This window comes from Bradyrhizobium sp. SZCCHNRI3052 (assembly GCF_032484895.1).
Taxonomy (GTDB): Bacteria; Pseudomonadota; Alphaproteobacteria; order Rhizobiales; family Xanthobacteraceae; genus Bradyrhizobium.
Window position 1 is genome coordinate 1 of sequence record NZ_JAUETW010000005.1, and the last position, 57,671, is coordinate 57,671.

Below are 57,671 nucleotides of genomic sequence, written 5' to 3' on the forward strand. Positions count from 1 at the left end.
AATCCAGCTTCGGGCGGACCAGAATTGAAGCTCGGCGGGGCCGCCATTGCGGCCGGACAGCTGGGACCTTGGGTGCCCATCGGGGCAGAAGCCACTACGAGCGGGTATGAGGTTGTCTGGAAGGTTGCAGGCGCCGATGAATATACAGCCTGGAACTTCGACGCGAGCGGAAACTTCGTCAGTTCTGCGATCGGCTATGTTTCCGGCACCAGCGCTGCGCTCGAAAGCCTTGAACCGATCCTACACCAGGACCTCAATGGCGACGGGACGATCGGGCTCGTCGGCACCACCATTGAAGCGTTCGGGTCGACCAGCCTGGTTCAGGTGGGGACCGGCTACGATCTCAATCCAGCTTCGGGCGGACCAGAATTGAAGCTCGGCGGGGCCGCCATTGCGGCCGGACAGCTGGGACCTTGGGTGCCGATCGCGGCAGAAGCCACTGCAAGTGGATACGAAGTTGTGTGGAAAGTGCCAGGTGCCGATCAGTTTACAGCTTGGGACTTCGATACCAGTGGGAATTTCGTCAGTTCTGCGATCGGCTACGTCAGTGGGGCGAGCGCTACGCTTGAGAGTCTTGAACCGATGTTTCATCAAGACCTCAACGGTGACGGTACCATAGGCGTGCACTCGGGGACAACGCAGCTCAGCTCGCAACCAGCGATGTCGATAGCTGAATACCGATATGTTTCGATGCCGTCCGAGCAGGGGTTCTTGTTCAGGGAAGATGAGAACGCTGCTGCCCTTGCAACAGTTTCATCCACTCAAGGCCCGACGGGCGACATCTCAGATTTCGGAGCGAATAAGATCTTTGTCTTCGGACCGGAATCAATTGCTGTTGGAGCTTCCTGGTCTTCCGAAGGCCCGTCTGCAGGCGTCGTGGGAATTCTCGTAGCAATAGACAGCAGCGCTCCGACCGACCTAGCAGCCATCGATCCATTGCACGACGCCAATGCTCTCCACTCTCATAACTCACCACAAGCGTTTGTGCACTCTGATGGATTCCATCTCGTCTAGGTCGTGGACTCAAACCGCATCCGGAGGCGGGTTGATGCGAGCAATACAGCAGAGAGGAAGTTGCGAGCGCTCTTATTGATCTGAGGCCGGAAAACTGGACCATTTTTGGCTAGAGTCTTGCGCTTGCCGAATCCCCTCGGCTGGGAGGAGCGGAAGACGATGAAAGCCTCGAAGTTTTCGGACGCCCAGAAGGCGTTCATTCTGAAGCAGGGCAATGACGGCGTGCCGGTCGCCGAGATCTGCCGCAAGGCCGGGATCAGCCCGGCGACCTATTTCAATTGGAAGAAGAAGTATGACGGGCTGCTGCCGACCGAGATGCGTCGGCTGAAGCAGCTCGAGGACGAGAACGGCAAGCTGAGAAAGCTGGTCGCTGATCTGTCGCTCGACAAGGAGATGCTGCAGGACGTAATCCGCCGAAAGCTGTGAAGCCTGGTCGGAAGCGCAAGCTCGTCGACGAGGTCTGTGGCGAGTGGCAGGTATCGATCCGCAGGGCCTGCGACGCCCTCGAATTCGACAGGTCGACCTACCACTACAGATCCCGTCGCTCCGACCAGGCCGCCCTCGAACAACGGATCAGGGAGATCTGTCAGGTTCGCGTCCGCTACGGTTATCGCCGCATTCACGTCGTGCTTCGTCGCGAAGGATGGCGCCACGGGCAGAACAAGACGCGGCGGGTCTATCGCGAGTTGGGCCTGCAACTACGCAACAAGACGCCGAAGCGCCGGGTCAAGGCCAAGCTGCGGGACGATCGCAGGCCGGCGACGCGATCGAACGAGACCTGGGCGATGGACTTCGTCCACGATCAGTTGGCAACCGGACGTAAGCTTCGGGTGCTCACGATCGTCGACATCTTCTCCCGATTCTCGCCAGCGCTGACACCGCGGTTCACTTTCCGCGGCACCGATGTCGTGGAGATACTGGAAGGAGTCTGCAATGAAGTGGGATTCCCGGCGACGATCCGCGTCGATCAGGGCACCGAGTTCGTGTCGCGCGACCTCGACGTCTGGGCCTATCAGCGCGGCGTGACGCTGGACTTCTCCCGTCCGGGGAAGCCGACCGATAATGCCTTCATCGAGGCGTTCAACGGACGCTTCCGGGAGGAATGCCTCAACGCCCATTGGTTCCTGAGCCTTGCCGACGCCCAGGAAAAAGTGGAGAATTGGCGCAGGTACTACAACGAAGAGCGGCCCCATGGCGCGATCGGCAACAAACCGCCGATCCTGCTGCAGAACCACGATGGCGCAACCAGCCCGCCGCCGTGATCAGAGGCGCAAAACTCTAGTTCTGGGTGGTCCAAAGTTCGGCCTCACTGCAAACCCAACAGGACTCTAAATGTTACTGGATGAAACTTCGGTGGCAGATCATGAGGCTTCGCGAAGCCGTAGGACTAGTCCTGGAGCTAGTCCTATGGCCAAAGCGGAAGTGGAAGTGATCACGTCGGAGCGGCGACGGCGGCATTGGTCGCGGGCCGACAAGGAGCGCATCGTCGCTGCAGCGTTGCAGCCGGGTGCGACGATCCTGGGCGTGGCGCGCGCGTTTGGCGTGCATTCCAGCCAGGTGTTTCGCTGGCGCCAGCAGCTGTGCGGAAAGGAGACTGCCGTGCCCGGCTTCGCCGCTGTGACGATTGCAGCCAATCCCGATCTTCACGGTAAGCGTCGTTCTGCCCCCACCTTTCAGCTGACGGCTTGGTCTGCCAGGTCTGCGGTCCGTTTTGGATCGTAAAGCTTAGAATGGATACTGAGCGTAATGCTATCACGGAGCCGGTGCGTCGGCTCGAAGTGTTCACGGGCAGAGGTCGGCGCCGTCGCTGGAGCGACGAAGACAAGGCCCGGATTTGTTGCAGAGACAGTGGGCGAGCCGGTCTGCGCGGTGGCGCGGCGCCATGGATTGTTGCCACAGCAGGTATTTGGCTGGCGCCGGCAATTGAGAGATGCGGCTGACAGCCGGGGGAGCGAAGTTGAGTTCGTGCCTGCAGTGATCGCCGCTGGAACGTCGGCATCTGACCGACAACGGAGCGCGGCGTCCTGAGCCGATTTTGATGTCGGAGGGATCACGCTCGAGGTCGACGGGGTCACGATCAGGGCCGGCCGCGGTGCGGATGCGGCGATGATTGCGGCCATCGTCCGTGCGCTGAAGGCGAACCGGTGATCGGCCCGTCCGGAACAATCCGGGTGGTGGTGGCGACGAGGCCGGTCGACTTCCGCAAGGGAATGGAGGGCTTGCTGCGTTGGTGCGCGAGCACATGAACGCAGATCCGTTCACAGGCACTGTCTATGTGTTCCGCGCCAAGCGGGCGGATCGGATCAAGCTGATCTTCTGGGATGGAACGGGTTTGTGCCTGTTCGCAAAGCGCCTGGAGCAAGGAGCGTTCCGCTGGCCGAAGATCGAGGACGGCGTGATGCGCCTGTCCGCGGCGCAGTTGTCGGCACTGCTCGAAGGCCTGGACTGGCGGCTGGTCCACGAGGCGCGGCAGACCGTAGCGCCGACCCAAGCCGGATAATCGTTGGCATCGCTGCGGCGAAGTGAATCAGGGGCATCGAGCACGTCGCCAGGCGGGGGCGAATATGCTCTGATTTACCGGTGAGGGATAACCTTCCTGATGATCCCGAGACGTTGAAGGCAATGCTGCTGGCCGAGCGGCACGAGAGCCAGCGGCTGCGTCAGATCATCAAGGAGCTGCAACGCCATCGTTTTGGCCGGAAGGCCGAGACGCTTCCTGAAGAGCAGATGCTGCTGGGTCTTGAGGATGTCCAGCAGGACGAGGCCTTCAGAGAGGCTGGCCTGGACGAGACCGCGGCGGAAGGCCGAGCGGTGCGCGCACGTAAGCGCCGCAACAATCGCGGCGCACTGCCGGCACATTTGCCGCGGGTCGAGATCGTTGTCGACCTCGACGACAAGAGCTGTCCGTGCTGCAAGGGTGACCTGCACCAGATCGGTGAGGACAAGAGCGAGCGGCTGGACTTGGTGCCGGCGCAGTTCCGCGTGATCATCACCCGCCGTCCCAGATACGCCTGCCGAGCCTGCGAAGATGGCGTCATGCAGGCCGAGGCTCCGGCCCGATTGATCGAGGGCGGGCTGCCGACCGAAGCAACCGTCGCCCATGTGCTGGTGTCCAAATATGCGGATCACCTGCCGCTCTACCGACAGGCCCAGATCCATGCCCGCCAGGGCATCCATCTCGACCGCTCGACGCTCGCGGACTGGGTCGGGCACGCGGCCTTCCATCTTCGCCCGCTGCATGAGCGTCTTCTCGCGGGGCTTCGATCAAGGTCCAAGCTGTTCGCCGACGAGACGACGGTGCCGGTGCTCGATCCCGGTCGGGGCCGCACCAAGACCGGTCAGCTCTGGGCCTATGCCGCGGACGACAGGCCCTGGGGTGGGCTCGATCCCCCCGGCATCGCCTACGTCTACGCACCCGACCGCAAAGCCGAGCGGCTGTTCAGCCACCTTGCTGGATTCACCTGTTCGTGTTCCGCGGCCGCAGCGGCGGGCTGATCAAGGTGCTGTGGCACGACGGCCAGGGCATGTGCCTGTTCGCCAAGCGGCTGGAGCGCGGCCGCTTCATCTGGCCACAGGCGGTGGACGGCGCGGTGACGATCACGCCGGCCCAGCTCGGCTATCTGCTCGAAGGCATCGACTGGCGGCATCCGCAGCGGACGTGGCGCCCGGAAGCTGTTGGTTGAGCGCTCGAACGTCACGGCACTGATGCGTGCCGGGCGGAGCTGTGATTCCATCCCTGTCGATGATCACAGCCGATTCGCTCCCCGATGATGTCGCGACGCTGAAGGCGTTGGTGCTCGCCGGCCAGGCGGCGCAGCTCGCGGCGGAAGCCAAGGCGCGCAATCTCGAAGCCGAAGTCCGAGCCCGCACGCTGCTGATCGAGCAGATGAAGTTCACGATCGCCAAGCTCAAGCACGAGCAATATGGGCCGTCGTCGGAGCGCGCCTCGGGGCTCGAACAGCTCGAGCTTGAACTCGCCGATCTCGAGGAGGATGCGTCGGAGGCCGAAGCCGAGGCGCATCTGGCAGCCGAGCGGGCCAAGGCTGCCAAGGTCGATGTCCGTCCTTTCGAGCGCCGGCGCCCGGCACGGCGGCCGTTGCCCGAGCACCTGCCGCGGGAGCGCATCGTTCATCCGGCCCCGACCAATTGCGCCTGCTGCGGTGGCGACAGGTTGTGCAAGATCGGCGAGGACATGACGGAGACGCTGGAGCTCGTGCCGCGGCAGTGGAAGGTGATCCAGCATGTGCGCGAGAAGTTCTCGTGCCGCGCCTGCGAGGCGATCAGCCAGCCGCCAGCGCCGTTCCATCCGATCTCTCGGGGACGTGCCGGGCCGCGCCTGTTGGCGCACATCCTGTTCGCCAAATACGGGCTGCATTTGCCGCTCAACCGGCAGAGCACGACGTATGCGCATGAGGGCATCGCGCTCGATGTCTCCACACTCGCGGACTGGGTCGGCGCGGCGGCTGCGACCTTGATGCCGCTGGTCGAGGCGATCAAGGCGCATGTCCTCGCTGCCGAGCGCATCCATGCCGACGACACCACCGTGCCGGTTCTGGCCAAGGGCAAGACGCGCACCGGGCGCGTGTGGATCTATGTCCGCGACGATCGTCCTTTCGCCGGCCACGCGCCGCCGGCCGCCGTGTTCTTTTATTCGCCCGACCGCTCCGGCACCCATCCAGAGGCGCATCTTGCGACCTATGCCGGACCCATGCAGGCCGATGCCTATGCCGGCTTCAATCGGCTCTACGAGGCCTCGCGCAAGCCGGGGCCGATCACCGAGGTCGGCTGCTGGGCGCATGCACGGCGCAAGCTGTTCGAGATCGCGCGGCTGAAGAAGGCGCCGATCGCGATCGAGGCCATCAAGCAGATCGATGCGCTGTTTGCGATCGAGCGCGAGATCAATGGCCTGCCGCAGCACGAGCGCAAAGCCGCGCGCCATGCGCGCAGTCGCTCGCTCGTCGATGAGCTTCACACCTTCCTGCGCGAGCGCCGCGCCAAGCTCTCCGGCAAGAGCGAGACCGCCAAGGCGATCGACTACAGCCTCAAGCGCTGGGAGGTGTTCACGCGATTCATCGACGATGGCCGGCTGTGCATGACCAACAACGCGGCCGAACGCGAGCTGCGCGCCGTGGCTGTCGGCCGCAAGAACTGGACCTTCGCCGGCTCCGACGATGGCGGCCGCCGTGCCGCTGCCATCTACACCCTGGTCCAGACCGCCAGGCTCAACGACGTCGACCCGCAAGCATGGCTTGCCGACGTCCTCGCCAGGCTGCCCGATCATCCGGCCAGCAGGATCACCGACCTGCTGCCCTGGAGCTGGAAGCACACCGCTATCCCTGCCGCTCCCTGATCGCTCCGATCAATCGTCCATCCGCGCGGGCCGCTCCGCCTGTGGTCTTCACCGGATGCGTGCGGATGTGAGCGCGCCCGCCACGGCTTTCGACCAGATCGATGACGGCTCGGGCATCGTAACCGCGATCGGCGACCAGATCGCGCCCTGGCTCGACCGCTTCGATGAGGGGCGGCGCCACGGTCTTGTCCGATGACTGGCCCTGCGACAGCATAATGCGCACCGGCATGCCGGCCTGATCGACGATGGCGTTGATTTTGGTGCTCAGTCCTCCACGAGAACGGCCGATGGCGTTATCCGGGCCCCCTTTTTACCACCGGCGGCGTGCTGGTGAGCGCGGATGATCGAGGAGTCGATTAACTGCAATGACTGTGGAGACTTCGCTGCCAAGGCCTCAAATATCTGCAGCCAGATGCCCTTCTTGGCCCATCGATTAAAGCGATTGATTGTAGGCTGTTGTGTAAGGGCCATAGCGCTCAGGCAGATCGCGCCACGGCGTGCCAGTGCGCAAGACGAAGAAGATGCCGTTGAGCACCTTGCGGTCATCCGGCCGCGGCCGGCCGTTCTTCTTGCCCTCCGCTCCAGGCAACAGCGGCGCAATGATTGTCCACTCCGTGTCTGAAAGGTCGAAGCGAGCCATCGGGACCTCCTCTTTGGGGAAGCCTCGAATCACTCCGCCCCGTCACCCGCAAGGGGTTTGAGTACAGCACCTAGGAGCTGCTCTTTCGGCAGAACCGCCAAGCCGCATCAACAGCGAATGTCGTCAAGAAAATCGTCCAAGCCAGTCCGACAACGATTGCCACTATCCAAAGGATGATCGGCCACCAAAACGCCAAAAACATCACATTCAGGCAGAATAATACGGTGTTCAGGAACAGGGCGGATTTGACGAAAGTTAGATCCTGACGTCTCTCAAGTTCGAGCCTAAGGACGGCTGCCTTGATCTCGAGCCAGTCATGTCCAGCCGTACCAGATGTGATTTCAGAGATATCTTTCAAGGTAAGTCTCCGACTCTGGCAAAATACGGAGGCCAATAGCTATTCTCGGCACGTTGCGCATCAACCGGATCCGATCGCGATTCATGGCTAATCGCTGGTAGCTTTTCCTATCCGCCTAACGGTCAAGATCACCAGGTTTTCCGGTTTTCCGAGCGAAACGGAAGGTGAACAGCGCATGGTTGAGAAGACGGTGGGCTGATGTGGATCGCCATCCTGCATTTCCCTGGCAGTCCGACAAAAAGGTGTCAATCGGCATTTATCACCGTGCCCAGCTTAGGCCCAACGTCGACGAGGATCGCCGGTCGACCTCCTTAAGGTAGCCGCACAAGCGCGAGACGAGCAGAGCATTCACCTGGCGAACGCAGCCAACGATTTCCGGTCGCTTACGAGAACTTCGGGTCCGGGACTCGCAACAGCATACGTCCGAACGACCTGAACAGAGACTGAGCGGGCCTTTCGAACCAAACGAAGCAAGCTCTCGATACCAGGACGGCAGAGGCTACACCCACGATCACCCAGAGGACGGGCAGCGGAAATCCCAAATGCGCCGTCGATCGCGAGATCGCCCAAATGACCGGGTCATGCAGCAGGTAAAGCGAATAGCTTGCCTGCCCGCCCCAAACCATGAGCGGTAGGCTCATGAGTCGCGCGGCCCAAGATTTGTCGGTCGAGGCCGCGAGACATATGCCCGCGAACAGGATCACGCATGCCGATGTGTCGACCATGGCGAACAGCGATCGAATCTGTTCAAGAGCCACGATCCCGATCACGCATAGCGCAAAAATAACATCCGCCCATACCCGAGGCGGGCGCCCTCCCAGAAGAACCAACTGAGCTGCCGCGACGCCGATAAGGAAGGACGGCAGCCTCATCAGGGGCGAATGATAACCCAGCCAGAACAGGAAGGATGATCCGCTTGACTGATCGACCTTCGCGTAGGTGACGCCCAAATTGAGGATCAGATCGCTATATTTCACGAATCCCAGCGCCATAACCGCGCCGATGGCACCGATTCCGAGTAGCGCCGTCACGGCACCCCATCTGCTCAGCCTGTTTGCGGCAGGCGCAATGAATGGATAGGCAACATAGAAGAGCGCCTCGGTCGCGAGGGACCACATCACCCCCAGAAGCGGATTGGAGAGCGCACTAAAGATATACCGTGTGTCATCGACTCGCCAAAACCACCAGGTGGTGGTGAAGGTCAGGAAAAAAGGTGTCGATCTCGCCAGCGGCGTGGTGTCTTGCTTTGCTGCAAGCTCATACAGAAATCCGACCACGAAGACGATCAGGAACAGCGGATACAGTCTGGACCAGCGCGCAACGAAAAAATCTCGTAAGCCACCTGGCCGCTGCACGCTATGCCGGTAGTTCCAGTGAATAACGAAGCCGCTGAGGACAAAGAACAATGTCATCCCGACATTTGCCAGATGCGTCAGCATCCAAACGGCAAGCGTCATGTTGTCCCAATCGCCCGGCGGATGGATCTGGTAAGTGGCGTGCGAAACCATCACGGCACAGGCCGCGACGAAACGGACGCCGTCAAGGGCAGCCACATGGCGGGGAACGACCGGCAAACCGAGCCCCGGAGTTGTGAAGGATGAGGCGGGACCTGGGGACTTCAAAATGCGATCCTGTCACAACAAGTGGTTAATTGGACCAAGAGACGCTACCCGCATCGGTTGATATGCTGCGAGGAGAGGCGGTCGTCATAATGCCCTTGGGGCCAATTGAGCCTGATGCTCAGATTCCGAATTCCCGCTTTGCGCCAGACTTGTTGCAAGTTTCGGGATCGGAATACTAAAAATGCGGATGGTTCAGAACTTCTGCTGTTGGTGCGTCGCCGCGAGATCAGGGCGAATTTCTGAAGCTTCTTGCTACGGCTGCTTTTTTTTGACGATAGCTGCTGCAGCCGAATGCGAGCAACAATTCATCGTGTACTCCACTCTTGATATTCGCGCCACACTTCGGCCGGAGTACCGTCCACGCGAATCGCGCCCTTCTCCAGCCAGATCGCCCGGGTGCAATTGTTCTTCACAATCTCTTCGGAATGCGACGCAATAAACAGAATACCAGTTCGGCCTAGCAGGTCCTGCAGGCGTGCCTGAGCCTTCTTCATGAACGAGGCGTCGCCGGCTCCGATCCATTCGTCCATCAGCAGAATGTCGGGGGTAATCGAAGTCGATATCGCGAAGGCGAGTCGTAGCATCATGCCGCTGGAGTAGGTGCGGATGGGCATTTCCAGGAAATCACCTAGCTCGGTCACTTCGGCAATGCCGTCGATCTGATGGGCGATTTCCTCGGAACTCAACCCGAGCAGCATGCACCGGATCCGAATGTTTTCGTAGCCGCTGGCTTCCAAATCCATTCCCAACGTTAGATCGATCAGCGAGGCAACCCGGCCGCAGACAGTGATAGAACCGCGGACCGGCTCGTAAACGCCCGATACGGCGCGCAGCATGGTCGACTTTCCCGCGCCGTTGTGACCAATCAACCCGATCCGTTCGCCGTGCTCGGCCATCAGCGACACATCATTGACCGATGACACGACGATGCGCTGATCGGACCCAACGCCAATCCGGCCGCCGGTCGTGTATTGCAACATGGAGCGCTTGACCGAACGCCCATGCGCCGAATAGATCGGAAACTCGATGGAGACGTGCTCGAACGTCACAGAACTCGGAAAGCGCGCAGAACTGCCGGGTCTCAACATGAAACTGTCCTAGAGCCAGTAAGCGATACGGCCTCGCGTCCGCGCATAGAAACGGAACGTCAGCAGTGATCCCATGACGAAAATCAGGATGAGAGCGAGGTAGGCATGACCGGGAGGAAAGCTCCCGAGCAGCGGTGACCGCACCGCCTCCATCAAGTAGTAGAATGGGTTGAGCTGAACGAACAGACTTAGATGCGACGGCAACGTTTCGGGCCGGTACATGACCGGCGTGACAAAGAACAGGATCTGCAAGATGTTTCCGATGATCGGCGGCAAATCGCGGAAGCGGGTGCACAACACCGCGATCACGATCGCTCCCCAGGCGAAGTTCAATAGCATCAGGGCAAGTCCGGGAATGATCAACAGCAGATGCCAGTTCAACAGCGACGGCTGCCAGACGTAAAGAAACAACATTACCACAATATTGTGCGCATTGATGATGAAGTTCCGGAAGATCGTGCGGAAGATGTGTAGGGAGATCGGCAGGCCCCCTTGTTTGATCAGCCCTTCGGCCTGTACGAACGCCGTCGTACTGTCGTTAATAACGCCGGTGCAGAAGTTCCAAACGATGAAGCCGGCCGCCACGTACGGAAGAAATGAGCGAACATCCTGCTTGAACAGCCCCGCGTAAACAGTGCCGAGCGTCAGCACCAGGATGGACATACTGATCGTGATCCAAAACGGCCCGAGAACAGCGCGGCGATAGCGTTGCTTGACGTCCAACGAGGCCAGCGAAATCCACAGATGCCAGAGTCGAAATCCGGCCAGCAGATCATCGAGCGCTGCCGAACTCTGCGATCGCCCAGCGCCGAAATAAGTCACCCGACGAATATCGCGTTCCGCAATGGGCTTGTCAATTGGTCGGTCCAAACCTGCCGTCGTCATGCCCACCGCGCTTTTTGCCCTTTATCGTGCGGGGGGTCTATAGGCCATTTCTCATGGAGGGGCAACCAGGGTTCAGGAGCCTTGAAAAGACTGATTTCTTTTGTCTTTCGAGCGCTGATCTAAATCGAAGGGCAGCGGGGAGAATCGGGTTGAGCCCGACATCGAAACCTCGCCCAATGGATCGGCGAAGTTGACAGTCGATGCGGGGGCGACTTGCAGTTCTGCCGGCGGTTCGGTGCAACAAAAGTGCGCACTCACGGAAGGGGATTCAGGTGCAAGGTCGCATTGCCACGAGGCGTCTACAGGCTGTCCCGTGATCGGTTAGGTCATGCTGCCGGGCGCACCGACTCGGCGGTTGGATCACTGACCCGTATTGGACGGGCACCGCTTTGATCTTTGTGGATCCGGTGACGCTTGGATCGGGCGGGCTCCTGTTCCGTCGAGTTGAGGCAAGAAAAGATCTCGCTTTCAGCTCATTAACTCCAAATCTTTCGCTGCCCTACGAGAAATTCGGACGCTCGTATGGCGAGCAGTGGTGTTTGGTGCTTCTATCTGCTGCTGAGTTGGGCTATGCGATGTTGACAGCAGCGCGCTGGCGCCGCAGGGACTTGGCGCCGTGCGGGTTGCGTCGGCCGGTGGAGACGGTTTCTTGACTCAGTTGATTGATACGGACCAGGTTGAACAGGCTAGCCAGGCGATTCGGGCGGCCTGTGAGTCTGGGCAGACCCTTGCCTTTGTGTCCGGTAACTTCAACGTCGTGCACCCAGGACATTTGCGGCTTTTGAAGTTCGCTGCCGAGCAGGCCGATGTTCTCATTGTGGGGGTCAATCCCGATTCTGCACCCGGCGTGACGTTGGCGCAGGAAATGCGCCTTGAAAACGTGCGCTCGATCTCGTTTGTGCATCATGTCGTGCGCTTGACGACCGAGGCGATGACATTCATCCGCCAGCTCCAGCCGTCCGTTGTCGTAAAGGGCAAGGAGTTCGAGGATCGCGCCAATCCCGAGCAGGAGGCCGTGGACGCCTATGGCGGGCGGCTGATCTTCTCGTCCGGTGAATTGCGCTTTGCGTCGCTGTCGCTGCTGGAACGCGACGCCAACATCGACATCTCCACGGTCCGCAAGCCGCAGGAATTTCCCAGGCGCCACGGCTTCGAGATCGCGAATCTGAAGGATCTGCTCCGCAAGCTCTCCGGCATGCGGGTCGCCGTCATCGGCGACCTGATCGTCGACGAATATGTCACCTGCGATGCGGTCGGCATGTCCCAGGAGGACCCGACCATCGTCGTGACGCCGCTGATGACCCGCACCTTCGTCGGCGGCGCGGGTGCGGTTGCGGCGCATGCGCACGGGCTTGGCGCCGATGTGAAATTCTTCACCCTGGTCGGCGACGACGAAGCGGCGCGGTTCGCCCGCAACACGCTCGAACAGCATGGCGTCAACTTCAACGCCTTCACCGACCAGAGCCGGCCGACCACGCGCAAGCAGCGTTTTCGCGCGCTCAACAAGACGCTGCTGCGGGTCAATCACCTGCGCCAGCACGCGTCGGATGCCGACCTGCAGCGGCAGATGCTGACCTCGGTCGAGCGCGCCTTGAAGACCTGCGATCTGCTGCTGTTCTCCTGCTTCAACTACGGCTGCCTGCCGCAGGATCTGGTCGACGCGATCGCCGATCGCGCCCGCGCCCAGGGCGTGATGATGGCGGCCGACAGCCAGGTGTCGTCGCAGACCGGCGACGTCTCCCGCTTCAAGGGCATGACCCTGCTGACGCCGACCGAGCGCGAGGCGCGCGTCGCACTGAACGACTTCATTTCGGGTCTCGCCGTCATCAGCGAGCGGCTGGTCGAACGGGCCCGCACCAAGAACCTCGTGATCACGCTCGGCGCCGAGGGCGCGCTGATCAACACCATGGCGGACGGCACCTTCACCTCGGACCGCCTGCCGGCGTTCAATCCATCCCCGAAGGACGTGTCCGGTGCCGGCGACAGCTTCTTCATGGCCTGCTCGATGGGCCTGCGCGCGGGCGCCGATATCTGGCAGGCCTCCTATCTCGGATCGCTGGCGGCCGCCCTCCAGGTTTCCCGCGTCGGCAACCTGCCGTTGACGACGGCAGAGCTGGTGCGCGAAATCGACGAGGCTGGCTTCAGCCACGAGTGACGGATGCTCTGATGCGCGCGCTCCTTCTTGCGGCCGGAATCGGCAGCCGGTTGCGACCTTTGACGAACACCACGCCAAAATGCCTGGTTACGGTGCACGATCGTCCGCTGCTCGACTATTGGCTCGATCTGGTCTTCGAGGGCGGCATCGAACGCGCGTTGCTCAATACCCATTGGCTTGCGGATCAGGTCCGCGCCCACGTGGCGCAGTCGCCCTGGCGCTCCCGCATCGATCTTGTTCACGAGGATAAGTTGCTCGGGACCGGCGGCACCGTGATTGCCAACCGGGAATGGTTCGGGAGCCGTCCGTTTCTGGTCGCCCACGCCGACAACCTGACCGACTTTGACGTGGCAGGCCTGATCGCGGCGCACGACAAACGGCCGGCCGGCTGCATCATGTCGATGCTCGCGTTCCGGACCGACGACCCGAGCTCTTGCGGCATTCTGGAATTGGACTGCCAGAACAGGGTGATCGCCTTTCACGAAAAAGTCCCGAACCCGCCTGGGAACCTCGCCAATGGCGCGGTCTATATTTTCGAACCCGAGGTGATCGACGATATTGCAGCACTCGGAAAAGCCGTCGTCGATCTCTCCACCGAGATCATCCCGAACTATTTGGGACGAATTTTATGCGTGGAAACTGCAGGTTATCACCGGGATATCGGCAACCCGGAAAGCTTGCGCCGGGCGCATTTGGAGTTTAAGCACAAGCCGCGCCATAGTGGGGGCGGTTGAGGGCGGCTGTCGTCGCTGGGGCCGATCGCGTTTTCCTGCCATAGTCGACAGATGCGCCCAAGGCCAGATCGGGTGAGCAACAGGCGAGCCACGGGGATTGCTCAGATGAAGATATTCGTGACTGGAGCGTGCGGCTACAAGGGCAGCGTGCTCGTGCCGAAGCTCTTGAAGGCCGGCCACAAGGTCGTTGCATTCGACATCATGTGGTTCGGCAACTTCCTCGAGCCGCATCCGGATCTCACCGTCGTCCAGGGCGACGTCCGCAATCCCGACGCCATCGACCTGACCGGGGTCGACGCCATCATTCATCTCTCCAGCGTCGCCAATGATCCCTGCGGCGATCTCGACCCGAAGCTGACCTGGGAGATCTCCTGCCTCGCCACGATGCAGCTCGCCGATCGCGCCTATCGCCACGGCATCAAGCGATTCATCTACGCCTCCTCCGGCAGCGTCTACGGCGTCAAGGAAGAGGAGCAGGTCACCGAGGATCTCGAGCTGCTGCCGATCTCCGAGTACAACAAGACTAAGATGTGCGGCGAGCGCATCGTGCTGTCCTACAAGGACGACATGGTGGTGCAGATCGTGCGCCCCGCGACCGTCTGCGGCTACTCTCCGCGCCAGCGGCTCGACGTCTCCGTCAACATGCTGACGATGCAGGCGCTGATGAACGGCCGCATCACCGTGTTCGGCGGCGACCAGACTCGCCCGAACATTCACATCGACGACATCACCGATCTCTATCTCTTCCTGCTCGATCATCCTGAGCACACCGGGATCTACAATGCCGGCTTCGAGAACATCTCGATCCTCGACATCGCCAGGCTCGTCACCAAGCACGTGCCGGCCGAGGTCATCGTGACGCCCTCGAACGACCCGCGCAGCTATCGCGTCAACTCCGATCGCCTGCTCGCGACCGGCTTCCGGCCGAAGAAGACGGTGGAGGACGCGATCAAGGAAATCATCGGCATGTACTCGCAAGGCCAGCTCAAGAACGACGACCGCTGGTACAATCTGAAATGGATGGAGAAGGAGGTCGTGAAATGAACGTCCTGGCCTTCAAGACCCCCGGCAGCCTGTTCGCCGACTACACCAGCCGCTTCAGCACCGTGCTGAAGGATTTCGACTGGAGCCCGGTCGAGAAGCTCGCCTATGATCTGCGCGACTGCTGGCAGACCGGACGGCAGGTGTTCTTCTGCGGCAATGGCGGCAGTGGCGGCAACGCCAACCACCTCGCCAACGATTTCCTCTACGCGCTGTCGAAGACGCCGGGCTCAGGCCTGCGCGTGCACTCGCTGTCGTCGAACCCGTCCGTGATCACCTGCCTCGCCAACGACGAAGGCTATGACCAGGTGTTCTCGCTGCAACTCGCGGTGCTTGCGCGCAAGGGCGACGTGCTGATCACCTTCTCCGGCTCCGGCAACTCGCCGAACATCCTGAAGGCGCTCGAAGAGGGCAAGAAGATCGGCATGACCAGCTATGCCGTGCTCGGCTTCACCGGCGGCAAGGCCAAGGCGCTCGCCGACGTGCCGATCCACTTCGCGGTCGACGACATGCAGATCGCCGAGGACGCGCAGATGGTGATCGGCCACATGATCATGCAGTGGCTGTACGCCCAGCGCGGCGACATCATCACGACGCGCGAGGTCTGACGGGCAAGGACGATGGCTGCGAACGAAAAGTACCTGATCCTCGGCTCGAACTCGTTTTCGGGCGCAACCTTCGTCGACTTCCTGGCTGCGGCCGGTCACGACGTGATCGCGACCAGCCGCTCGGACGAGCCGCATGACGCGTTCCTGCCGTACAAATGGCAGAAGCGGGCCGGCAAGGTCCGCTTCCAGCGCGTCGACCTCAACCACGATCTTGATGCGCTGAAGGCGCTGCTGGCAGCCGAGCGGCCGACCCACGTCGTGAATTTCGCGGCCCAGAGCATGGTCGGCGAGAGCTGGCTGTACCCGGACCATTGGATGATGACCAACGTCGTCTCCGCCGTCCGGCTGCACGACATCCTGCGCAACTATGACGGCCTCGACCGCTACGTCCATGTGACGACGCCGGAGGTCTACGGCTCGACCGAGGGCTGGGTGCGCGAGGATGCGCCGTTCAACCCGTCGACGCCCTACGCGGTGTCGCGCGCCGCCGGCGACATGAGCCTGCGGACCTATTTCGCCAACTACCAGTTCCCGGTGGTCTTCACGCGCGCCGCCAACGTGTACGGTCCGGGTCAGCAGCTCTACCGCATCGTGCCGCGCACCATCGTGGCCGCGATGACCGGGCAGAAGCTCCGGCTGGACGGCGGCGGCAAGTCGATCCGCGTCTTCATCCACATGACCGACGTGTCGGATGCGACCGTGAAGATTGGCCGCAGCGGCAAGCTCGGCGAGACCTACCACATCTCCGGCTACGAGCTGGTCTCGATCCGCACCCTGGTCGAGATGATCCTGGCCCGTCTCGGCAAGTCGTTCGAGGACTGCGTCGAGATCGGCCCGGAGCGTCCGGGCAAGGACACGGCGTATACGCTCGACAGCTTCAAGCTGCGCACCGAGCTCGGCTGGCGCGACACCTTCTCGCTGGAACAGGGCATCGACGACGTCATCGCCTGGGCGCGGCGCTTCGAGGATGTCATGGCCAAGCTGCCGACCAAGTACGAACATAAACCCTGATCGACCCCTGCGCTTCCCGGTGAAGCGCGACTGGAGAGCACGATGAACGTGGCAGTCCGGAGCACAGCGGCCAAGCCTGACGCAGCCGCCCTGAAGGCGCAGGCGGCGAAGCTGCGCGGCAAGATCATCGAGATGTCGCACAAGGCCCAGGCCGCACACTTGGCCTCGTCGCTGTCCTGCGCCGATGCGATGACCGCAGCCTATTGGCATGTGCTCAATATCGACCCGAAAAACCCGACCGATCCGCTGCGCGACCGCTTCATCCTCTCCAAGGGCCACGCCGCCGCAGCGCTGTTCGCGACCTTGGCGATGAAGGGCTACTTCCCGATCGAGGAACTCGACACCTACTGCCAGGACGGCGGCCGTCTCGCCGAGCATCCGCCGGCGAACCTGCTGCCCGGCGTCGAGGCTGCGACCGGCTCGCTCGGCCACGGGCTGCCGCTCGGCTGCGGCATGGCGCTTGCCGGTCGAATCAAGGGCGAGAGTTTTCGCGTGTTCGCCCTTCTCTCGGACGGCGAGAACAATGAGGGCTCGGTTTGGGAGGCCGCGATGTTCGCCGCCGCCCAGAAGCTGGAGAACGTCTGCGTCGTCGTCGACTACAACAAGTGGCAGGCGACCGCGCGCTCCAACGAAACCCTGATGCTGGCGCCGCTGCGCGACAAATGGGCCGCCTTCGGCTGGGACGCCCACGAGATCGACGGCCATGACGTCGGCGCGCTGGCGGAAGCCATGCAGAACATCCCGAACGGCTCGGGCAAGCCGGTGGCGCTGATCGCCCACACCGTAAAGGGCAAGGGCGTGTCGTTCATGGAAGACGACAACAACTGGCATTATCGCGCCCCCACCGCAGACGAAGTGACGAAGGCGTTCAAGGAGCTCGGCCTGTCATGAGAAACGCGTTCGCTGACGAACTGACCAAGCTCGGTAACGAGGACAGCCGCGTCGTCATGCTCTCGGGCGACATCGGCAACCGCCTGTTCGACAAGTTCAAGGACAAGCATCCGAGCCGCTTCTTCAACTGCGGCGTTGCGGAAGCCAACATGATGGGCGTCGCCGCCGGCATGGCCATGAACGGCCTGCGCCCGGTCGCCTATACGATCACCCCGTTCGTGACGACGCGCTGCCTGGAGCAGATCCGCACCGACGTCTGCTATCACGAAGCCCCCGTGACGATCGTCGCGGTCGGCGCCGGCCTCGCCTATTCCGGCCTCGGCCCGACCCACCACGCCTGCGAGGACATCTCGTTCCTGCGCTCGATCCCGAACATGGTCGTGATCTGCCCGGGCGATGCCTTCGAGGTGCGCGGCGCCTTGCGCGCGGCGATGCAGCAGGACCGCCCGGTCTACATCCGCATGGGCAAGAAGGGTGAGCCCGTCGTTCACAAGGGCCCCCTCGCGGATTTCAAGATCGGCAAGGCGATCACGATCGAGGAAGGCTCCGACGTCTGCCTGCTCTCGACCGGCAACATGCTGCCGGAAGTCATTGAAGCCGCACACAGATTGAAGGAGAAGGGCATCTCCGCCGAGGTCGTCAGCTTCCACACCGTGAAGCCGCTGGATGAGGACAAGCTCAAGCAGGCTTTCAGCCGCTTCAAGCTGGTCGCGACCATCGAGGAGCATTCGTTGATCGGCGGCTTCGGCTCCGCCGTCTCCGAATGGCTCGCCGATACCGAGACGAAGCACCAGAAATTCCTGCGCTTCGGCACGCCGGACGCCTTCTTCAAGAAGTCCGGTGAGCAGGAATATGCCCGCGAGGTGCTGGGACTGACCGGCCACCAGATCGCGGACAAGATCATCCACGCGTTGAGCTGAGACATCACATGAAGACCCAAGCTGCCCTCCTGGTCCAGACCGGCCAGCCGCTCGTGCTGGCCGAGATCGAGACCCCCGCCCTCAAGCCGGGCCAGGTGCTGGTCGAGATCGCCTATTCCGGCGCCTGCGGCACCCAGGTGATGGAGTGGCGCGGCGACAAGGGCGAGGACAAATGGGTGCCGCATTGCCTCGGCCACGAGGGCACCGGCACGGTGATCGAGGCCGGCAGCGCCGTCACCAAGGTCAAGGTCGGCGACAAGGTCGTGCTGTCCTGGATCAAAGGCACGGGCATCGAGGCTGGCGGCGCCGTGTATGACTGGGATGGCAAGAAGGTCAACGCCGGCGGCGTCACCACCTTCCAGCGCCACGCTGTCGTCAGCGAGAACCGCCTGACCCTGCTGCCGCCGGACCTGCCGATGGATGTCGCGGTGCTGCTCGGCTGCGCTGCGCCGACCGGCATGGGCGCGGTCTACAACGTGCTCAAGGTGCAGCCCGGCGACGCCGTCGCCGTGTTCGGCACCGGTGGCATCGGCCTGAACGCGCTGATGGCCGCCGCGCTGGCCGGCGCGATGCCGGTGATCGGCATCGACCCGAACCCGACCCGCCGTGCGCTTGCCCAGATCTACGGCGCAACTCATGTCATCGATGCATCCGGCGACGTGCTGGCCGAGATCAAGAAGATCGTGCCGCAGGGCGTTGATCTCGCGGTCGAATCCTCCGGCATTCCGGCCGTGATGGAGCAGGCGATCAATTCCACCCGTCAGCAGGGCGGCCGCGCGGTCGTGATCGGCAACGCCAAGCATGGCGCGGCGCTCACGCTGAATCCCGGCGTCTTCAACCAGGGCAAGAGCCTGCTCGGCACCTGGGGCGGCGACAGCGTTCCGGATCGCGACTACGGCCGCTACGGCCGGCTGCTGAGCTCCGGCCGCTTCCCGGTGCGGGATCTCTTGTCGAAGCCCTACAGCCTCGCCCAGGCCGACCAGGCGCTGCAGGATCTGGCCGCCGGCAAGGTCGGCCGTCCGCTGATCGACATGTCGCTGCGTTAAGTCCAGGCCATGCGGATCGGGATCGACTTCGACAACACGATCGCCTGCTATGACGGCGTGTTTCATGCGGCCGCGCTCGAGCGCGGCCTGATCCCGGCCGACCTCGGCCGCGACAAGAACAGCGTCCGCGACCATCTCAACGGCTCCGGGCGCAAGGACGACTTCACCGAGCTCCAGGGCTATGTCTACGGTGCCCGGATGGACCTGGTGTCGCCCTACCCTGGCTTCGCGGAGTTCGTCGCCGCGGCCCGCCGCGCCGGACATGACCTGTTCATCGTCAGTCATAAGACCAGGCATCCGATTCTCGGCCCGAAGCACGACATGCATGCCGCGGCGCGCGGCTTCCTGACCGACCGCGGACTGATGGGCTCGGCCGCCAGCCAGATCGCGCCGGACCGGGTGTTCTTCGAGCTGACCAAGGACGAGAAGGTCGCCCGTGCGCATGCGCTGGCCTGCGAGGTCTTTGTAGACGACCTGCCGGAGATCCTGGGCATGACCGGATTCCCGCAAGGGATGCGCAAGGTGCTGTTCGACCCGGAGAACCAGTTCGCGACCACGGCCGTCCCTTACGAGCGCCGCGCCTCGTGGGCCGAGATCGCGGCGGATGTCGTCCGTGACCGCGGCTGAGGCCAACGCCGACGCCGCCCTGCTGGCGCTCGCCCAGCGCCTCGCCGCGCAGGCCGGCAAGGCCAGCCCTACGGGACTGACGCGGCTGGCCGGCGGCCGCAACAACCAGGTCTTCCGTCTCGACACGGCCGACGGCCCGCTGGTCCTCAAGCGCTACTTCACCGACGCTCGCGACACCCGCGACCGGCTCGGCGCCGAATGGAGCTTCATCAGCCATGCCTGGTCGCACGGCGTCCGCGTCGTGCCGGAGCCGCTGGCCTGCGATCGCGCCGAACAGGCTGGCCTGTACAGCTTCGTCGAGGGACGCAAGCTGACGGTCGCGGAGCTGGCGCCCGTTCATGTCGATGCCGCGATCGACTTCGTGCTCGCCGTGAATGCTCCGCCCCGCCCGGCGCTGGCGGCCGGATCCGAGGCCTGCTTTTCCCTCGCCGAGCACCTCGCCACCGTCGAGCGCCGGGTGGCGCGGCTGGCGACGCTCGATGCCGACGTGCCCCATGTCGCCGACGCCCGACAGTTCGTGACCGCACGGCTGCAGCCGGCCTGGGCAGAGGTGAAGGCGGCCATTCTGCGCGGCGCCGCGGCCGAAGGGCTTGCCTTGGAGGCCGTCATCCCCGCCGACCAGGTCTGCCTGTCGCCGTCGGATTTCGGCTTCCATAACGCTCTGATCGACGACGCTGATAAGCTCACCTTCCTCGATTTCGAATATGCCGGCCGCGACGACCCGGCCAAGCTCGTCTCCGACTTCTTCTGCCAGCCGGAGGTGCCGGTGCCGCTGGCGGTGCACGAGCATTTCATCGACCGGCTCACGGACGGCCTCGGACTGGACGCGGCCAGCGTCGCGCGCTGCCGGCTCCTGCTCGACGCCTACCAGGTCAAGTGGACCTGCATCATCCTGAACGACTTCCTGCCGCTCGGCGCCACCCGCCGCGCCTTCGCCGACACAGGCGCCTGGGCGCAGCGTTGCGCCGCGCAGCTCGCCAAGGCCGACGCAAAGCTCGACCTCATCGGCGCCACATCCGACTAACCGACATCGTAACGCCCGGAGATCTTCATGGCCTATCGCGAGTTCGTCAGTCTCGTCCACAAATCGACCAAGCGCGACTATCTCGCGCGCGTTACCCAGCGCGACAAGGCCGATGTCGCCGAGATGGCGATCAAGTACGACTACGACTACTGGGACGGCAGCCGCGAGACCGGCTATGGCGGCTACAAATATGACGGCCGCTGGCGCAAGGTCGCCGATGCGATGATCGCGACCTACGGCATCAAGCCCGGCATGCGCGTGCTCGACGTCGGCTCCGGCAAGGGCTTCATCCTGCACGATTTCCGCGAAGCCATCCCGGATCTCGAGGTCGCCGGCATCGACGTCTCCTCCTACGGCATCGAGCACACGATGGAGAGCGTGAAACCGTTCTGCCAGGTCGGCACCGCGGCCAAGCTGCCCTACCCCGACAAGCACTTCGATCTGGTCATCTCGATCAACACGCTGCACAACCTCTACAACTACGATCTCGATGCCGCCCTGCGCGAGATGGAGCGCGTCAGCCGCGGCGCCAAGTATCTCTGCGTCGAGGGCTATCGCAACGAGCGCGAGAAGGTGAACCTGATGTACTGGCAGCTCACCTGCCGCATCTTCCACACCCCCGAGGAATGGGCCTTCGAATTCAAGCGCTCCGGCTACACCGGCGACCACGAGTTCATCTTCTTCGAATGAGCGCCACCAACTCGCCGCAGGCAGAACCACCGATCACCGCCATCGAGCGTCCGTCAACGGATTCGGTGCGGCTCTCGGTCGTCATTCCGAACTATAATCATGGTTCGCTGGTCGGCGATGCTATCCGCGCCTTTGCGCAACAGGAGCCGGCGCCGGACGAGATCATCGTCATCGACGACGGCTCGACCGATGACAGCCTGGCGAGGCTGTCCGCGCTGGCGTCGGAGTTTCCGACCCTGCGGGTTCTGGCGCAGGAGAAGAACCAGGGCACGGTCGCGGCGCTGAACCGCGGCTTGCAGGCTGCTCGCGGCATCTTCATCAATTTTGGCGCTGCCGACGATTTCACGCATCCGGGGCTGTTCAAGGCCACTCTGTCCGCTCTGGAGCGCCATCCCGATGCGGTGCTGGCCTGTACCGAAGGGCTCGCCGTCGACGTGACGCGCCCCGACAGCGCGCAGCCCAGGCCGCCGATCGTGCCGGCTTACGAGGCGGCCTATCTCGGGCCGGGCGAGGTCGCGGCCTTGCTGCGCTACGCCGACAATTGGCTGCTTGCCGGGACGGCAGTGGTGCGACGTGCGGCCATCATCGATGCCGGCGGGTTCGATCCCGTGCTGCGGTCATTTGCGGACGGCCTTCTATTCAAGCAATTGGCCCTGCGGCATGGCTTCTGCTTTAGCCCAACGGTCGGCATGACCTGGAAAATCAGTCCGTCGGGCTATTCGCGCTCGGAAGCGGCGGATCTCTCGCGCAGCTTCGAGGTGATGAACCAGTCGATCGCGCGAATGAAGGCCGATCCGGCGTTCCCAATCTGGTATCCGAAGCTGTTCGAGCGGCGCTGGCGCTTCGGATTAGCGCGCATCGCCATTTCCGCGCAGCCGATGCGGAAAGCCACGCTCCTGCAACTGGCGCGCGGGCCGCTCGGCCCGATCGCGCTCAATTTCGCCGCAGCTTTGGACGGAGCCGCCGGACGCATGATCGCTCTCGCCTGGTTCGTCCTGCAGGAGCGGCCGATGTCGCTGTGGGCGCTCGCCATGACGGCCTGGTTCCGCCGCGCGCGGCACGCGCGGCGCTGACACGAACGTCGCTTCAAGCGGATCAGAGCGCCAGCGAGAAGATTGAGCGCGGGCTCGCCCGCAAGATCGAGGCGAACTTGCCGCCGGCCGCGCTCACAGCGCTGTTGCGCTCGATCACCCGGTCCTCGCTGCTGACCGAGAGAGCCAGCAGGCACAGCTTGATGCCGCGTTCAGCCAGCGCCGCGGAGGGGAGGATCGGCAGGCGCGCGCCGGGCAGATATTTGCCGATCTTCTGCGGCGTGTCGTCGGCCACGAAGTCGATCAGGTCGGCAACGCCCAGGAAGTTGGCGAAGGCGCAGACGAGATGGCCGGCACCGAACAAGGCGATCGGGCCTTGCTCGGCGCGGAACTTGGCGAGCTTCGCGCGCAGTTCGCGACGCGTGGGCTCGAAATCGGCGGCGTAGCTTTCGAGCAGCTGCAACTGGCTCGCATCGGGCGGTTGATCTCGCTTGACCGGGCCGGGGAGGCCGACCTTGCGCGCCAACTGCACGATAGAATTCTCGAAGGGCAGGGGGAACACATCCATGCGGATGGGCTCAAAGCCACCCATGGTCAGGACCGGCGCGAAGGTCTCGGGCGTGAAGTAGAGCGAATGCTCCTCCCAGGGCATGCAGTAGTCGTGCAGCCGCAGGCTGTTGGTACAGTCCGGAATTTCCACCATGACGATGCCGCCGGGCTTGACCAGCGCCGCGATGCCGCCGACGAAATCATGCAGGTTTTCGGCATGTTCGAGAATGTGGCGGACGATCAAGACATCGGCAGCACCGCGCCTGTCTGCGATCGCGGCCATGCGCTCAGGTGTGGTCAGTTTCTGGACCGTCTCGATGCCGCAGGCGGGGTTGGTGAGGCCAAGATCGCCGTCGAGCGTGACCCGCCAGGTTCGTTCGAACCCGTTGCGGCGAAACCGGTCGATCGTGGTGTCATCCTTCGATGTCAGCGCCCCGATCACGCTGTCCGTTGCCACCCCGGGAAGCGCCACGATCTGCTCGACCGCCTGGTCAAGATGCTCTTCCGGCTCGCGCGCGAACAGCCAGTCGTACGGCGGAATCAGCGCCTCATGCGACACAGGTTTCATCAGCTGGATGGTGCCGCAGGTGGCACATTGGCCGAGCACCAGTTCGACGGCATGTTCCGGCGTCTCCCTCTCCGGCAGGAAGAACGACGCCACCGGGTGGCTTCCCAGGTCCAGCGCCTGCTTGACCTCCTGAGCACCGCAAACCAAACACGCCATGTGCGCGATTCCTCTTCAGAGACTTCTAACGACCGTAGCTAGATGCCCGACTTGGCGGCATGAGTAAACAGCGGCCACTACCGGCTGGCACCAGCCGATTCAAGACCGGCGAGGTACGAATGCCCGGCCGCCGGGTCGGTTTCCGGCGGAGCCCAGCTCGCCGCTTCGCTGGAGGTCGGATCGAATGGACCGATCGTGGTTTCCAGGAACACCAGCCATTCCGAGCGGAATATCAAGGTGTGGAAGATGCCCGGCGGCATCTTGTAGAAGAAGCGGCCGCCCTCGGCCGCGGCCGACATCGGCAGGCGTTCCGTCAGCTGTCCATCTTCGTCGAACAGGAGCGTCTCGCAGTTTCCTTCAATGACCGCCAACGTTTCGGAACGGCGCAGGTGACGGTGAGGGCGCACATAGGAGGAGCGGTGCATGACGATCAGCATCTCCTGTTGCAGATCGTCCGACGATGCGTGAAAACAAAGGCGGCAGCGCCGCCGGGGCGATTTCGCCGCCTTGTTCTTCAATAGCTGCACGATTCTGTCGTCGACACCGAGGAAACCGCCATCCGAGTACAGCACCTCGGGCGAAACTTCGCGCAATCGGTGGTCCGGCTGGTCCATGCATTCGTCCAGAAATGCGCTGACTTGTCCACAGCTCCCCGGCGATGGCGCGGTCCCGGAAGGATACCCGGGCCGTGCGGTGGTCGGAGCTTTAGCCCGCCCGCATAAAGGACTTTTGGGTCCACTGCAACGTCGCGATGCGGAGTTTTGCTAGAGTTTGACCGGCGTTTCTGCTTTACCTTGCCTGGAAAATGGAGCGTTGGTCCTGGCTGCCGTGACCGAGCGAGGGCGGGCGTTCGCTGCGCGTGCCAAGCGGAAGGCGTGTCAAGTCCGTCGCACGAAGGCTTTTCGAGGCGCTTTTACGGAATGAAAGTCAAATTTCTGACGGTGATATGGGGGGCTCGGTATATCGACGAGTTCGCCCGCGTCTCGCTCCCTTCCTATTTGTCGCCCCAAAATCTGCCTTGGGTGGCCGAGGCGAACGAGTTGGAAGTCGTCGTTCTAACGTCTGCCGAAGGGCGGGCGCATTTCGAGAAGCAGCCGATCATGGCCCGGCTGAAGGCGCTTTGCTCTGTTCGCTACATTCCGATCGATGATCTGATCGCCGGCGGCGCGTACGGCGTGACTCTGACGGCAGCCTATGCGCGCGGCATCATGGACAGCGGCAGCGAACAGACCAACACCTGCTTCGTGTTCATGAACTCGGACTTCGTGCTGGCAGACGGATCGCTGCGAACACTCGTTAGCAAGATCGCCGAGGGGCATCCTTGCGTGAAGACGCCATCCTTGCGCGCAGTCGCGGAGACCGCTCTGCCATCTCTAGTAAAGGCGCTCTCGCCGGACGGATTTGAGCTGACGCTCAAACCGCGCGATCTGGTCCGCATCGTCCTCGACAACCTGCATCTGACCGTGACAGCCAAGACCATCACCCAGGGCCTCATCACCTGTACCAGCCATACCCAGATCTACTGGCAGGTGGACGACGAGACATTGCTTTGTCGCCATCACCTGATCTTCATGATGGCGGTCAAGCCCGAGGTACCGCTGACGCCGCTGAACTCGTACAGCGACTATGGCTTCATGCCTGAACTGGTCCCGTCGCGGAGATTCACGTTGCTCGGTAACTCCGACGAATTCTTCGTTGCCGAGCTGCAATCATCGAGTTCCGAGCGTAACCTTGTTAAGGGCGGTCAAGCCAGCGTGGACACAATCGCGGCCGAGCTCTGTCAGTGGACCACAGCCGAACACCGGCGCTTCGCCGAAGTAGATGTTGTCTTTCATTCCGGAGATCCCGGCCCGGAACTGGATCGGGCTCGCGCACGCGCAGAGCAGTTCATGACCGAGCTGAAATCGAAGATGACGCGTGAACCAATCGACCACGTTAACCATCCGTATTGGCTCGCCGGCGTTCAGTATTGGGCATCGTTGAGATTCGCCGTTGCTCACCAGACTGTCGTAATGCCGCCGGAATTGGACAGCCGAGACAGCTCGGTAGGCAAGGCGGGAGACCTGAAATCCGCCATCCTTCGGCTCTACAGCCAATTTATTGGCTGGATGAGGAGACAGAGCCGCAGTCTCCCTGACGTCCCGATTTGGCATTATCAGTGGCTGGATTCGTGTTTGCTGCGGGTTTGGATTGCCGAGGTCCAGGCGCGATCGAGATCGCGTACGCTCCTCGTCTGTAGTACGGCCAGCCCTTTGGCCGCTGCGCTGCCACTATACTTCCCGATCGATGTTTGCTCTGAGGCCGCGCTAATTTCCGGAGTTACTCGCGACGCAACACCGTCCGTGCCCGAGCTGCAGGCTATATACGACGACATTCTCATTCATGTTCTCCGCGAGGGAGTCGCCGGAATGGCGAACACCTTGCGGGCGGCTGAAAAACGGTTGGGTCCGGACGGTGTTCTGTCGGTCTTCGTCGAGCATCGCTATCCGGAACTCGATGGAGGGAATCTTTCTGGCGAACTGCCGTACTTTGCCGACCAGTTATTGCCGAAGGACTGGATCAACTACCACTGTCGCGCCCGATTCGCAGGCGGTGAAATAAAATACGTCCTTCGCTGCGCCGAACGTGGAGTTTACCGCTTTTTATGGCCGGTTTCCCTGCGGCGGCTGCCGATGACGGCGGGAGCCGCGCTTGCCTGGGGCCTGCTTGCAGTCATGACGACGCTGAACAATTTTCGGATGCGCCGCCACCAAGCGAGGTTTCCCGCGCACTGTAGCAGTTTGCTGCTGTCCTTGTCCAAACGGATTCTCACTGCGCAGTCGGCTGACCGCACCAGTTCTGGATCGCGGTCGCTGCGGAGTTAGAACCGCTGCCGGCATCGGGATTTGCTATCGCGGGTATCATAACATAGGCTAACCAGCTCCGGCGCTACTTCCGCACGGCCCAATTTTGCGGCATGTTGATTCGGGTAGATTTGTGCCACTTTCTGGCTAGAGTTTGCTGCGGATTTCTGCTTGGACTACAACCGCGGCGGGTGGGCTGGAATTGCCTTCGATCTCGCAAAGTGGAGTCTTTGGCGCCCACATCGGCTAATTGTGACGATCTGTTGGTACGCGACCGGACTGAAGGGCAGCGATGAAAGTCAAGTTTCTGACGGTGATCTGGGGAACTCGGTACATTGACGAGTTCGTCAGGCTTTCACTGCCGTCCTATCTTGCGCCGGGAAATCTGCCCTATGTTGCCGGCCAGACCGAGCTTGAAATGTTGATTCTGACTTCAACCGAGGGGCAGGCTCATTTCTTCGAACTCGCGATCATGGAAAGGGTGCGGGCTCTATGTCCAGTTCGGTTCATTCTCATCGATGATCTGATCACGACCGGTATCTATGGTGTGACCCTGACACTCGCTTACGCGCGCGGCATCATGGATAGCGGGCCAGAACAAACTAATACGCACTTTATTTTCATGAACTCCGACTTCGTGCTGGCCGACGGTTCGTTGCGCGCGACCATATCCAAGCTAGGAGAGGGGTATCCGTGCATCATGGCGCCGTCCTTACGTGCGTCCGCGGAGCCGACACTGCCAATTCTGGCGAGCTCGCTTTCTGACGAAGGGCACTGCCTGGCCGTCCCACCGCGCTCGATGGTGCGACTCGCGTTCGAGAACTTGCATCCGACGGCTGTAGCGAAGACCGTGACCCAGCAGTTCGTCAGTTGCGAAACCCACAACCAGATGTATTGGCAGGTTGATGAGGCGACCCTGCTGGCTCGGTACCACCTCATCTTTATGCTGGCTATCAAGCCCGAGGTGCCGATGCCGCCCGTGAATTCCTATTGCGACTATGGCTTTGTCCCGGAGCTGGTTCCGTCGGGCAAGATCGGCTTCATGGACGATTCGGACGATTTCTTCATGTTGGAGCTGCAGCCGCAAGCGCAGGAGCAGGCGCTGCTTCGCTGCGGCATTAAGAGCGTCGGCAGCATCGCAACCGAACTGTCGCGTTGGACTACCAGCGAACATCGGCGTTGTGCGCAGGTCGATCTCGTTTTCCGCAGCGGCCCCGGTGGGGAAGCGTTGCCGGAAGTCAAGGCGCTTGCTCGAGAGTTCATGGCCGATGTCGCGTCGAGGATGACGCCGAATGCTGTGCCACATGAGGGGCATGAGTACTGGTCGTCTGGCCTGGAGGCCTGGGCTTCCCTGAAGTTCTCGCTGTCTGGCAAATGGACGTGGCCTCCGGAGGTTCTCGATCCCGAAAAGCGGAATGTGCAGGTTCGGAAGAGAACGGATCTGGTCGGACGTTATCACGCGATGCTGCGCGTGGCGCAGGTATATACCGGACGACTTCCGGATGTTCGTATCTGGAATCACCTCTGGCTCGATTCGTGCCTGGTGCTCGATTGGGTAGCGAACGTCATCCAGGTGAAGCCGCGGCGAGTCCTGCTGATCTGTCCTGCTGACAGCTCACTGGCGCGTTATCTTCCGGGGCGGCTCCCGATTGACATCCAGCAGATGCCGAACTCGGTGGGCGAGGAAGGTCCGCACAAGGCCTACGACCGTATCCTGATTCACATCTATCGAGCGAACATCCGTCAGCTCAGGAAGTGGCTCGAAATCGCCGATAGACATTTGGCACACGGGGGCCAATTGGCAGTATTCATCGAGCACCAGAACTCCGAGCTCGAACGAAGCAATTTCTCTAGCGAGCTTTCGCGATACACTCAGGAGGTCCTACCTGCGAACTGGATCGGCTACCGAGTGGAAGGACGTTTCGTCGGCGGTCGTTTCAAACGGAAGCTGAGATTAATCGAAAGGCTCTTTTTTCGTTTTCTTCGGCCCTCATCCATTCAGAAGTTGCCTATGGTCGTTGTCGCCGTGAACTGCTGGTGTGTGTGGGCCACTGTGATGATGTTATACAACATTTTGATGCGAGGGGCGGCGTCGGCTCGTTGCCCAGATTATTGCAGTAGCGCGATGTTGTCGCTATCCAGGCGGAGCCGGAACGCTGATCGCGTCTAAGTGACAGGCCCGATGAGAAAAGGGATTTTGCCGGAGATGAAGCACGATCTTTCGACAGCTGCTGGGAAAAGCCGCGGCGAGGCGATATAATGAGCAATCAGCAAGCATTTCTGGTTGTCGGGGGCGACAGTCTCGTCGGCGGCAGTGTTGTCAGAACGTTGCGCCAGCGCGGGCACACCGCCCTTGAGACCACACGGCGGCCGGATACGGTCGGTCCGGAGCGTGTGCTGCTCGATTTCGAGAGCGAGGCGCCGTTCATCGCTCCGCCTGGTGTGCAATATGCCTTCCTGATCGCGGCCGCGACCAACTATGGTCGCTGCGAAAAGGATCCGATGGCTCGGATCATCAACGTCGAGCTGATCCCGCGCACGGTGGCTTCGCTGTTGGAGCAAGGCCTGTTCGTGACCTACATCTCGACCAATTCCGTCTTCGGTGGCGAGCTGCCATGGCCGAAGGAGGATGACCCGCATCAACCGGGCATCGCCTACGCGAAGCAGAAGTCCGACAGCGAGATCGTCGTGCGTGGTGCCGCGGAGCGGCTGGGTGCGCTGGATCGCCTCAATATCATTCGTCTCACCAAGATCATGAATGCGGGCGTGTCGCCTCTGCCAGCGTGGTTCTCGGCTTGGGAAAAGGGCCAGCCAATCGAGCCTTTTTCCGATCTGGTCTTTGCGCCGATGTCGGTGCGATTCGTGGGTGAGGCCTTGGCGCAAATCGGCCAACAGCGCGTCGCCGGGAACCTGCATCTCTCCGGCGCGGAGAACGTGAACTACGTCGATTTTGCTGCTAAGCTCGCCCGACGGCTCGGTGTCGACCCCGACATGATCCGGCCGACGACGGCGACCGCAAAAGGCATCCATATTGCATTCAAGCCGACCTATAGCGGGCTTGGCATGCAGCGCACAACCAAGTTGTGCGGCGTCACGCCGCAACCGCTCGACGCACTGGTCGAGGACCTCATCACTGACTACCGGGCACAGAAGGCTTGAATGCGATGACCGTGACAAGACGCCAGACATGCCGGCTGTGTGGGTCCCGCAATGTGGAGCGGGTGGTCGAGCTCTCGCCGATCCCGCTGTCGGAGAACTACTCCTACGATCGGGCTATGGCGGCCAGCGCGCCGCGCTACCCCGTCGATGTCTTCATGTGCGGGGATTGCGGCCACGTCCAACAGGTCGACATCATCGATCCCAAGACCCTGTGGGATTCTTACACCTATTTCTCGGGCGATGCCAAAGGCATGCCGGAGCACTTCCAGAACGTCGCTGCCAGAGCCGTGAGGGCGGCGGCCGCGCCGGTCGGTGCCTTGGTCGTCGACATCGGCAGCAATGACGGCTCGCTATTGAAGCCGTTCAAGGCCGCCGGCTACCGTGTGCTCGGCATTGATCCGGCGACAGATGCGTCCAAACGCGCCAATGATGCCGGTATTCCGACCATCACCTCGCTGATGACCAGGGATCTCGCCAGGAAGATCCGCGAGGAGCACGGTCCCGCCCACATCATCTGTGCGTTCAACGTCTTCGCACATGCCGACGATTTGGGCGAGATGGTCGACTGCGTGCGGGAAATGCTGGCGCCCGACGGTCTGTTCTTCTTCGAGGCTCAGTATTTGCTCGATATCGTCGACGGCATGCTGATCGCGACCTTGTTCCACGAACATCTGAGCCATCATTCGGTCAAGCCCCTGATCTCGTTCCTCGACCGTCACGGGCTGCAGTTGATCGCGGTGGAGCGTGCAGCCATTCAGCACGGTTCGCTGATCGGCACCGTTCAGCTAAAGGGCAGCGCACGCCCAGTTCAGGACTCCGTCCGCGAGCTCGTCGCCCTTGAGACCGAGCGCAGGCTGGACAAGCTCGAAACGCTGCACGCCTTCGGTGCAAAGGTGAAGGAACTGCGGACCCGCACAGCCGAGCTCGTTGCCAAGCTAAAAGCGCAGGGCGCCACCATCGCCGGCTATGGCGCGGCGCGTAGCGGCCCGACATTGATCATCCAGATGGGGCTTTCCGGTAAGATCGACTACATCGTGGATGATCATCCGCAGAAGGTTGGACGCTACGCCTCCGGGGACGGCAATCTGGTTGTGCCCACGGCGGAGCTCGTGAAGCGGATGCCGGACTACACGATCATCCTGGCCTGGGTGCACTCGAAGAAGATCATTGAGACCAACCAGGAATACCTCAGCAAGGGTGGCCATTTCATTGTGTTGTGTCCCGAGACCCGGGTCGTAGGCGAGGACGGGGATGTGAGGATCTAAGATGGCAATGATCGGATCAGCGTTGGGGAAGGGTACGCTCATGGAGGACAAGAGGACCAAGGAAACCCAGTATCAGGTCATGGTCGAAGCTGCGTCCGAGCGGGGATACGAGACGCTCGGGCTACGTGGCAGCCAGAGCTGGCACGAGGACCCGAAGCACCTCGTGTTTCGGTTGTCCCGCTATAAGTTCGTGTCCAAGATGTTCTCGGGACGCGAGAAGGTGCTGGAAATCGGTTGCGGCGACGCCTTTGGGACCCGCATCGTGCAGGCCGAGGTCGGCAAGATGACCGCGATCGATTTCGATCCGGTGTTTATCGAGGACGCAAAGAAGCGCATGGCGCCGCGCTGGCAGTTCGAAGCTTTCGTTCACGACATGCTCGATGGGCCCGTTCCTGGGGACTACGATGCCGTTTACGCGCTCGACGTGCTCGAACATATCGAGCCCGCCAAGGAGCGCCTATTCCTATCTAATGCCTTCGCTTCGTTGGATTCCAACGGAGCGGCGATTATCGGCATGCCGTCCATTGAGAGCCAGCCCTATGCATCCGCTCAGTCAAGGATCGGTCACATTAATTGCAAGACCGGTCCGGATCTGCGGCGTCTGCTGGAGGATTACTTCCACAACGTGTTCATGTTTAGTATGAACGACGAGGTCATCCACACTGGTTTTCATAAGATGGCCAATTACATTGCCGCGCTCTGCACCGGCAAGAAGGGTCTGTAGTGTGAAGTCCTGCCCGCTCAGCGCAGCCGTCGGATTTGTCGGCGGATCGGGGCTATTAAAGAAGTCCTTATCGAGGATCCGCGGCTTGCGCGTGCCCGAAAGAGCCGATTTATGTGCGGCATAGTGGGCCTTTTTCGCCCTCGCGGCGCCAATGAAAGTGTACTTGGTGGTTGTGCCGGGCGGATGACCGAAGCGCTGGCTCATCGGGGGCCGGACGCGTGGGGACTATCTATCCTTGCGGAGGCCGGCATCGCCTTCGGTCATCGGCGGCTATCGATCCTCGATCTCTCCGAGGCCGGCGCCCAGCCCATGCGCAGCTCGTGCGGGCGCTACACCATCACCTTCAACGGCGAGATCTACAACCATCTCGAGATTCGGGACGACTTGGAGGCGTGCGGCGTTGCGCCGAACTGGCGCGGCCATTCCGACACCGAAACGCTGCTTGCCGCCATCCGGCAATGGGGCGTCCAGCCCGCGCTCGAGCGCCTGGTCGGCATGTTCGCCTTTGCGCTGTGGGACGCCGGGGCACGATGCCTGATCCTGGCGCGCGATCGCTTTGGCGAGAAGCCGCTGTTCTATGGCTGGAGCGGCGCCGATCTGGTGTTCGGGTCGGAACTGAAGGCGCTGGCGGCGCATCCGTCATGGGCACCAGCGCTAGATCGCGCGGCGCTGACGGCATTCATGCGCTTCTCCTGCGTGCCCGCGCCGGCCACGATCTGGACGGGGATACGCAAGCTGCCGCCGGCCTCGTACGTCGGCTTCCCTGCCGATGCTGCGCCCGGGACCTGGTTCGAGCCGCAGCTTTACTGGTCGCTGCGCCACCATGTCGTTGCTGCGCAGGGCGACCGGATCAGCGGTGAGAGCGAGGCCATCGAACGGCTGGAGCAGCTTCTATCCAAAGCCGTGAAACGGCAGTGCCTGTCCGACGTGCCGCTCGGTGCGTTCCTGTCCGGCGGCGTGGATTCCTCGACCATCGTCGCGCTGATGCAGGCGCAGGCCAGCCGGCCGGTCCGCACCTTCAGCATCGGCTTTGCCGAGGGCGGATACAACGAGGCCGAGGACGCGCGTAGGGTCGCCCAACATCTTGGCACTGATCATACCGAGCTCTATGTCGATGCCCGCACCGCCATGGACGTCGTACCCAAGCTGCCGCGCATCTATGACGAGCCGTTCGCCGACTCCTCACAGATTCCGACCCATCTGGTGGCGCAGCTGGCGCGCCAGCATGTCACCGTCGCGCTGTCGGGCGATGCAGGTGACGAATTGTTCGGTGGCTATAACCGCCATGTCTGGGGCGGGGGGCTGCAGGCGCGTCTCGGCCTCCTGCCGATGCCGTTGCGGCGTGCGATCGGTGCCGCGCTTGGTGCATTAGCGCCGGAGCCGGCCGATACGATTCTCAACGCCCTACAGCCCGTGTTGCCGGCCCGATGGAAGGTCCGCCATGCCGGCGACCAGGTCGCCAAGCTCGGGCGCATCATTGCCGCCGATGGCCTTGATGCGCTGTATCGGACGCTGAGCTCGATCGACCAGGATCCGGCCGCAACGGTGATGGGAGGCGCGGAGCGTCCGAGCTGGGCAGAGAATGAGATGCAGCTGACTGCTCAGCTCGATCCGCTCGATCGCATGACGCTCGCCGATGCCCTGAGCTATCTAAGCGATGACATCCTGCAGAAGTTGGATCGTGCGGCGATGGCGGTGGCGCTGGAGACACGCGTGCCTTTCCTCGACAAGGACGTCGTTGAGTTCTCAACGAGGGTTCCTCCTCGGATGAAGGTCCGTGATGGGCGCGGCAAATGGCTGGTGCGTCAGGTGCTGTACCGGCACGTGCCGGCGGAGATGATCGATCGGCCGAAAACCGGATTCAGCATTCCGCTCGATACGTGGCTGCGCGGCCCGCTGAAATCATGGGCCGCAGACCTGCTGTCACCGGCTCGCCTCAAGCGGCAGGGCCTGTTCGATCCGATCCGGGTGACACGCATGTTCGACGAGCATCTCAGCCGGCGCCACAACCATTCCTACTGGCTGTGGAACGTCCTGATGGCCGAGGCGTGGTACGACGCGTGGGCCCGTCCCTAATAGTTCAGTCTTCCGCGATTGCCGGCACGGCCAGTCGGCCTGCGCCCTTCTCGGCGCTGAAAATCCACACCACGCCGCCCATGCCTCCGATGATGAAATAGACCGTACCAAACAGGATCGAGACCACCGTGCCGTCGGCCGGAGCGAGCCCGGCATAGCCGAACGCGACCATCATCGTCGCCTCGCGAACGCCCCAGCCGGCGATCGAGATCGGCAGCATCGTGATCAGCATGATCGGCGGAGTCAGCAGGAACAGTTGTTCGAACGCCGCGGGCGCCGCGATGGAGCGCACCGCGCACCAGGCGATGACGACGGCGAGCACGTGAATCGACAGCGACAGCGCGGCAATCTTTGCAGCCGTGCTCCGGCCGAAGATCACCTTGTTCGCGATCACCGAGCAGGCATAGACGTGGCGCGTCGGCCACCACGCCTTCATCCATTTGGCCGGCAGATGGCCGATGGTGAGGAAGCCGACGCCGGCCGCCAGCGCGGCGGCGTCGACCAGCACCAGGGCCAGCCGCCCGTGCTCGTCAGCGATCATGCCATAGCTCCACGGCAGGCTCGCGACGATGATCAGCGCCAGCGCAATGAAGCCGACGGCGCGGTCGGTCAGGATCGAGTAGCTGGCCGCGCGCCAGCCGGCGCCGGTGCGCCCGATCAGCCAGAGACGCACGGCATCGCCGCCGATCGAGGACGGCAGGGTCTGATTGAAGAAGGCGCCGATCATGTTGTAGCGGAACGCCTGCATGTCCGTCAGCGGCGCGCCGCACAGCGCGGAGATCTCGCGCCACCGCAGGGCGCCGATGAAGATCTGCACCAGCGTGATGGCTACCGCCAGCCCGATCCAGCCGATGTTGATCTGGCTGAGCCGCTCGCGGATCGCCGCAAAGTTGATCCCGCGCAAAGCGAGATACAGCAGGGCCAGCGACACCACGATCCGGAGGAGAAGAATCAAAAACGCACGCATGCCAGGCTGGCTTCGCTCTTGGTTGAAACGGTCCAAGCCGAGTGCGATACGCGCAACTCCCGTCCTGGCAAGGCCGGACCCCGGTCGAGGGGAGCCTTAGCCGCCCCTTGCGGTCCTGATGCCCCGGTGGCTAAACAGTCGCAGGGGTGGCGTCAATGGCCTCCGAAACGACCGGAATATCAATTTATGTCTCATGGCCGGAAGATTGCGGTGATAGGCCTTGGCTATGTCGGCCTGCCGGTCGCGGCTGCGTTCGCGCGGACAGGCTGGCCCACGATCGGATTCGATATCGATGCGGTCCGGGTCGCGGAGCTGAAGGACGCAAGGGACCGGACCTGCGAGGTCGATGCGGCCGATCTGCGCCGGCCGGGCCTGCGCTTCACCAGCGAGCCGGACGATATCGCGACTGCCGATTTTTTCATCGTCACCGTTCCGACCCCGATCGACAACGCGCGGCGGCCCGATCTCGGCGCCATGTTGGCCGCGACGCGCACGGTGGGAGCCGTTCTGAAACGCGGTGACATCGTCGTCTATGAGTCGACCGTGTACCCGGGTGCCGTGGAAGAAGACTGCGTCCCGTTACTGGAGAGCTGCTCGGGGCTGAAGGCGGGGACGGATTTCAACGTCGGCTATTCGCCGGAGCGCATCAATCCCGGCGACAAGACGCATCGCTTCGAGACCATCACCAAGGTGGTCTCGGCACAGAATCCGCAGACGCTCGCGATCGTCGCCGCCGTCTACGGCTCGGTCGTCACCGCCGGCATCCATCGCGCGCCCTCGATCAAGGTCGCCGAGGCGGCCAAGGTGATCGAGAACACCCAGCGCGATCTCAACATCGCCTTCATGAACGAGCTGTCGCTGATCTTCCAGGCACTGGAGATCGATACCGGCGACGTGCTCGCGGCTGCCGCGACCAAGTGGAACTTCCTGCCGTTCACCCCCGGCCTGGTCGGCGGCCACTGCATCGGCGTCGATCCCTATTACCTCACCTACCGCGCCGAGAAGGCGGGCTACCATCCCGAGGTGATCCTGGCGGGCCGCCGCATCAATGACGAGATGGGCCGGCGCATCGCGCGCGAATGCATCCGCGGATTGCTGCGGCGGAAGGGCCGGGGGGGCGTAGTCACCATTCTCGGCATGACGTTCAAGGAGAACGTGCCGGACATCCGCAATTCGCGGGTGATCGACATCATCAGCGAATTGCAGTCGTTCGGCGTCGAGGTGCAGATCGCCGATCCCCTCGCCGATGCAGCGGCGGTGCACGAGGAGTATGGCATCGGCCTGACGGCGATCGAGGCGCTGCGCCCAGCCGACGCGGTGGTGTTGGCCGTGTCGCACGATCAGTATCTCGCCGGAGGCTGGGCTCTCGTGCAGGGCCTGCTGCGCGAGGAGAGCGGCCTCGTGCTCGACGTGAAGATGAAGCTCGACCGCGCGAGCAAACCCGCCGCCATCGAACTGTGGCGACCCTGACGGAGCGACCATGGCAGATCATCCCATCCTCGTGACCGGCGCCGCCGGCTTCATCGGATTTCACCTATCGCAGCGGCTGCTCGCCGAGGGACGGCAGGTGGTCGGCATCGACAACATCAACGCCTATTACGATCCGAAGCTGAAGGAAGCGCGCCTCGACATTCTCAAGAGGCAGCCCGGCTTCACCTTCCACAAGCTCGATCTCGTCGACCGCGCCGGCATCAAGGCGCTGTTCGCCCAGCATCGCTTTCCCATCGTGGTGCATCTCGCCGCTCAGGCCGGCGTGCGCTACTCGCTGGAAAATCCGCACGCCTATGTCGACGCCAATCTCGAAGGCTTCATCAACGTCCTCGAAGGCTGCCGCCATCACGGCTGCGAGCACCTGCTGTTTGCCTCGTCCTCGTCGGTCTATGGCGCCAACACCAAGTTGCCGTTCTCGGTCAAGGACAATGTCGATCATCCGATCAGCCTCTATGCGGCGAGCAAGAAGGCGAACGAGCTGATGGCGCATTCCTACAGCCATCTGTACCGGCTGCCGGCGACCGGTCTGCGCTTCTTCACCGTCTACGGTCCCTGGGGCCGGCCCGACATGGCGATGTTCATCTTCGCCACGGCCATCCTCGCCGGACGGCCGGTCAAGCTGTTCAATCATGGCCGGATGCGGCGTGATTTTACCTATGTCGATGACATCGTGCAGGCCATCGTCCGCCTGATCGGCCGCCCGCCCCAGGGAAACCCGGATTGGGATGGAAACAGGCCCGATCCGTCGAGCAGCCGGGCGCCATGGCGGATTTACAATATCGGCAACAATCATCCCGAACAGCTGATGGACGTGATAACGTTGTTGGAGAAGGAATTTGGGCGGCCGGCCATCAGGGAAATGCTGCCGATGCAGCCCGGCGACGTCGAGGCGACCTATGCTGATGTCAGCGACCTCGAACGCGACATCGGCTTCCGGCCGGCGACGTCGACCGCCGACGGCATCGGACGTTTTGCGAAATGGTACCGCGACTATCACCGAATTTAACGGGTTGATTCATGACCGGACGCATCATTCCTCTCATCATGTGCGGCGGCGCCGGGACTCGGCTGTGGCCGGCCTCGCGGGAGGTTCGCCCAAAGCAGTTCCTGCCGCTGTTCGGCGCCCGTTCCACGTTCCAGGACACGCTGCTGCGCGTCTCCGATGCCGACTTGTTCGAACGGCCGATCATCATCACCAACCTGGCCTATCGCTTCATGGTGCTCGAGCAACTGGCCGAGATCGGCATCGAGGCCGACGTCCTGCTGGAGCCGCTGCGGCGTGATTCTGGCCCGGCCATCGCAGCCGGAGCTGCGTTCGCCCAGTCGCGCCATCAGGACGCTGTCGTGCTGGCACTCGCGGCCGATCACGTCGTCCGCGACACTGCGGCCTTCCTCGCGGCGTGCCGGCAGGGGCTCGCTGCCGCCGAGGCCGGCCGCATCGTCACCTTCGGCGTCAATCCGGAGCGCGCGGCCACCGAATATGGCTATATCAGCCCGGGTGCATCGGTATCCGGGGAAGTGCGGGCCGTCGCGAAGTTCGTCGAGAAGCCGGATCAGCCGACCGCCGAGCGCTACATTCGCGAAGGCTATCTCTGGAACAGCGGCAACTTCATGTTCCGCGCATCGGTCCTGCTCGATGAATACCGCAAGTTCGATGCGGGCAGCGTGCAGACGGTGATCGACGCTGTCTCCAAGGCCGGCCGCGACCTCAGCTTCATCATCCTGGACTCCGATGCCTTCGCGGCGGCCAAGCCGATCTCGATCGACTATGCCGTGATGGAAAAGACCGAACGTGCCGCCGTGGTGGCGGTGTCGTGCGGTTGGTCCGATGTCGGCTCCTGGCATGCGGTCTGGGAACTGTCCGACAAGGACGGGCAGGGCAATGCCGCGCGCGGCACCGCCGTGTTCGAGGATTCCCGCAACTGCAACGTGGTCACCGACAAGGCGCTGGTCGCGCTCGAGGGCGTCGACGATCTCGTCGTGGTGGCGGCGCAGGATGCCGTGCTGGTGTCGCGCCAGCGCGATGCCAACGGGTTGAAGCGGCTGGTCGCCAAGCTCAAGACCGTCGCGCCCGAAGTGACCGAGGCGCACATCAAGGTGCATCGGCCCTGGGGCAGCTATCAGTCGGTCGACAATGGCGAGCGTCACCAGGTCAAGCGCATCATCGTCAAGCCCGGCCAGCGGCTGTCGCTGCAGAAGCACTATCACCGCTCCGAGCACTGGATCGTAGTGCGCGGCGCGGCGCGGGTCACCATCAACGAGACGGTCAAGACCGTGCACGAGAACGAATCGATCTACATTCCGATGGGCGCGGTGCACCGGCTGGAGAACCCGGGCAAGATCCTGCTGGAACTGATCGAGGTCCAGACCGGGTCCTATCTCGGCGAGGACGACATCATCCGCATCGAGGACGATTACCGTCGCGAGTAGGGCGGGGTCTCGCCGCGAATCACGCGAGCCGTGCTAGATAGCCCCGGACGTCGTACGCCGGAGAGCTTCCTTGCAAAGCACGATCGGATCGCGCGCGTTCCAGAACGCGCGCCTGCAGAAGAAGAACCGCAAGCAGGCCGACGGCCTGCTGCCGAAGGCCGTCGAGGCCTACAGGGCGGGCCGGCATGCCGATGCCCAGGCCATCTGCGGTCAGGCGCTGGCCCTCGTGCCCGATCATTTCGACGCTCTTCACCTTCTCGGCGCCTCGGCGCTCGATAGCGGTCGGCTCGACCTCGCCGAGCAGGCCCTGACCCGCGCCGTCGCGGTGGAGCCGCGCAATGCCGAGGCCCTGGCCAATCTCGGCCTCGTGCTGTTCAGCATGAAGCGCTACGAGGAGGCGCGCGCGGTGCAGGAGCGCGCCGTCGCGCTCAAGCCCAATTTCGCCACCGCGCTGACGAGCCTCGGCAACACCCTGATGAACATGCAGCTGTTCGCGCAGGCGATCGAGGTGCATGACCGCGCCATCGCGCTGAAGCCCGACTTCGCCGACGCCTACTGCAATCGCGGCATGGCGCAACTGCTCCTGCTGCGCAACGAGGAGGCCAGACAGAGCTTCGACCGCGCCTTGGCGCTGGCGCCGCGGCACATGCAGGCGACCTTCGGCAAGGGATTGGTCAGCATCAATCTGCGGCACCTCGAGCAGGCGCTCGCCGCCTTCAACGTCGCGCTTGCCATGAAGCCGGGCACGGCGGCCGTCATCGCGCAGCGTGGCCGCCTCTATGTGCAGATGGGACGGTTCGCCGAGGCCGAGGCCGATTTCGATGCCGCGCTGGCGACCGACCCCGGGCTCGAGGCGGCGCTGCTCGGCAAGGCGCATGTCTGCGTGCTCACCGAGCGGATCGCTCCGGCGATGCTCGCCTGCAAGCGGGTGCTGGAGCAGAATCCGGCGTCGGAGGTGGCGCTGATCTGGCTCGGCACGTGCTTGGCGAAGCAGGGCGACACGGCCGGCGCCATGCAGCATTTCGACCGCGCGCTCGAGATCAATCCGACATTCGAGGACGCTATCCTCAAGAAGATCTTCGCGCTCGATTTCATTGCCGAGGCTGACTTCGCCATGCAGCAGGCGGCCCGACGCGAATGGTGGGACCGGATCGGCGCCGCGCTGCCCCGCCGTCATCTCAAGGACCGCAACCTCGATCCCGAGCGGCTGATCATCGTCGGTTACGTGTCGTCAGACTTCCGGAGCCATTCGGCGGCGCTCTCGTTCATGCCGGTGCTCCGCCTGCATGACCACAAGGCCTTTCGGGTCATCTGCTATTCCAGCTCGCCGCTGCGCGATGGCGTGACGGAGCAGTTCATGTCCTTCGCCGACGGCTGGGTCGATGCCTGCCAGCTGGCGGACGACGAACTGGCCGACCGGATCGAGGCCGACAATGTCGATATTCTGGTCGATCTCTCCGGCCACTCGGCCGGCAATCGTCTTGCGGTTTTTGCGCGGCGCCCGGCTCCGATCCAGGCGAGCGCCTGGGGGCATCCGACCGGCACTGGACTGCCAACGATGGACTACGTGCTGGCCGACCCTGTCTCGATTCCGCCGGCGGTCCGGCACCTCTTCGCCGAGCAGATCTACGATCTGCCGTGCATGGTGACGATGGATGCGATCGTCGGCGTCGCCCAAACGCCGCTGCCGATGCTGCGGAACGGTTACGTGACCTTTGGCGTCTTCAACCGCATCGACAAGATCTCCGACGCCGCGCTGGCCGTGTGGTCGAGGCTGTTGCAGGAGATGCCGAGCGCGAGGATCATCATCAAGAACGGTGCGCTCGATGACGCCTATCTGCGGGACACCTTGATCGGTCGCTTCGTCAGCCATGGCATCGCCGCGGAGCGCGTCCGTTGTCTCGGCTCCAGCGCGCGCAACGAGCATCTGGCGGAATTCGCTGCGATCGACATGTCGCTGGACCCCTTCCCGCAGAACGGTGGTGCCAGCACCTGGGAGTCGCTGCACATGGGCGTGCCCGTCATCACCAAGCTCGGGTCGACGCCGTCGGCGCGCGCCGGCGGTGCGGTCGTGACCGCGGTCGGCCTCGGCGACTGGGCCGCCGAGGACGATGAAGGCTACCTCGCCATCGCACACCGTCATGCCGGCGATCCGGAGGGCCTGGCGAAGCTGCGTGCGGAGCTCCCACAGATGATCCTGAGCTCCGCCGCCGGCAATGTCGAGACCTACACGCGCAAGGTCGAGGAGGGGTACCGTCAGTTCTGGCGCCGGTACTGCACCTCCGCCTGACCGTTCCGCAACTACCAGCGCGCCGCGCCGACGATGCGCCCGTCCGCCGCTTCGAGAATCACGGCGGCATCCTCGCCCTCCGGCATCGGCTCGGTGAGGCGCAGCGCGGTGCCGCTCCAATCCCCGAGCGGACGCACCGAGCGCACCACGTTGAGCTCCTCCAGCGTGCGGCCGCCATTCTCGCCGCGGCGGATCGCCGTTTCGTGCCGATGATCGAAGCCGACCAGGAGGAGGCGTCCGCGTCCTTCACCGCCGCCGACCTCGACCGTGAGCCTGTCGCCATTGCGCGCGAGCTTGAGCCGCGCCGCCGTCGCGCTCGCGCCCCTGGCGCGATCGATCGCGGCTCCCACCTCGGCCCTGTTCGAGCCGACATGACCCGTCACCCCGTCGACGACGATCTCCGGCGTGTAGGAGCCGTCGCCGAAGCGGCTGCCGTAGCGGGCCTGGCGGTCGGTGGCGGCCGGCAACGAGAATGGATCCTTCCAGCCCAGCCGGTCCCAATAGGTGACGTGAAAGGCGAGCGGCAGCACGTCGCGGCGCTGCCGCACCAGCTCGTTCAGATAGGCATTTGCAGGCGGGCAGGAGGAGCAGCCCTGCGAGGTGAAGAGCTCGATGACGACAAGGCGATCCACCGCGGCCGCCGACGGCGACCACGGGGCAAGCGAGGCGAGCAGCACGGCGAAGGATGAGGCGTAGCGGAGCGAAGCGAGGCTGAGGGTCATGGGTGTTCTCCCGCGATGTGACGTGATCTCCTTCGCCGGCGGGATCCACCGTGTTACCTCCTGCCGTAGCCAACACGCAGGCGTGAAGACGCATCGACGGTTACCTTCGCGGCCTGTCGTGACGCGTGAGCAGGGCGCTCGCCACACGTGAAGGGCATCGTGCACGCCGTTCAAAAGACAGCGCTTTTCGTCCGCACCCGATGTAACTTTCTGAATCAAATCGTGTCCTGAAAAAGGTTTCCGCATTCGCCTCGCTTCAAGCGGCATGCTAGGAGAGCTTCGACCGGTGATTTGCCGTTCGTTAACCGTTGCGGCCAATCCGTGACGTCGCAATCCGGGGACATTGATGGGGTCGATGACATGAGTTCCAAGGGGGCGGGCCACAAGGCCGAGCTGAGGCAGGCGCTGCGAGTCGGCGTGATTGGAGCCGGCGTGATGGGCAGCAATCATGCCCGCGTGCTCGCCGGTCTGCCCGACGTGCACCTCGTCGGCGTCGTCGATCCGCTGCCGGCGCATCGCAGCCGCGTCACCGAGCTTGCGAGCTGCCCGACCTTCGAGACGCTCGATGAGCTCGTCGCCGAGGGCGTCGACGCCGTGACGATCGCCGCGCCGACCCATCTGCATCACGAGCTCGCGCTCGCCTGCATCGCCCGCAAGGTGCATCTGCTCGTCGAGAAGCCGATCGCCTCCACGGTCGAGGAAGGCAAGGAGATCGTCTCGGCCGCGCACCGCGCCGGCGTCACCCTGATGATCGGCCATGTCGAGCGCTTCAATCCGGCGGTTGCCGCGATCAAGAAGGCGATCGCGGGCGAGGACATCCTGTCGATCGCGATCACCCGCGTCGGCCCGTTCCCGCCGCGCATGTCCAATGTCGGCGTCGTCATCGACCTCGCCGTGCATGACATCGATCTCATCCGCTGGTTCACCGAGTCCGACATCATCGAGGTGCAGCCGCAACTCTCCAGCGCGGTGGCCGAGCGCGAGGACATCGCGCTTCTGCAGTTCCGCACCGCCTCGGGCGTGCTGGCCCACATCAACACCAACTGGCTGACGCCGTTCAAGGCGCGCAACGTCACCGTGGCGACGCGCGGCAAGTACATCATGGGCGACCTGCTGACGCGCCAGGTCACCGAATGCTTCGGCTTCAAGCCGGACGGCAGCTACTCGATGCGGCATCTCCCGGTCGGCCATGACGAGCCGCTGCGCGCCGAGCTGATTGCATTCCTGCATGCGGTGCGCTCGGGCACGTCGCCCGCCGTCACCGGCGACGAGGGCGTCGCGAGTCTGGCGATCGCCACGCAGTGCCTGGAAACCTCGAGCCATCGTCCGGCCGAGGCCGCCGCCACCAAGCTGCGCGCGGCCGGCTAGCCGGCCCGGCCTTCGCTTCATCCTCATTTACGTTTGCGAACATGTGTCAGAGCTCATGAACCAGCACCTGCGTCATCAGCCCATTCCGTTCATCGACACCGCCGCGCAGCGCCAGCGGCTCGGCAAGTCGCTCGATGACGCCGTCGCCCGCGTGCTCGCGCATTGCCAGTTTCTCGGCGGCCCCGAAATCATCCAGCTCGAGAAGGAGCTGGCTGAATTCTGCGGCGCCAAATACGCCGTGAGCTGCTCCAGCGGCACCGATGCGCTGCTGATGGTGCTGATGGCCCAGGGTATCGGCCCGGGCGACGCGGTGCTGTGTCCGTCCTTCACCTTCTGCGCCACCGGCGAAGCGGTGGCGCTGACCGGCGCCACGCCTGTGTTCGTCGACGTGCTGGAGGACACCTTCAACATCGATCCGGCCTCGCTCCGCCGCGGCATCGCCACCGCGAAGCGGCTCGGCCTCAAGCCGAAGGCTGTGATTCCGGTCGATCTGTTCGGGCAGAGCGCGGACCATGATGCGGTCGCCGCGATCGCTGGGGACGAAGGGCTGTTCGTGCTCGACGACGCCGCCCAAGGTTTTGGCGCCAGCTACAAGGGCCGCCGCATCGGCACCTTCGGGCTCGCGACCGCCACCAGCTTCTATCCGGCCAAGCCGCTCGGCTGCTTCGGCGACGGCGGCGCCATCCTCACCGACGATGCTGGCCTCTTGGAGCGGCTGCGCAGCGTGCGCGCCCATGGCGGCGGCAGCGACAAATACGACAACGTCCGCCTCGGCCTCACCGCGCGGCTCGACACCATCCAGGCCGCGGTGCTGCTCGAGAAGCTCAGGATCTTCGACGACGAGATCGCCGCGCGCAATGTTGTCGCTGAGCGCTACACGGCGGCGCTGGCCGACGTCGTGAAGGTGCCGCGCCTCGTTGACGGCTGCACCTCGGTCTGGGCGCAATACACCATCCGCCTGCCCAAGGGCGTCGACCGCGACACCTTCGCCGCCGCGCTGAAGGCGCAGGGCATTCCGACCGCGATCTACTATCCGAAGTCGATGCATCAGCAGACGGCGTACCGCATCTTCCCGAGCGTCGATGGCGGCCTGCCGGTCAGCGAGCAGCTCTCCGCCGACGTCATCAGCCTGCCGATGCACGCCTATCTCGACGAGCCGACGCAGGTTCGCATCATCGACGTCGTCCGCGGCGCTGTGGCGGGCTGAGGTCTTCGCTAGCTTGCGGGCTCGCAGGCAGCTGATCTGCCCCGCTGATGGTCCGAAACGACAATCCTGTCCCTATGGGGCGTGAATGGGCGGTCTATCTTCTCTTGCTTCGGGTACCATGCCGATGTTGAATCATGACTAACGTGCCAGGGAAAGTGGGTACTAGCAGTCCGCTGAAAAACTATCGTTTTTGTCGGATTTTTGTGATTCACCGATCTTAGCGAGTCTCGGAGGCGCGGATGCGAGGCAAGTTCGAGCATCAGGGCGGGCTGTTTTCGTACATTTCGCCGGAGGCGCGTGTTCCAAAGGATCATCCGCTGCGCAAGATCCGGGAGCTGGTGCGAGACGTTCTTCGCGACCTGAACCGTGCATTGGGCGCGCTCTACTCGAAGGAAGGCCGCCCCTCGATCCCGCCCGAGCAATTGCTCAGCGCTCTGCTGCTGCAAGTTTTCTACGGCATCCGCTCTGAGCGTCAGCTCATGGAGCAGTTGGATTACAATCTGCTCTACCGCTGGTTCGTGGGGTTGGCGCCGGACGATCGGGTGTGGGACCCGACGACATTCACGAAGAACCGTACCCGGCTTGAAAACGGCGAGGTGTTCGCCAAGTTCATGGCGAAGCTGCTGAACCATCCCGAGGTGAAGCCGCTGTTGTCGGCGAGCACTTCTCGGTGGACGGCACGCTGATCGAGGCCTGGGCCTCGCATAAGAGTTTCCGGCCGAAGGATGGCTCGGACGACGGCGACGATGGTACGAACTTCCACGGCCAGAAGCGCAAGAACGACACCCATGCCAGCGTGACCGATCCCGACAGCCGACTGTATCGGAAGGCGCAGGGCAAGGAAGCCCGACTCTGCTACATGGGCCACGTCACCATGGAGAACCGGAACGGCCTGGCGGTCGATGGGCGTGTCACCCATGCCAACGGAACCGCCGAACGCTCCGCGTCGGAAGCCATGCTCAAATCCAAAGCCAACAAGGATGGCCGACGCATCACCGTGGGCGAGAACAAGGCCTATGACACCGCCGAGCACGTCGCCAGGCTGCGGAAGATGAATGTCACACCGCACGTCGCCCAATACAACTGTGGCAATCCCAACTGGGCGCCAGAGTGCCATCGACGATCGCGCCACCCGGTACGCCGGTTACGGCATGTCTCAGACATGCCGGGCCATGGTCGAATGCATCTTCGAATGGGGCAAGCAGCACGGAACCATGCGCAAAACCAAGCACCGTGGTCGCGAACGCGTGCTTGGCGACTTCCTGCTCAACCTGATCGGCTATAACCTCGTTCGGATACCCAAGCTGATCGCCGCATAACACCGTCCCTCGCGGGCGGACGGTCTTGCGATCCTCGCAACGCCCCCGTCGGCTCAGACTTCAAAAGTCAAACCGTCGGCCTCATGCGGGTATTTCAGCGGACTGCTAGATTGCGGCGGGCCGCACGTGCAAATAGCAGGACCGCGGCATCACCGCGCTCGGCAGTGTCAAACCGGCATGGTAAGTAGTTATACCGCTCGTCATTGCACAGATTGTGTGCCTCACAGGCGCAGCTCGATGTGCGTCCGTCCTCTGGGAGGCCGTGAGCGTCATCCGCCGGACCTCGCGCAATAGTCCCGCCAGAGCTGCCGATACGCGGCCTCGACGCACCGTGTATAGTTAGCGACGTTACCGGCCGGCGAGCGCGCGATCCGATTTGGCAGCTCGGCACGCAGTCTGGCCATCCGCTCCGGCTGGGCTGCGTAGGTCTTGGCAATGCGGACGTAGTCGTTGTCATCTGCGGCGATCCAGTCGTCGAGGCCGACGGCATGGATGATGCCAGCGGCGAGCCGCGATGAGGCGCTGGTGCCAAGCTTGGCGACCACCGGGACGCCCATGTAGAGTGACTCCCAGGTGCTCGCGCCGCCGTTCTGCGGAAACGGATCGAGCGAGATGTCGATCCCGGAAAAGGCGCCGAGGTGGCTGCGCCGGTCGCTCGCGCCCATGCAGACTACGCGCTCCTCCGGCATGCCCTGGGCCGCGAACCGAGCCATTAGACCGTTGCGCACCAGCGCATCGTCGAGAGCCAGATGCTTTACCACCATCTTCGCGCCTTCGATCTCGCGCAGCAGTCGCGACCACAGTGTGATCGCGGCGTCGGAGATCTTGTCGATGCGGTTGAATACGCCGAACGTCACGTGGCCGTTTTGCAGCAGCGGCGCCGGCGACAGCGGAATGTCGGTGATCGGATCGGTCGTGTTGAGCGAGGGCAGGTCGTAGATGCGCTCGGCGAAAAGGGGGCGGACCTCGGGAGGGATTGTGACCGGATCGGCGAACAGCACGTCCATCGTCTGCATGCCCGTCCCGGTTCCGTTGCCCCAGCCGGTGGCCTGGATCGGCGCCGGCTTGCGCGCAAACACCGTCAGCCGGTTGCCCAACGTATAGCCGGAGAGATCGACCAGGATGTCAACGTCATCGGCCTGGATGCGATCGGCGAACTCGTCGTCGGACAGGGTGGCGGCATCGACCCAGACGTCGGCGATGTCTTGGAACGCATCGGTCAGGCGGTCGCGCGACCGCGAGGTGGAATAGCAGTTGATTTGGACCTGCGTCTTTTCGTGGGCGCGCAGCACCGGAAAGAAGGCGAAGGCGGCCGAATGGGTGCGGAAGTCGCCTGAGACGTAGCCGATGACGAGACGTCGGTCGGGGTCAAGCGAGCGGGCCGCAAGCTGACGACGCGGCAGCCTGGACCCCACCATGTCCCACCAATAGCGGCGCGCGGCCTGATGCGCGGCGAAATCGGCGCCGGGCAGGAAATCGAGATAAAAGATCTTCTTTGTGATCGCCTCTTCGTAGTCCGGTTGCACCGCCAGCGCCTGATCGAACAGTGCGATCGCACTCGTGACGTCCCCGAGCCGTCCATGGCAGGCGCCGAGTAGGGTCAGCGCGGCCTGGGCTGTCTGATTTGTGTCGAGCACACGCTTGCAGGCCGCCATCGCCTGGGCGACGTTGCCGTTGAGCAGCCAGATCTGCGCCTTACCCTGCCAGCCTACCTGCAGGTCCGGATCGAGCGAGATCGCGCGATCGAAGTCGGCTTCGGCCTCGGCCGTGCGCCCGGAGATCATGTATAATCGGCCGCGATGCGCTAGCAACTCGGCATGGGCGGGTCGAGCGGCAAGCGCTGCATTGAAGCTCGCTTCCGCCAGCTCGAAATGATGCAGCTCGAGATGGGCGAGCCCTCTATTGACGGTGGCTTCGAAATGGCTGGGGTTGAACGTCAGCGCGCGCTCGGCGCTGGCGGCGGCGGCGTCCCAGCGCCGCAGCATCAGCTCAGCGACGCTGCGATTGCACCAGGCGTCGACGTCGTCCGGCTTGAGCGCGAGGGCACGCGCCGCGGCGGCGAGCGACGCCTCGCCCTGCCCCAGACGCAGCAGGGCGATCGCGAGATTGCGCAGGGTGATCGGCGCATTCGGCCTCAGCGCCAGCGATCGCTCCAGCGCGGCGCGCGCTTCTTCATAGCGTTCGCAATTGACCAGCGCCCAGCCGAGATTGGAGTGCGCATCCGCCGAGTTGGGCTCAAGCGCGACGGCCTGGGTTAGGAACACGGTCGCTTCGGCGAATCGGGACGAGGATACCAGTGAGACGCCGAGCAGATGTATGGCGTCGAAATAGTCCGGAAGCTCTTGCAGTAGCTTCGCACACAGCGCCTGCGCCTCCGCCTGGCGTCCGGCCTGGAAGGCCCTGTACGCCAGTGCCAGCGTCTCGGCGAGCTTCTTCTGCTTTTTCTCCTGTCGGGCTTTCTGGAAGGCGCGCGAACCTACGGTGCTCAAGGCTGTTTCTCCGTGCGGCCAAAGACGGCGACGATTCGAGCGGCCGCAGCTGCGTAGCGCGGCGCGGCAGATCTTGCCCGCGACATGGTTAGCAGCTGGTTAATGCGGTGGGGAGGGGGGAGACGGCGAATGCCAGCAACGGGCGCTGCATCGATCGGTCACTCATCCCATCAGGCGCATCACAGGACGCCCAATCTCAGACGCGCGGTCACGGTCTCGCGGCGCGTTGTGCCGGAGCTGTGCGTTGCGTCCCGCCCTCCACACCAGTGGAGGAGCCACCGTCGTCCACGCCGTGCTATCCGCAGCAGCGTAAACTTGACCTCAGCTTCGGGAGGCCAGTGTTGTCGATCAAGGCGGATATCTCGGCCTCGAGCTTGCTCAACTCGGTGCTGATCACCTTGGCTAATCGCGTGTGCAGACGCTGCACTTCCACAGGCAATTCATGCTCGCCCTGGTTCGTCAGTCCAACCAGTATGTCCTTCGTTGCCTGGCGCGTATTGACCATCTGCTGAAGCTTTTCTCGGGCCGCATCGTAGGCCTGACCCGCAGCTTCATTGAAGGTCTCGGCGAACCAGGCGATCGTGTCCGCATCGATGCTGTCGTTCTTGGCCAGGCGCCCGGCCGATCGAGCGAAGCTCCGCACCCGCTTTGGGTCGACGATACGAACGTCGACTTTGGCGGCCCCGCGCCAGCTTGGCCCACTCCCATAGCCGCCGCTGGCCGCCATCACGACTTTGCCGATCTTGTTCCGGCGCAGCCACGCCACGAAGTCGCGCCGGCCTTCATCCGTCCTTTCGAACATCTGCTTGGACCCAAGCGCTCGGGTACCAGCATCGACCTTATCCTTGGCGACATCGATACCGCGACAACGAGATCATTCTGTGCCATCATCCGGCTCCCTTCCTTGCAAGGTGCGGACTCGAAGCCCGTGCAACTGTTCGGGTTGAAGGAAGACACCGGACCTGTCCCACGCTCCCCGACAGGCTCCAAAAGGGCCTTTGAGCACAATCGGGCTCAGATCCAGCGACGGGCGGTTGGTCAGAACCGCCCGTTCGCACATCCTGGCAGATTTCGAAGACACAAGAGTGCAACTCGAACCGCCGCACTTCGGCCCTGAGCGGAATTTCTGCGCGTTCGCCGCTTTAAACTCCGTCCCCGATGCTTTCGCGAGCGTGGGGCGGTACTCAGTAGTATCAGTACGACTGCGTCACGAATTAGCGGAGCGTAATCCGCCGTCATGCTGGGCTCGATTTCGCTCGCCAAATGCTTGCATGGGCAACGTCCATATACTCTCGCCAGACGATCTGGACGAACATGCAATGTCGTTGGAAGTTTTGCGCTGGGCGCGGCGGATTACGCTGCGCTAATCCCGCCCTACGGGCTAGGGCGTGGACTCATAAACACTTGTCCAGAGGCGTGCTGAGGCAAGAGCTACCGCGGCGAGGAAGTTGCGTGCGAGCTTATCGAAGCGGGTAGCGATGCGCCTGAAATGCTTAAGCTTGCAGAAGAACCGCTCAACGAGATTGCGCTGGCCATAGATGCGTCGGCTGACGGAACGTTGGACTACTCGCTGGCTGGTGGAAGGAATATAAGCCCTAGCTCCGCCAGCTCTGATCATGTGCAGGAGGGCGTCGGCGTCGTAACCGCGGTCGGCCACGACATCACGACATTTTAGCCCTTGGAGCAGAAATGGCGCGGCACGCAGATCGTGGGCCTGCCCCGAGGTTAGCGTCAGCCGGACCAGCAATCCGTTCTCGTCGACGACCGCATTGATCTTGGTGCTCAGTCCTCCACGAGAGCGGCCAATGGCGTGATCCTCGCCCCCTTTTTACCCCCAGCGGCGTGCTGATGGGCGCGGACGATGGAACTGTCGATCAGCGCCATCGACTGCGGCGAGCGAGCTGCCAGCACCTCGAAAATCTGGACCCAAACGCCTGCCTTGGCCTAGCGGTTAAAGCGGTTATAGACCGTCGTGTAAGGACCATAGCGTTCCGGAAGATCTCGCCAGGGCGAGCCTGTCCGCAGCACATAGAAGATGCCGTGGAGAACCCGCCGGTCGTCGACCCGACCGCCACCGCATGGCTTATTCGGCAGCAAGGGCTTGATCAAAGACCATTCTCGATCGCTCAGGTCAAACCGCGCCATGTCCACCCCCCCCAAAAAAAATCACTTAAGGGGAGTGAATCACCGTTCGCCAGCTAACGGAATCCATTTATGAGTACATGACCTAGATCAAATCATCGACTGTGATCCGCCTTGGCGATCTTCTTCAATGTTGCGGCAGTGCCGGGCTTCTGGCCGCTCTCGATCTCGGACAGGAACGCCTGGGAGATGCCGGCGGCATCGGCGAGGGCGGCCTGGGTCAGATCGCGTTTCTTGCGCCAGAAGGCGAGGGGAGTTTTTGCGGCCAGGAGTTCGTCGGCCTCGGCCGAGGTCAGCATCTCCTCCTCGCCGCTCTCGCTCTCGCGGAGCGTGCACCGGGCCATCAGGCTGTCGCGGAGGTTTTCGAGCTCCTCGATCATCCGGTCGTAGTCGGCCTCCGGCACGATCACGATGCCGTCGCCGTTGGGGGCTTTGGCTCTGACGTGGGGCATGGTGCTCTCTCAGCCGGCACCGAGGACGTTGGCCGTGTCGTTCATCTCTGTGAATACCACTCGGAACGGCTGGAGGGGATAGGGTGAGGGCTGCTTCGCAGACCGCGCCCGTCGAGAGTCCCCCTCACCCCGATGTCATCTTCGATGCCATCCGACCTCTCCCCGCAAGCAGGGCGAGGTGACAGCGAGCCTGTCGCCACATTTTAGCCCCAAGCAGGCATCGCCCGCGTTCTCCGCTTCAAACCCGCCCCCCAATGCTCTAGAAGCCCCCATGCTCGGACGTATCTTCACCGTCGGCGGCTATACGCTGCTGTCGCGCCTCACCGGCTTTGCCCGCGACATCATGCTGGCGGCGATCCTCGGCGCCGGGCCCGTCGCCGACGCGTTCTTCATCGCGTTCCGGCTGCCGAATCATTTCCGGGCGATCTTCGCCGAGGGGGCGTTCAACGCGGCCTTCGTGCCGGCCTATGCGCATGTCCATGGCGAGAAGGGGCCGGCCTCGGCGAGCCTGTTTGCCGACCGCATCTTCACCCTGCTGCTGGCCTCGCAAATCGTGCTGCTGGTCCTCGCGTGGGTGTTCATGCCGCAGGCGATGACAATCCTGGCGCCCGGCTTCACCGACGATCCTGCGCAGCGCGAGCTTGCGATCACGCTGACCCGCATCACCTTTCCGTATCTGCTGTTGATCACGCTGGTGACGCTGTATGGCGGCATGCTCAACGTGATGCAGCGTTTCGCCAGCGCGGCGGCGGCGTCGATCTTCCTCAATCTTGCGATGATGGCGACCCTGGCGCTGGCGGCGTTCTTCCCCGGCGTCGGTCATGCCGCGGCCTGGGGCGTGCTGATCTCTGGCTTCCTGCAATATTTCCTGCTCGCCGGGGACCTCGCCCGCCACGGTGGCCTGCCGCGCTTTGCGCCGCTCAAGCTCGACGACGACATCCGCGCCTTCTTCAAGGCGCTGGGGCCGGCGACGCTCGGCTCGATGGGCACGCAGGTCGCGATGTTCGCCGACACCATCATCGCGACCTTCCTCCCCGCCGGCGCGATCTCGGCGCTGTATTATGCCGACCGTCTCAACCAGTTGCCGATCGGCGTGATTGGCATCGCCATCGGCACCGTGCTGCTGCCGGAAATGTCGCGGCGGCTGACGGCGAACGATCATGAAGGGGCCATGGAGCAGCAGCGCCGCGCCTTCGAGTTCACCTTGCTGTTCTCGGCGCCGTTCGTCGCCGCCTTCCTCGCGGTGCCCGACGTCATCACGCGGGCGATGTTCGCCCGCGGCGCCTTCACCAAGGGCGATGCGGCGGCGGCGGGGGCGACGCTCGCCGCCTATGCCGTCGGCCTCATTCCGTTCGTGATGATCCGCAGCGCGGTCTCGACCTTCTACGCGCGCAAGGACACCGCCACGCCGGTGAAGGCCTCGCTCACCGGGCTGACCGCCAACGTCGTGCTGAAGGTGCTGCTGATGGGCTCGCTCGCCCAGGTCGGCCTCGCGCTGGCGACGGCCGTCGGCGCCTGGATCAACCTGCTGCTCGTGCTCGGCTTCGCCGTGCACGAGGGCTATCTGCGGTTCGATCGGCGGCTCACCATGTCGCTGCTGAAATTTGCCGGAACCGGCGTGGTGCTCGCGGCGGCGCTGTGGGCGACGGCGTTGGTGGCATCGGCCCATCTCGCTTCGCTCGGCCGCTTGCAGGACGAAGTCGTTCTCGGCCTGTTGATCGTGGTGGGGGCCGTCATTTATGCCGGCGCCATTCTGGTGCTGTTCGGCCCGCGCTGGCTCAAGGCGCTGGTGCGGCGCTGACGTTTGCGCTGCAGCATCGAGCTGGTGGCATGCCTGCGGAGAGTTGACCGCGCGTGGTCCAGGGGCGGCCATATGGCGTTTGCGCGAGTCTTCGTTCCGCTGCAATATGCCGTCCAATAGTCGCGACAATGCAAGCGGGAAGTGAAACCAGATGGCAGCTCCTATCAAGTTCGGCGTCGGACAAAGCGTTCTCCGGAAAGAGGACGACGCGCTGATTCGCGGCAAGGGCCGCTATACCGATGATCTGGCGCCGGCTGCCGCCTTGCATGCGCTGGTGCTGCGCTCGCCGCATGCCCATGCCAAATTCACCCTCGATGTCACCCAGGCGCGGCTCTTGCCGGGCGTGGCGCTGATCCTGACCGCCGCCGACACCGCGGAGCTCGGTGGACTGCCCTGCCTGTTCAATCTCGAGACCGATCCGTTCACCGCGCCGCCTTATCCGATCCTCGCCAAGAACGAGGTGCGCCACGTCGGCGATGCCATCGCCTTCGTCGTCGCCGATACGCTGGATCACGCGCGCGACGCGCTGGAGGCGATCAAGGTCGAGTGGACGACGCTGCCGGCCGTGACCGGCGTCGTGAACGCGATCAAGCCGGATGCGCCGCAGGTGTGGGCCGAACACAAGGGCAACGTGCTGTTCGACGTTTCGATCGGTGACAAGTCCGCGACCGAGGCGGCCTTCGCGAAAGCGCATGCGGTGGCCGAGATCCGCATCGTCAATCCGCGCGTGGTGGCGAGCTTCATGGAGACGCGCGCCGCGGTCTGCGAATACGACACCAAGCGCGATCATCTGACCCTGACGGCGGGCAGCCAGGGCAGCCACCGGCTGCGCGACATCCTCTGCCAGAACGTGCTGAAGATCCCGACCGAGAAGATGCGGGTGATCTGCCCCGACGTCGGCGGCGGCTTCGGCACAAAATTGTTTCCCTACCGGGAGTATGCGCTGCTCGCGGTCGCCGCGCAGCGGCTGCGCAAGTCGGTGCGCTGGGCCGCCGACCGCTCCGAGCATTTCATGGGCGACGCGCAGGGGCGCGACAACGTCACCACGGCAAAGATGGCGCTGGCCGAGGACGGCAAGTTCCTCGCCATGGACGTCGACCTGATGGGCGACATGGGCGCCTATCTCTCGACCTTCGCGCCCTACATCCCGCACGGCGGCGCCGGCATGCTGCCGGGCCTCTACGACATCCAGGCGTTCCACTGCCGGGTGCGCACGATCTTCACCCACACCGTTCCGGTCGACGCCTATCGCGGCGCGGGCCGCCCCGAGGCAGCGTACGTCATCGAGCGCCTGGTCGATGCCTGCGCGCGCAAGCTCGACATGAGCGTCGATGCGATCAGGCGCAAGAACTTCATTCCGCCGCGCGCGCTGCCCTACAAGACCGCGACCGGCAAGGTCTATGATTCCGGCGACTTCAACGCGCACCTCAAGCGCGCGATGGAGATCGCGCAGTGGAAGGAGTTTCCGAAGCGCGCCAAGGCTGCGAAGAAGCACGGGCTGATCCGCGGCATTGGGCTCGCGAGCTATGTCGAGGTCTGCGGCACCATGGGCGAGGAGACCGCGAATGTGCGGCTCGATCCCAACGGCGACGTGACGATCCTGATCGGCACGCAGTCGAGCGGGCAGGGCCACCAGACCGCCTATGCCCAGATCGTCGCCGAGCAGTTCGGCCTGCCGCCGGAGCGCGTCCACATCCATCAGGGCGACACGGCCCAAATCGCGACCGGCCTCGGCACCGGCGGCTCGGCCTCGATTCCCTCCGGCGGCGTCAGCGTGCAGCGGGCCACCCATGAGCTCGGCGACAAGCTCAAGCAGATCGCGGCGGAAGCACTCGAAGCCGGCCTCGGCGATCTCGAGATCGCCGACGGCGTGATCCGCGTCGCCGGCACCGACCGCGCGATCTCGTTCGCCGATCTCGCCAAGCGTCCGGGCACAGATCCCGCCAAGCTCAACGGCAGCGCCGCCTTCGCCAGCGCCGATGGCACCTATCCGAACGGCACGCATGTGGCCGAGGTCGAGATCGATCCGGCGACCGGCATCATCAAGATCGTCAACTACGTCATCGTCGACGATTTCGGCGTGACGCTGAATCCGCTGCTGCTGGCCGGCCAGGTGCATGGCGGTGCGGTGCAGGGCATCGGTCAGGCACTGATGGAGCAGGTGGTCTACAGCAACTCCGACGCTCAGCTCGTCACCGGCAGCTTCATGGACTACGCACTGCCGCGCGCCGCCGACGCGCCGTCCTTTACCTTCGAGACCCACAACGTGCCCTGCAAGACCAACCCGATGGGCGTCAAGGGCGCCGGCGAAGCGGGCGCGATCGGCTCCTGTCCGGCCGTCGTCAACGCGATCGTCGAAGCCCTCTGGCGCGAGTACAAGATCGATCACATCGACATGCCTGCGACCCCGGAGCGCGTCTGGATCGCGATCCGGGAGCAGCATCGCCGTCATAGTCTCTGAGTACTCTCCCCCCCGGATCTCCTCCGATATCCGCCTCAATTCCGGAATAACCCGCCGGCTGAGGGGTTGACCACCCAAGCGACCCGTCCAGGTGGGCTGGACGGGATTGTGACAACAAAGGAGCGAATTGATGAAGCGGACTGTCGTGGCTGTCGCAGCTTTGCTGCTAGGGGCCGGCGCCGTGATGGCACAGCAGGATCTGGTCAAGCATAGCCAGGACACGATGAAGGCCAACGCCAAGAACCTCGGCGGTGTCCTGATCGCGATGGTCAAGGGCGAGAAGCCGTATGATCAGGCCGCCGTCAATGCCGCTCTGGCGCAGCTCGAGGAGACCGCCAAGAAGCTGCCGACGATGTATCCGGCGAGCCTGAAGGGCGCCAAGTTCGAAGGCGATTACGGTCCGTCGCCGAAGATCTGGGAAGACCAGGCCGGCTTCAAGGCCAGGATCGAGAGCTTCGGCAAGGTCGTCACCGAGGCCAAGGCCAAGATCAAGGATCTCGACAGCCTGAAGGCGACCGCGCCGGGCATCGGCAAGGAATGTGGCGGTTGTCACGAGACCTTCCGTCTCAAGAACAGTTGATCTGACCAGCCATAAACGGGGGCGGACGCGACATGGCGTCCGCCCCCGTTTGTTTGCGCCGCGCGGGCGTCCTGACGTATCACGGCGCCGCCGAGCTCCGGTGATGATCGCCGGGCCGACGATATCCTCCTGCTGTGACGGAGCCACCATGCTACGCCGCCTCCTGCTTGCTCTCTGCGTGCTCGGCGCCGCCGGCCTGGCGGTGTTCTGGTGGCTGACCCAGCCGTCGGCGATCACGCTCGCAGCGGCGACGCGCGCGCCGGATCTCGCCAACGGGCAGGAGATGTTCAACATCGGTGGCTGCGCGTCCTGTCACGCGGTGCCGAACCAGCCGGATCGACTGAAGCTCGGCGGCGGTCTGCCGCTGAGCTCGCCGTTCGGCACGTTCTATGCGCCCAACATCTCGCCCGATCCCACTGACGGTATCGGGCGCTGGAGCGAGGCCGAGTTCGTCAATGCGGTGGTGAGGGGCGTGTCGCCGGACGGCAGCCACTACTACCCGGCATTTCCCTATCCCTCCTACGCGGCGGCGAAGATCGACGACGTCCGCGATCTCTTCGCCTACATGAAGACGCTGCCGCCGGTCGCCGGCGCCTCGCGCGCGCACGACACGCCATTCCCGTTCAACATCCGTCGCACCGTCGGGGTCTGGAAGCTGCTGTTCTTCGACGACAGGCCGTTTGCCGCCAACGCCTCGCGCCCGCCGGAGTGGAATCGCGGCGCCTATCTGGTCAAAACGCTCGGCCATTGCGCCGAGTGCCACAGCCCGCGCAACGCGCTCGGCGGCATCGTTTCGGCGCAGCGTCTGGCGGGCGGGCCGGATCCGGAAGGTCAGGGCTTCGTGCCGAACATCACCCAGAAGGGCCTGGCGGACTGGAGTGAGAGCGACATCAGCTATTTCCTCGAGACCGGACAGCTGCCCGACGGCGACAGCGCCGGCGGCTCGATGGCGCGGGTGATCCGCAACACCTCGCAGCTCACGCCCGAGGATCGCAAGGCGATGGCGGTCTATCTGAAATCGCTGCCGCCGGTGGAAGGCCCGCCGAAGCCGAAGAAGCCGGCAAGCTGATCAGTTCGGCGAGCGCGCGCACGCAGGTCAGATCGGCTTGAAGCTGCCGTCGCTCTGGATCACCGTCAGCGACACCGGCGGTGGATTCTCCTTGCGCGCGTTGCCGAAGCTGACCACCAGTCCGCCGATGTCGAACTGGCCGACCTCGTTGATGATGCGGAGCAGCTCGGCGCGGGTCGGGTTCGGCCCGGTCATCGCCAGGGCGCGGGCCACCAGGCGGCCGGTGATGTAGCCCTCGAGCCCGATGAAATCCGGCGTCTGGCTCGGATCGAGCGTCTTCATTGCGGCCTGGTAGTCGGCGACGACGCGGAGGTCGGTGTCCCAGGGAAACGGGACCACCTCGGAGACGATGACGCCGCGTCCCTCCGGACCGAGCTCCTTTGCAAGGGCATTGCCGCCGACAAAGGACACCGCCGAGAACGTCGGGTTGAAGCCGCTGCGATGCGCCATCTTGATGAACTCGGCGCACGGGCCGTAGGTGCCCACCAGGATCACCGCTTCCGGCTCCGCGCGCCGGATGACCTTGAGCGCCGCGCCGACCGCGCGCGTGTTGCGCTCGAACGTGCCTTCGGCCGCGAGCTCGAGGCCGCGGCGATCGAGATGCGTCTTCACGCCGGCCAGCACGTCGCGGCCGAACGAGTCATCCTGATAAAAAATGGCGATGCGGGTGAGGTGAAGCTCTTCGGTGAGATACTTGATCGTGGCTTCGGCCTCGGCCGCGTAGCTCGCGCGGATGTTCACGACGTTCTGGAATTCGGGCGCGCGCAGGAATTCGGCGCCCGAGATCGGCCCGATGAAGGGGACATCG

At 63.5% G+C, this 57,671-nt stretch carries 48 protein-coding genes and 4 pseudogenes (1 of these 52 running past the window's edge); 37 read left to right on the forward strand and 15 right to left on the reverse strand.

The window, feature by feature from the left end; translation table 11 throughout:
- The 8 genes and pseudogenes from QW887_RS15800 to tnpC (QW887_RS15835) form a co-directional block, all read left to right on the forward strand.
- Window positions 1-1,014: pseudogene (locus tag QW887_RS15800) on the forward strand (hypothetical protein); the annotation flags it as partial.
- A 159-nt stretch (window positions 1,015-1,173) separates the two neighbouring features.
- A protein-coding gene (locus QW887_RS15805) for an IS3 family transposase (protein WP_315705332.1) occupies window positions 1,174-2,276 on the forward strand; the annotation gives its coding sequence in 2 pieces (ribosomal slippage) (window positions 1,174-1,435 and window positions 1,435-2,276; 1,104 coding nt in all).
- 145 nt (window positions 2,277-2,421) lie between these two features.
- Window positions 2,422-2,736: a transposase gene (locus QW887_RS15810; RefSeq protein WP_316175801.1), complete on the forward strand. Its 315-nt coding sequence runs from the start codon at window positions 2,422-2,424 to the stop codon at window positions 2,734-2,736.
- Between the two features lie 24 nt (window positions 2,737-2,760).
- The gene (locus QW887_RS34915) at window positions 2,761-3,042 is read left to right on the forward strand and encodes a transposase (RefSeq protein WP_410051890.1); all 282 of its coding nucleotides are present in this window, start codon (window positions 2,761-2,763) and stop codon (window positions 3,040-3,042) included.
- A gap of 202 nt (window positions 3,043-3,244) precedes the next feature.
- Complete coding sequence (tnpB, locus tag QW887_RS15820; protein WP_410051895.1) at window positions 3,245-3,514, forward strand: IS66 family insertion sequence element accessory protein TnpB; 270 nt, start codon at window positions 3,245-3,247, stop codon at window positions 3,512-3,514.
- A gap of 122 nt (window positions 3,515-3,636) precedes the next feature.
- Window positions 3,637-4,476 (forward strand): annotated as a pseudogene (tnpC, locus tag QW887_RS15825) (IS66 family transposase); the annotation flags it as partial.
- A gap of 5 nt (window positions 4,477-4,481) precedes the next feature.
- The gene (gene tnpB / locus QW887_RS15830) at window positions 4,482-4,697 is read left to right on the forward strand and encodes an IS66 family insertion sequence element accessory protein TnpB (protein ID WP_410051889.1); all 216 of its coding nucleotides are present in this window, start codon (window positions 4,482-4,484) and stop codon (window positions 4,695-4,697) included.
- Window positions 4,698-4,756: 59 nt separating this feature from the next.
- A complete protein-coding gene (tnpC, locus tag QW887_RS15835; protein ID WP_316167220.1) occupies window positions 4,757-6,364 on the forward strand; it encodes an IS66 family transposase in 1,608 nt (535 codons plus the stop codon).
- On the opposite strand, the gene QW887_RS34920 is transcribed toward tnpC (QW887_RS15835), so the two are convergent.
- From QW887_RS34920 to QW887_RS15865, 6 genes are all read right to left on the reverse strand, one after another.
- Entirely contained in the window at window positions 6,345-6,593 is a 249-nt protein-coding gene (locus QW887_RS34920; protein ID WP_410052607.1) for a transposase, read from the reverse strand. The genes tnpC (QW887_RS15835) and QW887_RS34920 overlap by 20 nt on opposite strands.
- Before the next feature lie 204 nt (window positions 6,594-6,797).
- A complete protein-coding gene (locus QW887_RS15845; protein ID WP_316167219.1) occupies window positions 6,798-7,004 on the reverse strand; it encodes a transposase in 207 nt (68 codons plus the stop codon).
- Between the two features lie 70 nt (window positions 7,005-7,074).
- A complete protein-coding gene (locus QW887_RS15850) occupies window positions 7,075-7,362 on the reverse strand; it encodes a hypothetical protein (protein WP_316167218.1) in 288 nt (95 codons plus the stop codon).
- Window positions 7,363-7,745: 383 nt separating this feature from the next.
- Entirely contained in the window at window positions 7,746-8,936 is a 1,191-nt protein-coding gene (locus QW887_RS15855) for an acyltransferase (protein WP_316167217.1), read from the reverse strand.
- A 353-nt stretch (window positions 8,937-9,289) separates the two neighbouring features.
- The gene (locus QW887_RS15860) at window positions 9,290-10,072 is read right to left on the reverse strand and encodes an ABC transporter ATP-binding protein (protein ID WP_316167216.1); all 783 of its coding nucleotides are present in this window, start codon (window positions 10,070-10,072) and stop codon (window positions 9,290-9,292) included.
- Window positions 10,073-10,081: 9 nt separating this feature from the next.
- Window positions 10,082-10,957 carry an ABC transporter permease gene (locus QW887_RS15865; RefSeq protein ID WP_316167215.1) on the reverse strand — a complete coding sequence of 292 codons (876 nt, stop codon included), beginning with the start codon at window positions 10,955-10,957 and terminating at the stop codon, window positions 10,082-10,084.
- 649 nt (window positions 10,958-11,606) lie between these two features.
- Here QW887_RS15865 and QW887_RS15870 point away from each other — a divergent pair.
- From QW887_RS15870 to QW887_RS15925, 12 genes are all read left to right on the forward strand, one after another.
- Window positions 11,607-13,112, forward strand: a complete 1,506-nt coding sequence (locus tag QW887_RS15870; protein ID WP_316167214.1) for a PfkB family carbohydrate kinase — start codon at window positions 11,607-11,609, stop codon at window positions 13,110-13,112.
- A gap of 11 nt (window positions 13,113-13,123) precedes the next feature.
- The gene (locus QW887_RS15875) at window positions 13,124-13,846 is read left to right on the forward strand and encodes a nucleotidyltransferase family protein (protein WP_316167213.1); all 723 of its coding nucleotides are present in this window, start codon (window positions 13,124-13,126) and stop codon (window positions 13,844-13,846) included.
- Between the two features lie 105 nt (window positions 13,847-13,951).
- Window positions 13,952-14,890 (forward strand): SDR family oxidoreductase, encoded by a 939-nt coding sequence (locus QW887_RS15880; RefSeq protein ID WP_315712796.1) that lies wholly within the window; start codon window positions 13,952-13,954, stop codon window positions 14,888-14,890.
- Window positions 14,887-15,495 (forward strand): SIS domain-containing protein, encoded by a 609-nt coding sequence (locus tag QW887_RS15885; RefSeq protein ID WP_006608947.1) that lies wholly within the window; start codon window positions 14,887-14,889, stop codon window positions 15,493-15,495. The genes QW887_RS15880 and QW887_RS15885 overlap by 4 nt, the downstream gene beginning before the upstream one ends.
- A gap of 12 nt (window positions 15,496-15,507) precedes the next feature.
- Window positions 15,508-16,506, forward strand: coding sequence for an NAD-dependent epimerase/dehydratase family protein (locus tag QW887_RS15890; RefSeq protein ID WP_316187597.1), 999 nt, complete (start codon window positions 15,508-15,510; stop codon window positions 16,504-16,506).
- 42 nt (window positions 16,507-16,548) lie between these two features.
- Window positions 16,549-17,397, forward strand: coding sequence for a transketolase (locus QW887_RS15895; protein WP_315712801.1), 849 nt, complete (start codon window positions 16,549-16,551; stop codon window positions 17,395-17,397).
- A complete protein-coding gene (locus tag QW887_RS15900) occupies window positions 17,394-18,317 on the forward strand; it encodes a transketolase family protein (protein WP_316167208.1) in 924 nt (307 codons plus the stop codon). Before QW887_RS15895 ends, QW887_RS15900 begins: the two co-directional genes overlap by 4 nt.
- Before the next feature lie 8 nt (window positions 18,318-18,325).
- Complete coding sequence (locus tag QW887_RS15905; protein ID WP_315753230.1) at window positions 18,326-19,363, forward strand: zinc-binding dehydrogenase; 1,038 nt, start codon at window positions 18,326-18,328, stop codon at window positions 19,361-19,363.
- 9 nt (window positions 19,364-19,372) lie between these two features.
- On the forward strand, window positions 19,373-19,990 hold the full coding sequence (locus QW887_RS15910; RefSeq protein WP_315828210.1) for a hypothetical protein: 618 nt from the start codon (window positions 19,373-19,375) through the stop codon (window positions 19,988-19,990).
- Window positions 19,968-21,014, forward strand: coding sequence for an aminoglycoside phosphotransferase family protein (locus QW887_RS15915; protein ID WP_316194688.1), 1,047 nt, complete (start codon window positions 19,968-19,970; stop codon window positions 21,012-21,014). Before QW887_RS15910 ends, QW887_RS15915 begins: the two co-directional genes overlap by 23 nt.
- A gap of 27 nt (window positions 21,015-21,041) precedes the next feature.
- A complete protein-coding gene (locus tag QW887_RS15920) occupies window positions 21,042-21,704 on the forward strand; it encodes a class I SAM-dependent methyltransferase (RefSeq protein ID WP_315712807.1) in 663 nt (220 codons plus the stop codon).
- The gene (locus QW887_RS15925) at window positions 21,701-22,777 is read left to right on the forward strand and encodes a glycosyltransferase family A protein (RefSeq protein ID WP_316167204.1); all 1,077 of its coding nucleotides are present in this window, start codon (window positions 21,701-21,703) and stop codon (window positions 22,775-22,777) included. The genes QW887_RS15920 and QW887_RS15925 overlap by 4 nt, the downstream gene beginning before the upstream one ends.
- Before the next feature lie 22 nt (window positions 22,778-22,799).
- Here QW887_RS15925 and QW887_RS15930 read toward each other — a convergent pair whose 3' ends face one another.
- On the reverse strand, window positions 22,800-24,008 hold the full coding sequence (locus QW887_RS15930; protein WP_316167203.1) for a methyltransferase domain-containing protein: 1,209 nt from the start codon (window positions 24,006-24,008) through the stop codon (window positions 22,800-22,802).
- A 77-nt stretch (window positions 24,009-24,085) separates the two neighbouring features.
- On the reverse strand, window positions 24,086-24,622 hold the full coding sequence (locus QW887_RS15935; protein WP_316167201.1) for a WbuC family cupin fold metalloprotein: 537 nt from the start codon (window positions 24,620-24,622) through the stop codon (window positions 24,086-24,088).
- Window positions 24,623-24,928: 306 nt separating this feature from the next.
- On the opposite strand from QW887_RS15935, the gene QW887_RS15940 reads away from it, so the two are divergent.
- From QW887_RS15940 to asnB, 6 genes are all read left to right on the forward strand, one after another.
- Window positions 24,929-26,872, forward strand: coding sequence for a hypothetical protein (locus QW887_RS15940; RefSeq protein ID WP_316167200.1), 1,944 nt, complete (start codon window positions 24,929-24,931; stop codon window positions 26,870-26,872).
- A gap of 271 nt (window positions 26,873-27,143) precedes the next feature.
- Window positions 27,144-29,021 (forward strand): hypothetical protein, encoded by a 1,878-nt coding sequence (locus QW887_RS15945; RefSeq protein ID WP_316167197.1) that lies wholly within the window; start codon window positions 27,144-27,146, stop codon window positions 29,019-29,021.
- A gap of 89 nt (window positions 29,022-29,110) precedes the next feature.
- Window positions 29,111-30,010, forward strand: a complete 900-nt coding sequence (locus QW887_RS15950; protein WP_316194689.1) for a sugar nucleotide-binding protein — start codon at window positions 29,111-29,113, stop codon at window positions 30,008-30,010.
- A gap of 5 nt (window positions 30,011-30,015) precedes the next feature.
- Complete coding sequence (locus QW887_RS15955) at window positions 30,016-31,275, forward strand: class I SAM-dependent methyltransferase (RefSeq protein WP_316167245.1); 1,260 nt, start codon at window positions 30,016-30,018, stop codon at window positions 31,273-31,275.
- 1 nt (window position 31,276) lies between these two features.
- Window positions 31,277-31,999, forward strand: a complete 723-nt coding sequence (locus QW887_RS15960) for a class I SAM-dependent methyltransferase (RefSeq protein WP_315758401.1) — start codon at window positions 31,277-31,279, stop codon at window positions 31,997-31,999.
- Between the two features lie 111 nt (window positions 32,000-32,110).
- On the forward strand, window positions 32,111-34,075 hold the full coding sequence (gene asnB / locus QW887_RS15965) for an asparagine synthase (glutamine-hydrolyzing) (RefSeq protein ID WP_316167196.1): 1,965 nt from the start codon (window positions 32,111-32,113) through the stop codon (window positions 34,073-34,075).
- Window positions 34,076-34,079: 4 nt separating this feature from the next.
- Here asnB and QW887_RS15970 read toward each other — a convergent pair whose 3' ends face one another.
- Window positions 34,080-35,042, reverse strand: coding sequence for a lysylphosphatidylglycerol synthase transmembrane domain-containing protein (locus QW887_RS15970; protein ID WP_316167194.1), 963 nt, complete (start codon window positions 35,040-35,042; stop codon window positions 34,080-34,082).
- A gap of 186 nt (window positions 35,043-35,228) precedes the next feature.
- Between QW887_RS15970 and QW887_RS15975 the strand changes: the two genes are divergently transcribed.
- The 4 genes from QW887_RS15975 (at window position 35,229) to QW887_RS15990 (ending at window position 41,253) form a co-directional block, all read left to right on the forward strand.
- On the forward strand, window positions 35,229-36,512 hold the full coding sequence (locus QW887_RS15975) for a nucleotide sugar dehydrogenase (protein ID WP_316167192.1): 1,284 nt from the start codon (window positions 35,229-35,231) through the stop codon (window positions 36,510-36,512).
- Between the two features lie 10 nt (window positions 36,513-36,522).
- Complete coding sequence (locus QW887_RS15980; protein WP_316167190.1) at window positions 36,523-37,539, forward strand: NAD-dependent epimerase; 1,017 nt, start codon at window positions 36,523-36,525, stop codon at window positions 37,537-37,539.
- Between the two features lie 11 nt (window positions 37,540-37,550).
- The gene (locus tag QW887_RS15985; protein WP_316167188.1) at window positions 37,551-38,963 is read left to right on the forward strand and encodes a mannose-1-phosphate guanylyltransferase/mannose-6-phosphate isomerase; all 1,413 of its coding nucleotides are present in this window, start codon (window positions 37,551-37,553) and stop codon (window positions 38,961-38,963) included.
- Between the two features lie 70 nt (window positions 38,964-39,033).
- Entirely contained in the window at window positions 39,034-41,253 is a 2,220-nt protein-coding gene (locus tag QW887_RS15990) for a tetratricopeptide repeat protein (protein WP_316167186.1), read from the forward strand.
- Between the two features lie 11 nt (window positions 41,254-41,264).
- Here the strand turns inward: QW887_RS15990 and QW887_RS15995 are convergent, their stop codons facing one another.
- Window positions 41,265-41,975, reverse strand: a complete 711-nt coding sequence (locus tag QW887_RS15995; RefSeq protein ID WP_316167184.1) for a DUF1223 domain-containing protein — start codon at window positions 41,973-41,975, stop codon at window positions 41,265-41,267.
- Window positions 41,976-42,335: 360 nt separating this feature from the next.
- Here QW887_RS15995 and QW887_RS16000 point away from each other — a divergent pair, with 360 nt between their 5' ends.
- The 3 genes and pseudogenes from QW887_RS16000 to QW887_RS16010 all read left to right on the forward strand — a co-directional run bounded on the left by QW887_RS16000 (window position 42,336) and on the right by QW887_RS16010 (window position 45,869).
- Window positions 42,336-43,343: a Gfo/Idh/MocA family oxidoreductase gene (locus tag QW887_RS16000; protein ID WP_316167183.1), complete on the forward strand. Its 1,008-nt coding sequence runs from the start codon at window positions 42,336-42,338 to the stop codon at window positions 43,341-43,343.
- Window positions 43,344-43,398: 55 nt separating this feature from the next.
- Window positions 43,399-44,550, forward strand: coding sequence for a DegT/DnrJ/EryC1/StrS family aminotransferase (locus tag QW887_RS16005; RefSeq protein ID WP_316167181.1), 1,152 nt, complete (start codon window positions 43,399-43,401; stop codon window positions 44,548-44,550).
- 239 nt (window positions 44,551-44,789) lie between these two features.
- Window positions 44,790-45,869: pseudogene (locus QW887_RS16010) on the forward strand (IS5 family transposase).
- Window positions 45,870-46,138: 269 nt separating this feature from the next.
- On the opposite strand, the gene QW887_RS16015 reads toward QW887_RS16010, so the two are convergent.
- The 4 genes and pseudogenes from QW887_RS16015 to QW887_RS16030 form a co-directional block, all read right to left on the reverse strand.
- Window positions 46,139-48,358, reverse strand: a complete 2,220-nt coding sequence (locus tag QW887_RS16015; protein WP_316167179.1) for a tetratricopeptide repeat protein — start codon at window positions 48,356-48,358, stop codon at window positions 46,139-46,141.
- Between the two features lie 295 nt (window positions 48,359-48,653).
- Window positions 48,654-49,217 (reverse strand): transposase, encoded by a 564-nt coding sequence (locus QW887_RS16020; RefSeq protein WP_410051894.1) that lies wholly within the window; start codon window positions 49,215-49,217, stop codon window positions 48,654-48,656.
- 522 nt (window positions 49,218-49,739) lie between these two features.
- Window positions 49,740-50,503 (reverse strand): annotated as a pseudogene (locus QW887_RS16025) (IS5 family transposase).
- A 92-nt stretch (window positions 50,504-50,595) separates the two neighbouring features.
- Entirely contained in the window at window positions 50,596-50,952 is a 357-nt protein-coding gene (locus QW887_RS16030; RefSeq protein ID WP_316167175.1) for a helix-turn-helix transcriptional regulator, read from the reverse strand.
- A gap of 271 nt (window positions 50,953-51,223) precedes the next feature.
- Here QW887_RS16030 and murJ point away from each other — a divergent pair, with 271 nt between their 5' ends.
- The 4 genes from murJ to QW887_RS16050 all read left to right on the forward strand — a co-directional run bounded on the left by murJ (window position 51,224) and on the right by QW887_RS16050 (window position 56,863).
- Window positions 51,224-52,753 (forward strand): murein biosynthesis integral membrane protein MurJ, encoded by a 1,530-nt coding sequence (gene murJ, locus QW887_RS16035; RefSeq protein ID WP_316167174.1) that lies wholly within the window; start codon window positions 51,224-51,226, stop codon window positions 52,751-52,753.
- 151 nt (window positions 52,754-52,904) lie between these two features.
- The gene (locus tag QW887_RS16040) at window positions 52,905-55,214 is read left to right on the forward strand and encodes a xanthine dehydrogenase family protein molybdopterin-binding subunit (RefSeq protein ID WP_316167172.1); all 2,310 of its coding nucleotides are present in this window, start codon (window positions 52,905-52,907) and stop codon (window positions 55,212-55,214) included.
- A 130-nt stretch (window positions 55,215-55,344) separates the two neighbouring features.
- Window positions 55,345-55,794, forward strand: a complete 450-nt coding sequence (locus QW887_RS16045) for a cytochrome c (RefSeq protein WP_316167171.1) — start codon at window positions 55,345-55,347, stop codon at window positions 55,792-55,794.
- 148 nt (window positions 55,795-55,942) lie between these two features.
- Window positions 55,943-56,863: a cytochrome c gene (locus QW887_RS16050; protein ID WP_316175800.1), complete on the forward strand. Its 921-nt coding sequence runs from the start codon at window positions 55,943-55,945 to the stop codon at window positions 56,861-56,863.
- A 27-nt stretch (window positions 56,864-56,890) separates the two neighbouring features.
- Here QW887_RS16050 and QW887_RS16055 read toward each other — a convergent pair whose 3' ends face one another.
- A protein-coding gene (locus tag QW887_RS16055) for an ABC transporter substrate-binding protein (protein ID WP_316175799.1) crosses the window boundary here: on the reverse strand, window positions 56,891-57,671 show its 3' portion. The gene runs 380 nt beyond the window's last position; only the last 781 of its 1,161 coding nucleotides appear in the window; its start codon lies beyond the right edge, outside the window — the gene reads right to left on this strand; it ends in the stop codon at window positions 56,891-56,893.

Excerpts from the sequence above, each read along its gene's own strand:
- QW887_RS15810 (WP_316175801.1), top strand. The coding sequence starts at position 2,422 with ATGGCCAAAGCGGAAGTGGAAGTGATCACGTCGGAGCGGCGACGGCGG.
- QW887_RS34915 (WP_410051890.1), top strand. The coding sequence starts at position 2,761 with ATGCTATCACGGAGCCGGTGCGTCGGCTCGAAGTGTTCACGGGCAGAG.
- tnpC (WP_316167220.1), top strand. The coding sequence starts at position 4,757 with ATGATCACAGCCGATTCGCTCCCCGATGATGTCGCGACGCTGAAGGCG.
- QW887_RS34920 (WP_410052607.1), bottom strand. The coding sequence starts at position 6,593 with ATGCCGGTGCGCATTATGCTGTCGCAGGGCCAGTCATCGGACAAGACC.
- QW887_RS15845 (WP_316167219.1), bottom strand. The coding sequence starts at position 7,004 with ATGGCTCGCTTCGACCTTTCAGACACGGAGTGGACAATCATTGCGCCG.
- QW887_RS15860 (WP_316167216.1), bottom strand. The coding sequence starts at position 10,072 with ATGTTGAGACCCGGCAGTTCTGCGCGCTTTCCGAGTTCTGTGACGTTC.
- QW887_RS15865 (WP_316167215.1), bottom strand. The coding sequence starts at position 10,957 with ATGACGACGGCAGGTTTGGACCGACCAATTGACAAGCCCATTGCGGAA.
- QW887_RS15875 (WP_316167213.1), top strand. The coding sequence starts at position 13,124 with ATGCGCGCGCTCCTTCTTGCGGCCGGAATCGGCAGCCGGTTGCGACCT.
- QW887_RS15880 (WP_315712796.1), top strand. The coding sequence starts at position 13,952 with ATGAAGATATTCGTGACTGGAGCGTGCGGCTACAAGGGCAGCGTGCTC.
- QW887_RS15885 (WP_006608947.1), top strand. The coding sequence starts at position 14,887 with ATGAACGTCCTGGCCTTCAAGACCCCCGGCAGCCTGTTCGCCGACTAC.
- QW887_RS15890 (WP_316187597.1), top strand. The coding sequence starts at position 15,508 with ATGGCTGCGAACGAAAAGTACCTGATCCTCGGCTCGAACTCGTTTTCG.
- QW887_RS15895 (WP_315712801.1), top strand. The coding sequence starts at position 16,549 with ATGAACGTGGCAGTCCGGAGCACAGCGGCCAAGCCTGACGCAGCCGCC.
- QW887_RS15900 (WP_316167208.1), top strand. The coding sequence starts at position 17,394 with ATGAGAAACGCGTTCGCTGACGAACTGACCAAGCTCGGTAACGAGGAC.
- QW887_RS15905 (WP_315753230.1), top strand. The coding sequence starts at position 18,326 with ATGAAGACCCAAGCTGCCCTCCTGGTCCAGACCGGCCAGCCGCTCGTG.
- QW887_RS15910 (WP_315828210.1), top strand. The coding sequence starts at position 19,373 with ATGCGGATCGGGATCGACTTCGACAACACGATCGCCTGCTATGACGGC.
- QW887_RS15915 (WP_316194688.1), top strand. The coding sequence starts at position 19,968 with ATGTCGTCCGTGACCGCGGCTGAGGCCAACGCCGACGCCGCCCTGCTG.
- QW887_RS15920 (WP_315712807.1), top strand. The coding sequence starts at position 21,042 with ATGGCCTATCGCGAGTTCGTCAGTCTCGTCCACAAATCGACCAAGCGC.
- QW887_RS15925 (WP_316167204.1), top strand. The coding sequence starts at position 21,701 with ATGAGCGCCACCAACTCGCCGCAGGCAGAACCACCGATCACCGCCATC.
- QW887_RS15930 (WP_316167203.1), bottom strand. The coding sequence starts at position 24,008 with ATGGCGTGTTTGGTTTGCGGTGCTCAGGAGGTCAAGCAGGCGCTGGAC.
- QW887_RS15935 (WP_316167201.1), bottom strand. The coding sequence starts at position 24,622 with ATGGACCAGCCGGACCACCGATTGCGCGAAGTTTCGCCCGAGGTGCTG.
- QW887_RS15940 (WP_316167200.1), top strand. The coding sequence starts at position 24,929 with ATGAAAGTCAAATTTCTGACGGTGATATGGGGGGCTCGGTATATCGAC.
- QW887_RS15945 (WP_316167197.1), top strand. The coding sequence starts at position 27,144 with ATGAAAGTCAAGTTTCTGACGGTGATCTGGGGAACTCGGTACATTGAC.
- QW887_RS15950 (WP_316194689.1), top strand. The coding sequence starts at position 29,111 with ATGAGCAATCAGCAAGCATTTCTGGTTGTCGGGGGCGACAGTCTCGTC.
- QW887_RS15955 (WP_316167245.1), top strand. The coding sequence starts at position 30,016 with ATGACCGTGACAAGACGCCAGACATGCCGGCTGTGTGGGTCCCGCAAT.
- QW887_RS15960 (WP_315758401.1), top strand. The coding sequence starts at position 31,277 with ATGGCAATGATCGGATCAGCGTTGGGGAAGGGTACGCTCATGGAGGAC.
- asnB (WP_316167196.1), top strand. The coding sequence starts at position 32,111 with ATGTGCGGCATAGTGGGCCTTTTTCGCCCTCGCGGCGCCAATGAAAGT.
- QW887_RS15970 (WP_316167194.1), bottom strand. The coding sequence starts at position 35,042 with ATGCGTGCGTTTTTGATTCTTCTCCTCCGGATCGTGGTGTCGCTGGCC.
- QW887_RS15975 (WP_316167192.1), top strand. The coding sequence starts at position 35,229 with ATGTCTCATGGCCGGAAGATTGCGGTGATAGGCCTTGGCTATGTCGGC.
- QW887_RS15980 (WP_316167190.1), top strand. The coding sequence starts at position 36,523 with ATGGCAGATCATCCCATCCTCGTGACCGGCGCCGCCGGCTTCATCGGA.
- QW887_RS15985 (WP_316167188.1), top strand. The coding sequence starts at position 37,551 with ATGACCGGACGCATCATTCCTCTCATCATGTGCGGCGGCGCCGGGACT.
- QW887_RS15995 (WP_316167184.1), bottom strand. The coding sequence starts at position 41,975 with ATGACCCTCAGCCTCGCTTCGCTCCGCTACGCCTCATCCTTCGCCGTG.
- QW887_RS16000 (WP_316167183.1), top strand. The coding sequence starts at position 42,336 with ATGAGTTCCAAGGGGGCGGGCCACAAGGCCGAGCTGAGGCAGGCGCTG.
- QW887_RS16005 (WP_316167181.1), top strand. The coding sequence starts at position 43,399 with ATGAACCAGCACCTGCGTCATCAGCCCATTCCGTTCATCGACACCGCC.
- QW887_RS16030 (WP_316167175.1), bottom strand. The coding sequence starts at position 50,952 with ATGCCCCACGTCAGAGCCAAAGCCCCCAACGGCGACGGCATCGTGATC.
- murJ (WP_316167174.1), top strand. The coding sequence starts at position 51,224 with ATGCTCGGACGTATCTTCACCGTCGGCGGCTATACGCTGCTGTCGCGC.
- QW887_RS16040 (WP_316167172.1), top strand. The coding sequence starts at position 52,905 with ATGGCAGCTCCTATCAAGTTCGGCGTCGGACAAAGCGTTCTCCGGAAA.
- QW887_RS16045 (WP_316167171.1), top strand. The coding sequence starts at position 55,345 with ATGAAGCGGACTGTCGTGGCTGTCGCAGCTTTGCTGCTAGGGGCCGGC.
- QW887_RS16050 (WP_316175800.1), top strand. The coding sequence starts at position 55,943 with ATGCTACGCCGCCTCCTGCTTGCTCTCTGCGTGCTCGGCGCCGCCGGC.